A 57,671-nucleotide genomic window follows, 5' to 3' on the forward strand; every position below is an offset into this window, starting at 1 on the left:
AGAAAATTCTGAATCCGTCCCAGGCTACTACTCGGCCACGCTCGCCACCTCAATTCAAGGCCCACTCCGCGCTCGTGTCCTGCGGGACGACGTTTTGATCTACGATGGTTTTCTTTCCCCAACTGGAACCGCGAATTCATTCATCATCACCAGCGAATTCCCACGCAACCTTGAAGTGAGTTCATTTTCGCCAGCGGCCCTCGGACAACTCGCATCCCAGCGTATCCTGACTGTCTCAGCTCCGATGATGATTGGAAAGACGCTCTCAACACCTTTGATCCGAGGGGATTCCTACCTCGCAGAGCACGGACGAGCACTCGAGTTCTCCCGCAGCGATTTTCCAGACCTGCCCGCCGATTCCCAGGTGCGGCTCAGCGCAAAGAACGTTGATCAACCGGGCGTTTCGTTCCAGTTGGCCGGAACGATTCTTTCAGGGATCGAGACAAAGGTCGTTCGCTTCCAGCCGACTTCCGCACAATCGGCGACGTGGATCCCCGGAAAGTATCGCTTCGATATTCAGGTCACATTTCCAGATGGAAACTCAGCCACGTTTGAAGGACCGAACTCGTTCCTGCATGTGATCCCAGACGTCACAGAAAACGTCTAAAGAAACTAGCAATTCACTCTACTTTTTCACTTCAGGTGGCACACCGACCAGGACGTCGTCTCCCTGAATCCGGATTGGGTACGTTCCCGCACGTAGTGGCGATTTCGGACTATCGAGCCACGTCCCGTTCTTGACACAAAATCGCCAGGCATGCCACGGGCAGGTCACCGCTCCATCTTCCACCCAACCGGCGGCAAGTGATGCGCCGGCGTGAGGGCAGGCATCATCAATTGCAAAGTATTCACCATCAGTGAAAAAAATGGCGATCATCTTGCCGTTAACCGGATAGGTTCTCCCCTCACCCTCGGGAATATCCCCCAGCTTGGCGACTGCAACAAATTCCGGGAGGTCAGGAAAGAGCGTATTCAGAACAGCACCCCTCGACAAAAATCCGTGAGTTGAGAGCGTTGCCCGCTTTCACTTGAGCACGGCGAATCGCAAAGCAAAAAAGAAACAAGGTCCATTTCCGTCGTCGAAAATGGACCTCGTTTTAATGCCGACTCGAATTATGTTCCGAGAACCAGAAGAGTGAACTTCTTGGCTTTCAGGCCGTTTTCAGCCAGGACCTGACGAACCGACTTGGTGTCGTCTTTCGCGAATGCCTGCTCGGTGAGAACACCAGCAACGTCGCGGTAGAAGACGCTCATACGGCCATCAACCATTTTCTCGATGATGGCTTCTGGCTTGCCAGTCGCACGTGCTTCTTCACTGAGGCGATCACGTTCAGCTTTGACTGCCGCTGGATCGACTTCTTCAACCGTCGCGACAGTTGGCTTCAATGCAGCGATGTGCATTGCGACGTCGCGAAGAATCGCAGCGTCTTTCGGTGTGCCTTCTGCTTCGAACAACACTGCGGTCTTGCCGTCGTGGTGAACGTAAACGCCGACAGGTCCCGGTGCTTTCACAACGCGACCGATCACGATCTTCTCGCGAATCTTGTTGACGGTTGATTCGTACAGATCTTTGAGGCTGCCTTGAGCGAGCAACTCTTCGCCGTTCGCTGCACCTGGGCCGTTGATCACTTGCTGGAGCAAGGCGTTCCCGAGAACTGCAAGACTTTCGCTTCCAGCCACTGGAGCAGACTCACAGAGAACCTCAACAGCAACAGCCTGGCTGCCGTCTTCGGAGAAAGCGGTGAACACTTTTCCTTCGTTGGTGCTGTTCGCAGCGCGCTTGGCAATGACCTTGCCTACCTGCTCTTGCAGAATCTGGATCGCCCGATCTTCGTCACCGTTTGCTTCGACCAGCGCTTTTTTGCAGTCCATCATCGGCAAGTCGGTTTTTTCACGCAGTGCCTTCACGGCTGCAGCTGTCACTTCGGCCATCGCCGATTCTCCTCGTCAGATTGAATTCTTTCTTAGCAACCCGCTCGATCTTAGACCCCACGGTCTCGCAGGCAAAGAGTGAACATCTGTCCAGAAGCAGCGTTCGCCACCGCGGTTGCAATGCCTGAGGGTCTATTTTTGCGAAATCTGCTCACTAGGACAATAGTTGCGACCAGCGAGTTCGCTCTTTGGGGAAATTGAAAAAATCCCCCGGTCCCGCCGGATAAATTCCGCAGGAAGTCCCCAAGTTCTCATAAAGATCCACTCAGAATTCAGCCTGAACTTCGCATCAGCGGACCCAACTCTCGGCCAGACGCTACGGTTTATCACCACATCCGTTACCGGCGGCGACATTTAATCGGTCGGCAAATCGACACTTGGCGAAATTCTATTTCTGAATTTGACGCCGGTCCGTATTCCGGTTCTGCCCTTCTCCCGCAGCGATTTCTGTGCAGAAGAGAATGTCCGATGCGAGAGCAGGGTCCCGCATACTCAGGCAACTCCCTGCACCGTCGCAGGACCACTCCGTCAAACAACGAGGCAACGATGCCCTGCGCTTTGCTTTTGAGGAGGGGCGGTTGTTGCACCAAGTCGTCCGGGAGGAGTTGGCCTCTGCCAGCGAGGAATCACATCATCGCATCGACTTTGACCGGTTCACGTCCATGAAACATCGCTGACCGACTGGCTGCAACGCTCCCGGTGCTGTGAAAGACAAACCGAAGCCCGCAGCGGTCGCACTCAAGTTCCGTCCCGATCCGCCCCGCCTGCAACAGAATGGCATCGATCTGGCGATTTCCGCACAGACCAATGGAGAGATTAATGGCCTGCTGACACTGGGGGCAAATGAGGGGAATGCCTCTTCCCTTGTTCATGCGGTCTGAACCCGGCGAACCATCATGGCTGGTGTGAATCTTGAGATCTGTCAGCATCGTGCGTGCCCTGTCAACGGTTGAAGACGTACGTCCTCTGTTATCGAGGCAGCTATGACAACTAGGTGGCACACATAGAGAAGATTGGTCGAAGATTTTAAAAACGTCCGCAAAATCTTCGAGTCTCGGACGACGAGTGGTCGCTCGAATTGAGCACTCTCGGGATTTGGTAGAGGCAGCAATTTACAAAAAAAGACGCGAGGCAAACCGATATGCCCCGCGTCTCGTGTTCATGACAGAAATGGAAATCAGTCTTCCATGATTTCTTTTTCTTTGTCTTTGGCGAACTCGTTCACTTTGCCTTCAAACTTTTTGGTCAATTCCTGAACGTCGTTCTTTGCTGATTCGAGCTCATCTTCTGAAATCAGCTTTTCCTTTTCTGAAGTTTCAGCATGCTTATTCGCATCCCGACGAACGTTTCGAATCGAAACGCGCGCTTCCTCTGCGAACTTGCTGATACGGGTCGTCATTTCGCGACGACGCTCGGTTGAAAGCGGCGGAACATTGATACGGATCAGACGACCATCAGAGTTCGGAGCGAGTCCAGCATCGTTCGCCTGAATCGCCTTGATGATGTCATTCAAAGTCGACTGATCGAACGGACGAATTACGATCTGTTGTGGTTCTGGGCAACTTACGTTGGCCATTTGCTTGATCGGTGTCGGCGACCCGTAAAGGTTGACTCGGACAGAATCGACCAATCCTGGAGAAGCCCGCCCGGTACGGAGACCATGGAGTGCGTTGCGGAATACCTCCACAGCTTTTTCCATACGCTCTTCAGCGTCGAGCAGAATCTCATCAATTTGCATGGCCATGTTGTGCGTTCCTCAGGGCAAATCCTTGACGTGTGAAGAGGATTAACGATATCGGACTAGAAAAGATTAGTGAAGAGATTTTCGGGCCTGCGATCTCGGATTGGACATCTTTATCCGCCCTTCCCTGCAGAAACGCAACCTCTTCTGTCAAAATCGGTTAAAACGAATCCTACACCACAGAATTTACTGCGGTTTTCGTGAATCCCATTAGTTCAGATATTGAGCAGTGGTCTCGCCCGGCTGTACTTTACCGACAATGTGCGCCCGAAATCCACACTTCTCAACAATCGCCTGCACCGCTTCCACAGCGCTGGGACGCACTGCCGCGACCAGACCAATTCCCATATTGAACACGTGGTACATTTCTTCACGGTCCACTTCACCCAATTTCTGCAGCCACTGAAATAGCTGTGGCACCTGCCAAGCACTTCGATCGATCGTCGCCTGAAGTCCAGCCGGAATCACACGGCCGGTGTTCTCAGCGAGTCCTCCTCCAGTGATGTGAGCGATCCCGTTGACCAGCCCCTTCATCCCTTCGCCGCGAAGCAGTTCCTGAACCACTTCCACGTAAATCCGTGTTGGAACCAGCAACGCGTCGGCGACAGTCATCCCCAGTTCAGGCACGTCCGCATTGATATCGAGCTTGGCGTGCCCGAAGACGACTTTGCGCACCAGGCTGTAACCATTCGAATGGAGCCCCGAAGACTCGATTCCAATCAGAACGTCCCCATCCTGAATCTTCTTGCCGTCTAGAATTTCGTCCTTCTCAACGACACCGACCGAGAAACCGGCCATGTCAAAGTCACCTTCTGAATAGAGGTCCGGCATAATCGCCGTTTCACCACCGATCAGAGCGGATTTCGCCAACAGGCAGCCATCCGAAACCCCTTTTACCAATGCTGTGGTGAGGTCTGGGTTGTCTTTCCCGACGGCGACGTAGTCCAGAAAGAAGAGGGGTTCAGCCCCCAGACACAAACAATCGTTCACACACATGCCAACGAGATCGATGCCGATCGTATCGTAACGCCCCGCCATCAACGCGACTTTGATTTTCGTTCCGACACCATCAGTTCCGGAAACGAGCACGGGATCCCGGTATTTCCGGTTGTCGCCGTTCAGCTGGAACAAGCCGGCGAAGCCCCCCATCAACGGAAGTACCCGAGCAGTCTGGGTCCGCTGAATTAACGCAGGCAGCCTCCCCATTGCTTCTTCGTAGGACTCCAGGTCGACGCCCGCATCTTTGTATGAAATTGCCATAATCAACGTGGTCCTGGAAAGTTCCCGATGGGGATGACTGATCTCGGCCGCTTCCGCACCGAATGGATCAGCGATAATTATTTTGTTCTCGTCAGGCCTCAATTTCGGGCCTGATCTGACCGGAAGTTAAATTCACTTCGACTAAAGAACAACTGTATCTGGAATTGCGGCCATTGACAGGAATCCGGCCCGCCAACTTTGGGAAGTCCTGCCGTTTGGTTTACTTCGGGCAGCCAAATCCCGGAGATCATTAGATTTCGGCCGGGAATTTCGTGCATCCGCCTCTCGATCTCTTTGCCGATTTTGATGCATGATTTACGATGCCGGTCTTCTGCGGCCATTTCGTTGGTCACCCAGGCGGAACTTCGACTCCAACGTCAATTCCCGCAACCATTTCCGTAGCACTTGAGGACGCGTAGATGCAATCCAGCGGCGAAGCCCTTATTTCGACACCGGACTCTTCCAGCTCCTCACATCCGATTCTCTCCGAACATGAAATTCGGGAATGGTTTTCGAGGAATCTCCCCGTCGAAGAATTTCGAGGGAAAAAGCTGTTGCTGATTATCCCGGATGCAACCAGAACGGCCCCTCTTCCGTTGCTGTTCGACTGTATCTTCAAACAGCTACGACCAGTCGTTCAACAGCTTGACGTGATGGTGGCGTTGGGAACTCATCCCCCGATGTCAGATGCGCAGATCTGTAAATTGCTGGGAATCAATCCCGAAGAACGAGAGCGATTATTCTTTCAAACGGAACTCATCAACCATGAGTGGGATAATCCAGAGGCGCTCACCCAGATTGGAATCCTGACCGAGGATGAGACGGCGGCCATCTCCAGTGGAATGCTCTCTCAGGTGGTCCCGGTCAAGATCAACAAGCGGATTCTTGATTACGATACATTGCTCGTGCTGGGCCCTGTCTTCCCACACGAAGTGGTCGGATTTTCGGGAGGGAACAAATACTTCTTCCCCGGGATTTCTGGCCCGGAACTGCTGAACTTCTTCCATTGGCTGGGAGCACTGATCACCAATGCAGGGATCATCGGTGTGAAATCGACCCCCGTTCGAGAGATCGTGAATGCAGCGGCCAAACTGATTCCACGGGAGCGAAAAGCGATCACGTTTGTCGTGTCGCCCGATGGCACCGCGCGTTTGCACGGCATTTTCTACAACACTCCGGAGCAGGCCTGGAGCGACGCTGCCGATCTTTCCGGAAAGATTCACATCAAGCGAATGCCGAAGCCGTTTCACACCGTGCTTTCTTGCGCTCCGTTGATGTACGACGAACTTTGGGTGGCTGGCAAGTGTATGTACAAACTTGAACCAGTGGTCGCTGACGGCGGAGAGCTCATCATCTACGCACCACATATGCATGATATCTCAGTGACACATGGAGCCCTCATCAAGGAAATCGGCTACCACTGTCGCGATTACTTCGTGAAACAGTGGGATCGTTTTCGAGACTACCCCTGGGGAACTCTTGCACACTCGACCCACGTGCGCGGCGGCGGGACCTACGAAGACGGAATTGAACGTTGCCGCGTGAAAGTGACACTCGCCTCTGGAATTCCTCCAGAAGTTTGCGCACAGATCAATCTCGGTTACAGAGACCCAGCGACGATCAATGTCGAAGATTTCGCCAATCGCGAGGATGAAGGAATTCTCCTTGTTCGCAAAGCTGGCGAGCAGCTTTACCGACTCGAAGAGGCGCAGGATTGAATCGGCCTTCGGTAAAGCCAACGTTGATTCCCAATTCCTGACACACCATACGCTGTAGAGCAGGCATATCAACGCATGTTTACTTCTGTCGTTGTGGAGCAGTCTTCATGATCCGGAATGTTTTTTGAAATTCATGTAAAAACGTTTCAAATCTCGTTGCAGTTTTCAGAAAATTAGCGGGTACCATGACGGTAGAATGCCTGGTCCCAAGGTGACGTGGACCGGTCAACTTCTCTCCTGCTTCTCCCTATTCAAAATTATTTCAAGATGAGTCCCATGGCCAAACCTGCTCCAGCAAATTCTGAAGTGACAGAATCGAGCACAATCGAAGAGAGAACTCAGTCGATCGGTCGTGAACTCTGGACCGCATTGGCGCGTCGAACTCCGACGGTTTTTGAACGACGCTGGTGGCTCGACCATATTCTCGAATGGGCGATGCAGGACGAGTCGGTCAAAATCCAGATGTTTCGTTTCGTGGATGTTCTCCCGATGCTCAAATCGAGCACCTCGGTGACGCAGCATCTCCAGGAGTATTTCGAACAGGTCCGCTCCCGCCTCCCATACGCGGCGCGCGTCGGTCTGGATGTCGCTCAACCAGATTCCATTCTCGGCAAGGCACTGGCACTCAACGCCCGGACCAACGCTCGCAAAATGGCAGAGCGATTCATCGCGGGAACCAAGCCTGAAGAGGTCTTCAAGTCGGTCTCCAAGTTGCGACAGAAAGGACTGGCATTTACCCTGGACCTGCTCGGCGAAGCGGTCATCAGCAACGACGAAGCCAAGAAATATTACAACGCTTACAAGTCGCTGCTCGAAGATCTTGCTCCGCTCGTCGAAAAGTGGAACGAAGATGCAGTCTTGGACAGGGACGATACGGCGTACATTCCCCGCTGCAATCTCTCATTAAAGCTGTCGGCGCTGACCAGTCACTTCAATCCAATGGACCCCGCTGGGACATCCGAAAAGGTGAAGAAGCGATTGCGAAACCTGTTTCGCAGCGCTCAAAAGCGAGATGCGTTTATCAACATCGACATGGAGCACTACGCCTACAAAGACCTCACGTTGCAAATTTTCAAAGAGATTTGCAGTGAAGACGAATTCCGAAAGTGGCCAAACGTCGGCATTGTCATTCAGGCGTACCTGCATGATGCCGAGCAGGATTTGAAAGATCTTCGCGAATGGGCTGAGCAACGCGGTACACCCGTCTGGGTCCGTTTGGTCAAAGGAGCGTACTGGGACCACGAAACGATCACCTCGGACTATCGTGATTGGCCATGCCCCGTTTTTCGCGAAAAATGGCAGTCTGACGCCAACTTCGAAAAGATGACGGAATACCTGTTTGAGAATTACAAATGGCTCAAACCGGCGATTGCTTCACACAACTTGCGCAGCATTTCCCACGCGATTGCGACTGCAGACAAATTGCGGGTTCCGACAAGAGCGTGGGAACTCCAGATGCTGCACGGGATGGCGGAAGAGATGCAGCAACTCTTTAGCGAACGCGGGTACCGCATTCGCGTTTACACCCCATTCGGTGAGATGCTTCCGGGGATGTCTTACTTGGTCCGTCGCCTTCTTGAAAACACTTCGAACGAATCGTTCCTGCGAAGTGCCTACTCAAAGGGTGCCGACATCAACAAGCTGTTACTGAAACCTGAGCCGAAGGCTGAGGCCGTTGCAGTTTAAGCAATAAGCGAACTGTATGCTGAATGGAAAAAGAGAGGGCGTTCGATTTGTCGAACGCCCTCTCTTTTTATTTGATCACCTGTGAGCGGCAAGGCTCAATATGGCTGCACTTATTCCGCAGCGGTCTCTTCCGTTTCCTCTTCGGCTGCGAATTCCGGGGAAATCGGACGTCGCTCTGGATTCAGGTAATACGGTGGGAATGTGGAATCGATTTCGCGAAGAGCGATCACAGTTCCCCCCGGACTGCTAAGAAAAATGCGGTCAGTGCGGTCATTTGTCACACGAACAGAGAAATCTCGCAGACTCAGCGAACCAACCAGCTTTCCATTTGAACGGTCAAGAATCAGCAGATTGTTGCTGTCATCGCTGGCGTAGACGCGATTGTCAGTCGCAGCCAGAAACGTTGATGCAAGAGGATTGTTCCACTCGGTCACGCCGGTCGCGCTATTGAGTGCGGTCAGCCCTTTACGATGAGGCACGACAAAGACATTTGCACCGCTGATGATTGGGCGTTTCTGAATGGGTGCCCCCCCCGCGAACGTCCAAAGAGTTCGTCCAGATGCTTTTTCCAGACAGAGCATTCGTGCACGGGCGTCACACACCAGCATCCGATCACTAGAGAAGCCAAGCTGAGTACGGAGTGGCGTGTTCAGCTCAATCTGATAGTTCAGCTCCTTATTAGATTTCTTCAGAGAGTAAATTTCGCCACGAGCCGACGCAAAAATCACGTCATCTCGAAATGAAACTGGAGTCGAGACAATTCGCTCTGGAGCTTGAAAATTCCACAACCGTGAACGGACGGTCCATTGTGGCAGCAACCCTTGGGAATATGTCTTGCGAATTTCTTCGAGATCATAAGCAAGAATGCTTCCGTCCACCGTCCCGATAAACAGATATCTATCATCGACCTGTGGCGATGTGGAAGGATACTCTGGGCACAACATCGTCCATTCAGTTGTTCCAGTCTCTTTTTTCAGGGAAAACAGGCTGAGCCCCACTGCCACCAAGACTTCATTTTCGTTCGTGCTCACAGGGAACGACTGCTGTTCCGGCTTGCCGATAAGTTGTCCCCATTGCTTTCGGCCGAGTTCGCTATGGATGACAGTCAGCACACCAGTCGAGGACTGGACGTAAACGCATTGCTCATCGCAACTAAAGAACTCAACGCGATCTCGTGACGCATTGACGTCAGCCTGAGCCCACCAAGCCATCGTCAGGCCGTGTCGATTCAACTCGACTTCGCTCGGAAGAAACGATTTCTTCCCTTGAGCAAAGGCTGGCGACGCAAACAGGAGAATTGCGACAACGACCGGGGCGAGTCGAATTGACATCTGCATGAGTAAATCCTGGACGTGGCGTTTCACTTAGGCTGTCTGACTCCTGCCAAGTTGCATTTCTGATCAAGAAATACAACCGGAGAAGACAACAAGATTATGATTTAACTCAGCCTAAATTGACAAACAAATGAGGAGAAAATCCTCTCGGGTCTCAAGGACTAAGGCCCTATGGTCAATGGCTGACCCCGAACGGCCCCTCCCCGACTGGCGCAAACAGGCGTGAAGGGGACGCCGATGTCTCTATCTGATCGGCGATTGAGAGCCGACGCAACCATTTCAGCTGGGTTCCCTGATCAGGAGTCTGCATCTTTTTCGTAGAGCCAACCTACAAACCGAACTCACCCAGAAAATCGAAGCGAAATAATCGATGTAATCAAACCAAACCATTTAACGCGTTTACTGAACCTTCTCGCTTCGTTCAGTGAAAAGTTCGGAACCCGGACCCCTGTCACCGCCTGAATTGCCCTCAATCCAGTTGGGATTCTCAGATCGATTGTTTTCGCTCGAACGCGGACTTCCAGTGGTCTCCCCGGATGCCAGCACTTAGAATCCAGGCTGGTTCACCCGAATGAACATTGGAATCACTTTGGCGAACATCGACTAGACATGAGCAGTTAAACGTTTTTCTCGCCCTAAACGCCGCTGTTCATTGCCGCCCCCTCCTTTAATGGAGGCCCAATTCGCTAGATCTGGAGTCAAAAAGATGAAGTGTGTATTTGTTGCCGAGCCGGGACCTGCCCATACACTTCAATACGGCGACCTTCCAGATCCCGTAATCAGCGCCACTCAGGTGCTGGTGAAAGTCGGTGCCGCGTCGATTAACCCGATCGACACCTACATTCGGGCTGGGAGTATCCCGATGCCTGTAAAATTCCCCTACATTCCGGGATGCGATCTGGCGGGGACGGTAATTGAAGTCGGTTCGGACGTGACCCGATTCCGGGTCGGAGACCGTGTCTGGGGGAGCAATCAGGGACTATTCAATCGGCAAGGCACTCTCTCGGAACTAGCAGCCGTTGACGAAAGTTGGCTTTACCCAACTCCAGCGGAGATGAGTTCCGAGCAGGCAGCCGCCGGCGCACTCACTGGAATTACCGCCCACCTCGGATTGTTCCAATTCGCGCGGCTAAAACCAGAAGAACTGCTGTTCGTGAATGGCGGCACAGGTGGCGTCGGCTCGATGGTCGTCCAGTTTGCGAAAGCTGCCGGAGCCAACGTAATTGTGACAGCTGGCAGCGAAGAAAAGCGCCAGATCGCAACTTCGCTGGGGGCGGATGTCGTCCTCGACTACCGCTCAGTAGGAATTGATGAGGAGATCCGATCAGCGGCAACAGGGAACGGCGGACTCGATGTGTGGTGGGAAACCCAACGCGAGCCGAACATCACCCGTTCAATCGGACTTATGAAGAAGCGAGGCAGAATCATCGTCATGGCCGGCCGCGATGCTCAGCTCTCATTCACTCTCGGTCCATTTTACGTCAACGACCTGCAGCTACTCGGATTTGCGATGTTTAATGCCAGTCCAGACGAACAACGGGTTTGTGCCGAGGAAATGAATCGCTGGTTTACTCAAGGAAAGTGGAAACCTCAAATCGGTGCCCGTTTTCCTCTGAGCGAAGCGGCCGCTGCACATGCTCTTCAGGAAGAAAATACTCTGCTAAAGTCGGGTTCACTAACCGGAAAGATTGTCGTGATTCCTGAATGACATGGAGCCCCCTTCGCATCGGCGACTTGGGGCAAATGCGATGAGTATTCACGATTCCACTCGATTTTAGACGCTGTAAGATCGGCAATGAGTAATAATGTGCGATCTTGCCTTCCATCCCTGTCTGATTTGATTGTTTCGAAATGAACGTTCCAGAATTCGTAAGAGCCAAAGCCCAAGGGAAAAAACTTTCCGTTCTGACGGGTTACGATTACAACTGGGCTTCCATGCTCGATGAAGCCGGAATCGACGCCATCCTTGTCGGTGATTCACTGGCAATGGTTGTTCAAGGCCATAGCAGCACGTTGCCCGTCACGCTGGACCAGATGATCTACCATGGAGAAATGGTAACCCGTGGAGTGAAAAAGGCCCTTGTTATTGTCGACATGCCCTTCATGTCGTATCAGGTCAGTTCCCGTCAGGCAGTAAAGAATGCCGGTCGAATCCTCAAGGAGACCGGAGCGGGCGCCGTCAAACTCGAAGGCGGAGTCCATCAGGCCCGCACGATTGAGCGGCTCGCTGAGTGTGACCTTCCCGTGATGGCACACATCGGGATGCAACCGCAATCGGTTCGAAAACTTGGCAAGATGTCAGCTGTACAGCGAGACGGCAAAAAACTGCTTGCGGATGCCATTGCTGCTGAGAAGGCAGGAGCGTTCAGTATTGTGCTCGAACTCATCCCCACCGAGATCGCACAGGAAATCACTGCGACGCTAACGATTCCGACTATCGGCATCGGAGCCGGTCCGCACTGTGACGGCCAGGTTCTCGTGACGCCTGACATGTTTGGACTCAGTGGATTCCAGCCGAAGTTCATGAAGCTGTTCGCGGAACTGCGAAGCCAAATCATCAGCGGGACTGCGGCTTACATTCAGGAAGTTCAAGCGGGAACATTCCCCGCAGAGGAACACACCCACCACGTGAAAAAGACTCCAGAAGCCTAAGCAAGGGGATGATTCAGCGCGCAACTCGCAGCGACTCGGTTGCGAGCGACGGTACTGAAGATCACACTCCATCTGCTCTCACTCACCAAACCTCAATCAGGCAACGGAACTGATGATTCGCGTCTTTGGAATACGACATCACGGTCCCGGTTGCGCGAGAAGTTTGCTGGCTGCGTTGAATGAATGGCAGCCTGATGTCATCGCACTCGAGGCTCCGGGGGACATCGAATCCCGGTTCGAGTACGCAAGCTACGAGACGATGAAGCCCCCAGTGGCGATGCTGATTTATCCTCAGGATCAGCCGGCAGCAGCGGTGGTGTATCCACTGGCAGTTTTTTCTCCGGAATGGCAGGCATTACGCTGGGCAGCTGTTCATAAGGTCCCTGTGCGAGCGATGGACCTGCCAATGGCTTTGCGGTTCCCGCATGATCAGGAAAAACTGCGTCAGGCAATGGAATCGTCCGCAGAGGAGTCGCAATCTCGCCCATCCTGGAGAGCGGACCCGATTGCCATCCTCGCAGAAGCTGCTGGATATCAGGATCACGAACTCTGGTGGGAGGAACAAATTGAGCGTCGACAGGACGCTCACGGAGTGTTTGACGCTATTCAGGAAGCAATGACTGCAGTCCGAGACGAGTTCCCGGAATCAAGTGAAACGGACTTGCTTCGCGAAGCCTACATGCGAAAGACAATCCGTGCGACGCTGAAGGAAGGCTTTCAGAAGATTGCGGTGATCTGTGGAGCGTGGCACGGACCGTTCGTCGATGAATTGGCTGTTGCAGGGAAGCGGCCGGGATGCAAAACAACCGAAGACAATGCACGGCTCAAGGGGCAACCCAAGATCAAAACCACTGCGACTTGGATTCCCTGGACGCATTCCAGACTGGCGTATCGTAGTGGTTATGGAGCGGGCATTCATGCGCCGGGATGGTACGCACACCTCTGGGAGTCCGAAGCGGACGCCCCGACTCGATGGTTCGTGAATGCGGCACGATTACTGCGAGAGCGAGATTTGGGAGCATCGTCGGCCAGTGTCATTGAAGCTCGACGCCTGGCGGATACGCTCGCCTCACTGCGAGAACTGCGAACACCCGGTTTGAACGAGCTGAACGAGTCGATCCTCGCTGTCATGTGCCAAGGAGAGGAGACGCCCCTTCGAGCCATTCGAAATCAACTGGAACTCGGGGAAAGACTCGGTTCCGTTCCACCGGAAACACCTTCAGTGCCGCTGGAAGCGGACGTTCAGCGACTGCAGAAATCCCTGCGACTGAAAATCTCATTGACTCCAAAGTTGCTTGATCTCGACTTGCGAAATGACCACGCACGGGAGCAGAGTCGAACGTTACATCGACTCGTCATACTTGGCATTCCATGGGGGCAACTTCAGAGCTCAGGAAGTGCAACTTCCACCTTCCACGAGGTCTGGAAACTCGAATGGAAGCCAGAGTTTGCAATTTCAATCATTGAAGCGAATGTCTGGGGAAGCACTCTACTTGATGCTTCATCAGCACGCATCCTGAATCGGGCGGAAACCGCTCCCCACCTCTCCGACATCACGCAACTCTTTCATGATGCGATGCAGGCAGACCTCAACAGCGTCTTCCCGATCCTCATTGAACGAATCCAATCGGCTTCGGCGATCTCCGCTGATGTTATTCAACTGATGGATGCACTCGGTCCGCTGGCGAGTGTGATTCGATATGGCGATGTCCGAGGGACTGACACGACCCAATTGAAGCCGATCGTCTCCGGAATGTTCGCTCGAGTTTGCGTTGGCCTGTTCACAGCCTGTACTGGCGTGAATGATGAACTGGCGACGACCTTAGTTCAGTCGATGTCGAAGACTCAAGACGCGTTGGATCTGCTGCAGCAAGCCGAGTTGCAGGATGAATGGAATCTCCGGATTCAACGACTTGCGTTCGAGGATTTCCATGGGCTTCTGTCGGGCTCGGCGACTCGCAACTTGCTCGAAAGACAACTCTTGGATGCGGCCGGCCTTGAGACACTCACCCGAAAAGCGCTGGGTCCTGCTCAGGAGATCGCCTATTGTGCACACTGGATTTCAGGGCTATTCGGTGGGAGCAGTATGCTGCTGATCCATCAGGATTCGGTTTGGCAGGTTCTGGACTTCTGGCTCCTCCATCTGGAAGAAAGCCTCTTTCTCGAAATGCTTCCGGTGCTGCGTCGTTCTTTTGCGAAATTCAGCGTTGCGGAACGGAGAGTGATGGCTGCGAAGCTGAAATCAATGCATCGCCATTCTGATTCCGCGGACAGGAACGTCCCGCGTCAGGGGACTCCACTACATTACGAACGTGCCGCCAAAGTTCTCCCCATCCTTGCGAAGATACTCGGAGGCCAGCATGCCGCAGAGTGAAGAACAGGAACGACAACGCCGATGGCAACTCGTGCTTGGTGAACAGGAGTCGACTCCAAAATCGCAGCAGGACGGGAGCGAAGGTTTTGACTGTCCCTTGACCGGCGATGACGCGGAAATGGATCGGGTCCTCAGAGCCCTTTACGACTCCGATCGGAAAGGCGGATTGGGGAGTTCTTCTCCTCGCGTGAATCACTGGCTTGGGGACATCCGCAGGTTTTTCCCGAAATCCGCTGTTCAGCTCATGCAGAAGGACGCTCTGGAACGATTGAAGCTCCATGAGATGCTACTGCAACCGGAGACGCTCGAGCGGATCGAACCGAATGTTGAACTTGTGGCGACCCTGTTGTCGCTGAAGCAGGTGATTCCGGAGAAGACACGCGAAACGGCACGAACGGTTGTTCGCAAAGTGGTGCAGGAGGTGGAAAAACGCCTACGAAACTCTCTGATCTCTGCGGTAAGAGGAGCACTGAATCGAGCGACAAAAACGTCCCGCCCTCGTCCGCAGGAGATCGATTGGCATCGGACAATTCGTAAAAATCTGAAAACGTATCTTCCGGATCATCGAACAATCATTCCGGAACGGTTGGTCGGCCACGGTCGCAAACAGTCCAGCATGCGGGACGTCATTCTCTGCGTCGATCAGAGCGGTTCGATGGCGACCTCTGTGGTCTATTCGGGAATTCTCGGTGCGACGCTCGCTTCATTGCGTTCGATTCGAACAAGCATGGTTGTGTTCGACACGGAAGTGGTCGATTTGAGTGAACACTTGCAGGATCCCGTTGACCTGCTGTTTGCCGCACAACTTGGCGGAGGGACCGATATTCATCGTGCCGTCGGGTACTGCGAGCAGCTGATTACTCGCCCGACGCAAACGACTTTTATCCTCATCACCGACTTTTATGAAGGGGGCGATCCACACGGACTCGTCCGTCGGATCGCTCAACTCATCGCGAGTGGAGTGAACGTGATCTCGCTTTTGGCTCTCAATGATGAAGGAACTCCTTCCTACAATCATGAGTTGGTCACGGCAATCGCGTCGCTGGGTACTCCTTCGTTCGCATGCACTCCAGATCTCTTTCCAGAACTTCTGGCCGCTGCACTCCGCCGGCAGAACCTGACTCAGTGGGCATCCATGAACGAAGTGATTCTCCATGGAATCCAGACCTAATCCGTAGCGGAATCAAACCTTCAAAAAGACTCGCTGTCGGTACAGCCAGTAACAGATCAGCCAGATGACGATCACAGCGCTCGTGGAATTGATCACAGGCTCAAACGCGGTGACAAGGGTACTCCCCATTTCGCCAGCAAGCATGTCGCGATTTGGAAAGAACTTAAACAGCTCGCCGATTTTCCCGAGCGTCCCTTCGATGATCCAGCCAAAGTGCCGCTTCACATTTTCAGCGAACCAGCCAGTCAGCAATTCGCCAAAGAAATAGACGAGAAGCGAATTCGAGCCGATGACGACCAACGGGAACGCCAATTTCTGAAGCGGGAGAAGGTCGAATAATGTGTAAAAAATTGCGAGCATTGCGACGACGTAGCCTCCGCTGAACAGCACCCATCCCGGGGTCCAGATCCTTTTCACGACAGGGCAACAGGTCGCTCCTGCGATCACCCCGAGTGTGAGCAGTGCGATCGCCAATCCGATCAGACTCAGCAGCTTTCGACTTGGAGCGATTCGACTTTGGAGAATCTGTCCGCAAAATAATCCGAGCAACATCGTGGCGATGCTCGGAATAAAGTTGAGTGTCTGATATCCGCCACCATTGAAAGTGAATGGGCCCGCCTCTTCCGATCTCGGGAAGAGATTGAGAAACCAGACGTCAAACTGGCTGAACGCATTCCCGTTTTTTGACCATTGCGCAAATGGTGCCGCGAAGACTTCGCCCCGCTCCACACTCGCGTTCACCTCTGCCGGGTTGTAGTTCGCCGGCGGAGGAACGAAGTGCATCAGAGCCCATGTCCCGACGAGGACGAAGGCGAATGCCGTCAGTGGAATCCAGAGTTTCCTCCCCGCACACAGATAGACGAAGAAGTAACCCAGTCCAATCTGAGCCAGTACATTCGGGAAGATCCAGTTCGTTGCAGGTGACCACAACGAGTACAGAAAGACCCCCATGAGGATGAGGACGATGGAGCGTACTAATGCGTGAAGTCCCCGACGAAACGGAGATTCTCCCTGTGTATTTCGACGCTGCAGGGAATACGGGACAGCGACTCCCACCATGAACATGAACGATGGTTGAATCAGGTCCCAGAATGAGACGCCCCAATGCCACCACGGACTTCCAATTGCAGCATCATGTGTCCCCGGAACAAAGCTGGACACCCAGGGAGGATGCTCGAAGTGAAATGCGAACCACTGGAACGCGGGGCGATTGACGAGATCCCAGACGGGGCTCTCTTCGGGAGCATTTGCTAATGATGCGATTCCGAATCCGTGAGCAGCGAGCATCAACATGATGAACCCACGAAACGCATCCAACGAAACTAGTCTCGCGGGCGCACTCATTCCAGAAGAGGTCGATTCCACGCTTCGCTTTTGCGGAGTCGATTTGTCAGCACTTGAATACGGAGCGGCAAAAGAAGTGTTCGGAGCAGTTTCCGATTCCAATGGCACCCCAGCTAAGCGCTTCTTGCGAGAACTCATGAAACTCCCCTGTCACATCTACGTGGAGGCAATTCAGCCGATCAGTTGCAAATTGAGTGTCAGCGAAAATCGTGTTCGGGAAAAGAGCAGCTTGCTCGAGAGATGCCAAGTGGGTCGCTCCGATTCTGGAGTTTCCTGCATAAACACCGATAACTGCAGCAAAACTGTCAATCAATGAGAACATCACTCAAGGAGACGCGGAGCAATCCTAGCTGATTCGAAACCACTTCCCATGAAAACGAAGTGACTCAAAACAACGACCGTCTGAACCCACTATTACAGATGAGTTTCAGACGGTCTCGGTGTTTTTAGAAGTTCGGAGGATGCTTGGAAAGTTACATCCCTTTCGTCATTCCGCAACTTCTGGCGTCCTGTTCGCTGCAGGAAGACTTCGCGAACAGTTGATTGAATTTCCTCTTCAGTCGGAAGCTTTGATAGACGATGTTATCCCGGAGAAAACTCTTGCCAACTGCCCATGGTTTCCACCCCCGACCACGCAGTTCCGCATTCGCCTGATACAACGCCCTACGTCGATCAAGGTCCGGCGTACGAAACGTGATGCTGAAAGAAATCGAGACCGATTCACCGTTCTTCACCCAGTGTGGGAAAGTGACCGGGAAGTGCAGCCCTTGCCCCGGCTGGAGATCATAAGTCCAGCCAGCGTCGACATGTTCTTTGCGAAGCTTCAGATTTCGCCCGCGATCCGAATAGAAGTTCTCGAGCGTTTCCTGAGTCACAATCTCTGAATTGTGCCCATCGAGCATCCGGACCTCTTTATTGCCTCGAATCTGCAAGAGAAAATTGTGTTCGGGATCGACATGGAATGGGGTCACCGATCCGGGCGAGCTCACAAACAGGAACGCCTGTGGCTGCGTCATCCCCGGTGCGATGGGCTCTGAGTAGGGACGAATGACCTGAAGGCACTCTTCGAGAAGCTCGCGATACGCAGGATCCTTCTCGACATATTTCAGCACCAGCCACGATTTGCACTCTTCAATCCGGCGAATCGTCTCTTCTGGAGAGAGCCCGTTTCGTGGTGTCAGCCCCTCTTCGACACTGATGGGGATATTGCCCGCGTTGTACTCAATGCATGATTCCGGAAGTCGTTGCGACAACTCCAGAATGCGTTCCATGGTGAACAGCGGATGGTCGCAAAGTCGATGCTTCACGAGGAACGGACGCTTCGTGAAACAATTCTCAAACTCGTGAGGATTTACTTCCAGAAGTGGCCCGCCGACGGTGGAGTTGCTATTGCTGACCACGGGTTGACTCACCGGCACAGTATTAATCGTCATAATCTCAGCCCAGGATCCCAGTTTCAGGATGGATTTTCTGTTGTTTTCGGAGCGGACTTAGAGGCGGATCTTCCGAGAAGACGCTTACGGACGCGGTTCAACGCCCGGAGGCATGGAAGTGCTCCAAGTACGATTTCCCCCGCGATTTTTCCGGTGGACAAGGTCAGGCTCTGAATGACGCGGCGTTCCGACCAAAGGCGATCAATCATTTGATGCCCCGGTGCGGCACAGGAGTCGCTCCACTCGATCGATGGATCCGCTGCAAGCTCACGCAAACTTTCGAATTCCAGTTGCACGCCTGGCGACGCGTTTCGATAAGTCTCATCGAAGGCAATTTTGAAGGCGAACGCGACTTTCCCAGCGATCAGGATGCACTTCAGCGCGATCGGCTCACCGTTCAGGAAAAGGCCTTCCAGGCGAACTTTTCCTACCGGAAATCCTTGTGCAACGAATTCTCTGAAGAATTTGGTCTCTGCTTCGTTTTGCTGAATTGCTGTGCCGGCTCTTGCTTTCCAGCCTTGAGCTTCAAGTTGCAGGAACCAGTCAGTCCAGCAATCCAGGGCACGTAAATCAGTCAGTTGTCGATACTCGACATCACCGAGCGTTTCGAGTTTCCGACGCTTGCGGCGATACTCACGAAGGTGATGGCCGCCTAAGGTCTTTTTGAAATACTCTTCAGTGTCTCCAGAACAGGTGATTCTGGCGCGAAGATATTGGTCCGAAACATAGGTCGTCGTGAGATTTTCGCGGAGAACCTCGATGAGCGAGTAGTGGAACTGCCCTTCTCCGCTCACCAGATGCCATTCCAGACAGGATGCCGGCGTTTCTTTCTGCTGGAGGAAACTCATCACGACTCGAAGGGTTTCAGTTGGCGATTCCTGATGAATCAGTGGGCTTGCCAAGAAACAGAACGCATTTTTCCACAGCGAGAGCTGGGAGATCCCCATCGGCCCCCGGGATTTATGAAATGGGAAGAAGCCACAGAGTGCTGGATTGCCGGGACGACGTTTGTCATCCCTGAAAACCAGTACGAAATACCAATCGTTCCCTTGTCCTAGTGTTTTGATTGCAGGAAGAAGGAACCAGGGCTCGTAAAACGGGTTCGCGTCGATCGAATGTTCTGCAAGTTGCATCCATTCCGAAAGATGCGACTCAAGACGTGACGCATCCGTGAGCACGACGATTTCGTATTTCTGACCATTCTGACCGAAGAATTCAGCGGCACCCCCATCATTTGAGGAGTGTTGACCGCTCGCGGTAAGTAATGGCGATTCGACAGCTGGCATCTCTTGGCATTCCAGAGAAAAAATTACGATTCCTTTAACTCACGGTACGCCAACAACAGAACGCGCGCACAGGGAATTGAGTGGAATTGCCGCGAGAGTAGGTGCGAAATATCCCCATCCAGAGCAATTGCTACAACCAGTCTTTTACGCAAATTCCGCTCATGTAAGCGAAATGTTCGGGTCGATACATCCGATACCACGCTCTCGTCATCACTCAGGGGGAATCTTGTGATGCGCCAACAGTCTGAAACATTTCACGCACGTTCTATGAAAATTGCATTGGCAGTCGGCTGCGCCACTGGCATTCAATTTTCTGGTTGCGTGAACAACGCCGATCGGTCGGACACCGCTTCCGCCTCGGAAGTCGCGGCCGAACAGGCGAGCGAACAACTCTCGCACACTGTCTCGCTGCAGCTTCCATCTGACACCGCTTCGCAGCGACCAATGGGTTCGCTCGAAGAAGTTGTTTTTGCAGAATCAGAATTCGACGACGATGATGTTGGGATCATTCTGACCGCGGGTGAAGCGGCCGCGAAGTCGAAATCCTCCTTTTGGAATCTCTTCGGGAAGAAAACACCGAAGTCAGAAATCAACGACCCTTTTGCTGAGCTTTCTAATGAAAACTCAGACGTTGCCAAAAAGGGACGGGCTGCCCAGCTGGGATTTAACGACTTCGAAAAGGCAGCAACGCCAACTCAAAAGCCGGAATGGGTCGCGCAGCAAGAACCGGCGCCAGTCCAACATTCTCGCGATGAGGAGTTCAATCCTGATCGATGGTTTGAGAAAGAGGCAAAACGAACTGAGAATCAGACTGCTGTTGCAGAAGTGAAGCAACCAGTGCCCGAATCTGAGATCGTGTTCAAGGAAAGTGCGCAGACTCAGCAGGGAGTCTGGACTGAAGTTCCAGGCGAACGTGCGACTCAGCAGGTCAAAGCAGAATCTGTTGCTCCGAAGGTCGATACGACTCCGAAATGGGCTGAAGAGGACACCACGTCGTCGCGCAGATTAAAGTCTTCTCAGGTAAATCCCTCTACCGCTGCATTGATCGCAGCGAAAGAGAGTGCAATTGCAGAGAAGGCCGGCACTTCGGCTCCACCGACCACCGCACGACCTGATGACCTGATCATTCATCGTCAGCAGAAGCTGAAGGTTCAGGCCTTGATGTCTGAAGCACAAACGAGCAAGCTGCGTGGTGAACTCCATGCGGCATACCGAAGTGCATTGCTGGCCGATAAGGTCTCCCAGCAATATCAGTTGAAGTACAACGCCGACGAAGTTGTTCCAGCTGAGTTTGCCGAGGAAATTGCTGCGAAGCTCTACCCCCAGGCAGACGTTCCCGCTCAAGCCCAGGCCAAGTCTAACGAAATGCACCTGAAGGGCTTGCCAGCGACTCATCTGACTCCCGCGTTTTCAACCGAGAAACCCATAGAGTCTCATGAGCAGATCGCGGTTGATAATACTGTGTTCCCTGAAATTCCGTCTGCGACCTGGAAGGCCCTCCCAGTTGAACCATCGGGCAAAACCGAAGGTGCGTTGGCTCGGAATGAGCGGATGAGCAATTCTCATTCGGCATCCCAACAAAACGACCTCTGGTCTGCAGAACGGCTTCCTGAGATTCGTCCAACTCCGTCACCCCGTGCGAGAGCACAACCTTTGGTTCAACCTTCCGGGGTGAAAGAGGAATCCGAAACACAGCAGAAGTCGCCTCAGCAGACCGTTTCCGTTGGGTCGAGCGCTCCGATGTCTGACAGCGTCGTGATCCAGACGACTCCAGCTTCTGAATTGAACGTCCGAAATCAGCCGACAACGGTGTCATCCAAGCTGGATGAGCGAGTTCAATTTGCGATTGGGCACACTGTAACCGAAGAGACGTCTCAACCAGTTCTGGTCAGTCTTCCCGATGCCGAAAAGGATGAGATGGCGTTCCTGGGACTGCCTGCACCTGAGATGGAGAGAAGCGAGTTCCCAGCATTGGCTGAAATTCCATCTAGTAAATCGCGTCCAGCATTGATGGCGCCACCAGTGCCTGAAGACCACCAATCACTAACCACCAGCAGTGCTCAGCAAGCTCCGATTACCTGGAACGATCTGGTCACCAAACCGAATCAAACAGAGACCGCAAACCTTGATCAGGACTTCTTCTGGCGTCTGACATGGGTGATGCTGGGACTGCTCGGTGCCGCGGTCGCCACCGTGATTGGCCTGAAAGTCTCTCGTAAAAAGCAGGAACTCGAGCAAGCCAATGTTGGCCCGGTTATGATGACTGCCCCTGAGAGACCGGTCGCTGAAAACATGGACTCCTCCAGTGAGCCACAGGCCAGCTCGGACGAGCTAGAAATTCAGCCATTGCGGTTTAAACGAGCAGCATAGGTCCGGATGTAACGCCTGTAACGCGTTAAAATGAAGCAATTCTGCCCACTCAACCACTTACCTGCAGCACGGCTGAAAGTGTGAACTAACGTTGGAAACAGGAGTTGACCCGTTTCTAATATACCGAGGGTTCCAATGGCAGATCCATGGAGTCGTCCGACAACCAATGATTTACGCATCGTCTTGGATAGGATTGGAAAATCCGAGATCAATCACAACCGGAGCGCTGAACGGCTGGAGTTAACTGTTCCAGCTGAGATCGTGACGAGTCGGGGAAACACGATTTCTGCGGTGACCAGAGAAATCAGTCGATTCGGGATCGGCCTTCTGCACAAGGGCTATATCACTCCGGAAGAAGTAATCGTTCGGATGGCGAGTGACACGCGGGACTTCGAATATCAGGTACGAATCGAGTGGTGCACGCCGTGCGACAACGGCATGTTCATCAGTGGTGGTCGCTTTACCACCCAGAAATCATCTTCGATCTAATTCGGCGTCAATTCTCATTACTCGATGCCACTACAGATCGCATTGCGGAGACCTCCGTGCAGCGATCTGTTTCTTTTGGCCCCAACAGCGAATGGAAGTCGCATCGACTTGAGACTTGCCCAGCCCAATAGCTCATTGCTAAACGCCGCTGGAAATACGTCGTCAATTGCCTTCAAAAACCAACTACGCAATGATAGTCAGAGTGTGCGGAATTGAGAGAAGGTATTCCTGCGGCAACTCCATTCCCTGGATTCACCCCGATGAGATTCAGAACCCGTCAGACTCGACTTGCTTGACTGACTGCTGATTGATCACTGGAACAGAGATTCTCCAAAATAAATTGGACTGCAATATCATGAGGAGCCAGGGCGAGTACCGCTGGGGTGGGAGTACAACCACAGGGAATTTTCGCGCAAACAACGAGGACAAGTTCTACATCGATCCAGACGGTCGCTTCTTTCTTGTCGCAGACGGGATGGGGGGGCAAAGTGCCGGCGAGCGTGCCAGCGAACTTGCCATCGATCTCGTAGCTGCCCGATTAAAGTCCCTTCCCAGCTCCCCTCAAGCGAGTGCTGCCTCAATCATTTTCGCGATTGATCAGGCTGTCGCTCATGCCAATTCCGAGATCATGGTTCTTGGAGAGATCGAACCTAGCTGTAAGAACATGGGAACGACGATTGCGTTCCTCGTGAATGTGAATTCCAAATTCTACATCGGAGGAGTGGGCGACAGTCGTGTCTATCACCTGAGGAATGGAGAGCTGAAACAGCTGACTGAAGACCATTCGCTGACTCAGGCACTTCTCAAAGCGAAAACCATCACCGAGGAAGAAGCCAAAACTCATCGATACAAAAACGTATTGTATCGATATCTCGGAACGAGGGATGGTGGCAGCGGCACACATCCGTTCGTCGTCTCACCGGAACCGGGCGATCGCTTCATGCTCTGCTCAGATGGGATTACAGACGGAACGATCAATTCGCAAATCCAAGTGATTTTAGAACAAGAACAAGATCCCGCCACGGCAGCGCGTAAACTGATCGCCGCTGCAGAGGCAGGTGGATCCAAAGACAACATCACGTGTGTGTGCTTGTATGTTGACTGAAGACCAACAGATCATCCTCGGTTCGCGGTCTCCACGTCGAATTGAACTGCTCTCGTATCTCATTCCTCCAAAGCAGATTCAGGTGGTCGTTCCTGAAGATGAGCGTGAAGCGGGGTTCGAGGGACTCACGTCACTCAACGAGATTCTTCTCCGTTTGCAGCAGATCGCTCGAACAAAGAATGACGCTGTGGCAACACAGCTTTCTCTGCAAGCTCTGCCGCTCATTCTGACTGCGGACACGACGGTGATCGTCCCTTTGGATTCAGGTCGTTTCACTGTCGTGGGGAAACCTGATGGCGCGAATTGGAAAGAGGTCGCTGCGGGATGGTTTCGAGACTACTACAGCGATCGTTCACATTTCGTGGCGACCGGAGTCTGTCTTCGTTGTCGCAATGGGGAGATCCTACAAACGCAGGTCTGCACGAAAGTCTCTTTTCTCCCCGTAACCAATGCTCAGATCGATTGGTACCTGAAAACTGAAGAACCGCTGGGGAAGGCGGGCGGGTACGGCATTCAAGGCGCGGCCGGGATCTTCGTCAAAGCGATCGAGGGGAGCCTGAGTAATGTCATCGGCCTTCCCCTCGCTGAGACAAAACTCTTACTCGATCAAGCCGAGCTCGAATGAAATCGCGAGGTTCCGGCAATTGCCCAGTTGCTTGCTGAAGCAGCAAGAGCGGAATTCTGGGCAATTTAGCAAAACGTCTCCTCAGAAATTCCTCTTTCCACAGTGCCTAGAAAGAGGTATCTATTCGCCCCCACATCGCCTCAGACTGACAACTCAAAACCTCTTGCCAGAGACTTTGAGACGGTGGATCACGTCTATCAAATTCATTGGTTCCGTCGGCAGAAGACTTTTCGTCGACGGAGCGTCACGGTTCAAGGAGTTTCCCATTTCCGAAGTCCGCATCAATTCGATGCTGGCACCGGTTGTCCCGCAAGGACAGCTTGAGACAGCTTCATTGCGTCTGCGAAGCGGATGGAAACTCTGGTGGGAACAGCCATTCCTGTTAAAACTGGTTGATCTGGGGCTCATTTCGATTCTGATTCTGGCCCCATTTTTAATGGGTGGCCGACAGGCAATGGGGCAACTTGTCCTTTGCTTCACTTCCGCACTCACAGCGATCCTCTGGTCGCTCCATCAAGCTCATCGAGGTGATGGACGTTGGCGGTTCACTGGAATCGAACCGATCATGTTGCTTGGACTGGGATTGATTGCACTTCAGTGCTGCCAACTTTCCCCCAGTTTCATCCACGCTATCTCTCCGGAAAGTCAAAATCTGCTTCCGGCCTGGAATGAAACACACCTGCTGCTGCAGAGCGAGTGGAAATTAATCAGCTTTACACCATCCGATACGTGGAGCAATCTGGTTGTCATCGTTGCCTGCATTCTGTTCTTCTTCGTGCTCTCACAAAGATTGCAGACGGTTGAAAGTTTGAATTGGTATCTGATGATTCTCGCCATTGGTGCGTCATTGATGGCACTGTTTGGTTTGGCCCAGTTCCTCTTTGGAAACGGTAAATTCTTCTGGGTTTACGAGCATCCGATGACTGATACGAGTGCATCTGCCAAAGGCGCATTCACCAACGCGAACCACTTTGCCAACTATCTGGCGATTGCGGTTCCCGCTCAGATCTATTTCATTCTGCTTCAGCTTCACAGTTCGAATCATGTCGTCTCGAATTCCTCGGGCAACAGATTTCTTAACCGTATCCGAAATCTGGATATTAAGTTAATTGCGCTTTCCTCGCTCTTCGGAGTGACTTTGATCGCAATCCTTTGCTCAGGTTCAAAACCTGGAATGTTCGCTGCGTTTATCGCGGTCGTGGTGATGCTTGCGATTAGCTGGCAGACCTCCCTAGTGAATGGTCGAGCGGTACTGATTGGTGGAGTTCTGGCAATCCTCTGGATGCTGACAATTCCCTGGCTGTCGACCAATGAGAATACCTTTTCACAGACACGCCTATCACAAAACTCCTCTGTGCACGCCATTGGGCGACAACAAATCTGGGACGCCAACATTCAGGGAATTCGCCACTTCCCGCTGGCAGGAACCGGTTTGGGAAGTCACCACGAAGTCTATTGGCTGTGGTTTCAAGCTCCTCTGGAAGGGGTCGAATACAGCCACGCCGAGAACGGTTATCTGCAAATCGCCATGGAGACCGGGCTGACGGGGTTAGGACTCGTCATTCTGTTATGGCTCACATCAATTCTCTGGTGCGCACAGGGACTGTGGAACGCGAGTACGTTTCGAACCAAAGGAATTATCGCGACGGCAGCGACAGGACTTTTCCTCAGCCTGATTCAATCAATCACTGACTTCGTCTGGTACGTTCCGGCGTATATCAACGTTGTCTTGCTCTACGCAGTCTGTGCCTGGCGAATGAGTTTGATGCGATTTTTTGAGACGACCATTCAGTCGATCAAAGTCCGCAATCAAAATCGCACGCTTTCTCGTATGACATGGATTTGTGCCATTCCACTGATCGCTTTGACCGGCGGATGGATGGTGCGAGAAAAGTTGCCGGAAGTCGCTGCTGAGCGCATCTGGGATGAGTACTTGCATATCACACTCAATCATCCGGGTGAGGTCGCACAAGCTCCACTCACGTTAGCCCCTGTGGAACAACAAAAGCAGCGAATTGAACTCGCAATCGCAGCCGCTGAAGCCAATCCTCATTCACAGAAATTACAACTACACGCGGGTCTGGCGTGTCTGAATCAATTCGCAATTAATCAGCAACGGCAGCAACGACACATGCCGCTCTCGCAAATTCGCGATGCTGCCCGCTCATTGTTCACGTCACCAGACGAAATGGATCAGTGGTTAAATCGCCCTGGTGTGCTCGGCGAAGAGCGTCGATTGCTGGAAGAAGCGATCAAGCACTTCCGGGCATCATTGGCAGCATGCCCATTACAGCCACGTCCTTATCTGGAACTGGCAGAACTTGTCTGGCTCGAAGGGGCCCGGCCACAAGCGGAACTGGACCTCGTCAAACAATCGGTCATTGCGCGTCCGAGAGACGCGCGGGCACATTTTGCCCTCGGACGTATTCTTTGGCTGAACGGTGAACACAACGAGGCAGCGGAGCACTGGCAATATGCATTCCGGCAGGATATTGGCTACCGTGGGCATTTGATTCACTCAATGGCAGCGTACGTTCCCGCCCGTTTCTTCCTGGATTACTTTGATCCAGACCATGAAACACTGAAGCAAATGAAATCTGCTTACGAGAACTCAGAAGATCATTCTGGATATCAACTCGTGCTGGAAACACTCGGAAAATCATCGATTCAGCGCGCGGGCTCTCTGTCCGGGGAAGCTGCGGAATCGGAATGGTTACTCGCACATGAATGCTTCGCCAGTTTGAAAGACAACAAAAACGCCTATCGCTGCGGTCAGGAAGCGGTTCGGATGCGTCCGCAATCGCCCCACGCCCGTCAGACTTTTGGCGTCTGGCTCTATAAGAACGGGTACTATCCCGACTCGATCGAGCATCTCTCGTGGTGCGAGAAACGACGTCCCAACGAGAAGTGGATCAGTTCGATGGTTCGCGAGGCACAGCAAAAATCTCAGTCCAACCCTGAAGTGCAGATTGCCGTCGAACCCCCAGAAACGCTCATTCGCTGAGCTGTGGTCAATCAACTGCGTTCAGGCGGAGAAGACTTCGAAAAGAAACTTATCGATGGCGTACGTCGCGTTCTTCAGGTTCTGATCGTGATCGCGAACCGCTCCTCGCTTCACGTTGTAGCCGTGATCCCCTTCCGGGACCCAGTGAATCTGCACATTCGGAGAGAGCACGTATTCCTGCACCTCTTCGCGGTCACCAAATTGATCGATCTCCCCTTGCACGATTAGCGTCGGCGTCGTGATTGTGTCGAGAGGCTCAATCCGGTGCTGATCCGGCCGTCCGCTGGCGTGAAACGGAAATCCAAGGCAAAGTACCCCAGCGACACCGATTTCGTCAGCGACCATTGATGCGATGCGGCCGCCGAGTGCTTTTCCACCGATCACAAGTCGATCGTGAGAAAGTCCTTCGACGACACTCTTCCAAGTCGCCTTCAGAACGTCCTCTTTATCTGTTGGACGCTTTCGACCTTCTGTGGAGCGCGCCACCATAAACGGGAAGTCAAATCGAACAACTCGATGCCCCTTCGCTGCCAGATTTTCTGCGAAGTACGTCAGGAAGGTGGAATCCGAGCTTTCACCCGCTCCATGCGTGAGCACGACGCAGGTTTTCGCTCTCTTCGGACCATCAAATTTGAGATTGTGCGGAGGCATGCGAGAGTTTTAGCAAAGAACAGATTCCGCCCACAAGCAGATGGAACATCGCAAATGAAATCGTAAACGCCGCCGCATTACAAAAAGCACTTATTGAACGCACGGCTCAAATGCGACGTGAGCACCGGTTTCAAATCGCCAAAACTTTATGCGTCCCCATTTCGGCCACGACTCTCCGGAAAATTCAGAACCACCAGGCAACAACTCCGGTTGATATGATGACACTCAGTCAACCGAAATCAGCCATGCTGAATCATCCAGGCTGCGATCACCATGAGGCCGACTCCGCAGACCCTTAATGCAGAAATTGGATGGAGGGGCAGACCGAGGATCCCAAAGTGATCCATCATCACCCCCATGAGAAGCTGGCCGACAATCACCGCGTTCAACACATTGGCAGCTCCCATGCGAGGAACAGCCTGCAGAACGAGAGTGACGAAAACTGCTCCGATCAATCCACCCGTCAGAAATATCAGCGGGACTCGTCCCTCAGTGGCGAGTTTAGGGAAACCGCGAGACTGAATTCCCACCGCGAGCACCAGAGCGATCGTTCCCATGATAAACGAGACTAAGGCAGCGAGGAGCGGATTCTTTAATGCAGTCCCGAGTCGTCCGTTGATGACTGCCTGAATAGGGAGCAGCGAACCCGCGAGAATGATGAAAATCCAATTTGCCATATCGATGATCCAAGCCCGGATGACGGTCGCCTCTCGTTCATCCGATCGCGAGAGTCAGCCGAAGTCCACCGTTTTTATCGCATGGAGAATCGAATTTCGAGATGAGACTTCCAAAACTGGAATTTCATCAAACGGCTGTCTCTGCGCGTTACCGCTGCGGTGAACTGAATGCCGACGTCATGGGAAGTCGACAGACGGAAGCACGTAGCGACTGAAAGTCGGGAGTCTGATAACCTGCTTCCGCCTGATGCACAAGCTGGGCCATCTCCCAAGCAGTTACATAATGATAACGAAACTGCGGATTGACTGTTGCATAGTCGCGGAGTTCCTGATGAAACCGCTGCATCGGTTCACCCAGCATGGTGTCGATGTTTTCATTCTTGCAGCCATGGGTATGCAGTTTGACAAAGCGCCACTCCGGACGCCCTGCGACGTGGACACCGGCGTTCATCCAGAGATTCATTCGTCTCATCGAACCGGGGCGTCCTCCGTGAAGATCTCCATTCTCAATCCGAGGGATCACCCCGAAACGACGATTGCTCCAGTCTGGGAGGAGAGGCCCCTGAATCATCAACAGCTGATCAGCCGGAGCCTGTAAACCGACTTTCGCCCGGACTCCCCAATCATGCGATTTTCGTTTCCCGGGGAAATCCTGAGCGTAGTAGATCGAATTGATCGTGCTCGTCTGAGTCTTGCTTGGTGCGGACGGAAGCGTGAAATCCGCGTAGCACCCCGTCTGCATCAACACCGTTAATTCCGCATCAACGCCGCACAGTTTTCCATCGGGACGGGAATTACACAATGCCCAGTTCCCGTGAATGAAACCGTAAACAATCTCGCCTGTCCGCGGATCCTGTCGCAGCAAACCATGTCGGTGGTACAAGGTCTCTCGGAACTTCTCCAACTTCTCACGGAGCGTCTCTGCAGTATCGTCGTGATGATGCAGATGGACATCGACATCGCCGAACCCATCATCGATCAGCGGTCGAAGCAGATCCATGTATTCGGGACGGTATTCGTCTTCCGGAAAGAAAAACGTATGCTGCGGCGGTCGTCCGCTTGAATCTTCGAATCGTTCAAACGCACGTGGATACTCCTCCCGCCATCGATTCACACGTTCGATCGCGAGAGTATCTGAGGCCCCGTAACAACGAGGTTCCCAGTGATCGCAGATCGCGATGAAGACATCGATCGGATCCTCATGGTTCCACTTCGGACGAGGCTCTGACGGAAAAGCGTAGCTTCCTGCCCAGTACTGCATGTTGCGGGCACGCATACAGAGATAGATGCCGACGACTGCAACGGTGACAATCACACTCATCACTGCCACGGAAGCGATCAAGTAATCCAGGTAGACTACCATTCGGGATTGGACCTTTCCGAATGATCACCGTTCGATGGAGAGCACAAACTGCGTTCAATATCGTTTGAATCGGGGACAAGTTCATTCATTAACGATGCCAGTTGCCCCGCTAGATGTTTTCGCTCGAAGTGCTGAATCGGCCAGATCGCATCATTGTCATGGAATCCGCATCGATTCCGTTCCATCGCCAGCGACAATTTCAACGCAATTCCATCGACGTCGGAAGGGGTGCACAGCATGGCACCCGGTAAGTCTTGAACGATATCCCAGACATCCCCTTTCGGTGCCACAACGAACATCGGGCGTTTGGCTGCCATATATTCGAATGTCTTGGCATTAATGATCCGCTGGGTTTTGGGAAGATCGCTGTTGATCATCAGCAGGGCCTGAGCCGTCTGCATCAGGCTGATGGCCTGCGGATGCGAGATAAACGGTAAGCGTGTCACTTTGATTGGCGTGTCGTTCAGCTGATCGAGAATTGCTTCCTGATCCGGCATCCTTCGTCCTGCCAGCAGAAATTCCATTTCTTCAGCGAGATGGGGATTTTCGATTGAGAGCTTGCGAAGTGCATCAACGACTGGCTGCACAGAATTCAGATTCCACAGTGTGCCGATGAACGCCAATCGAAACGGGCGAACGATGGGCGCAAGCTTCGCAACGGACTCAGCATCTCCTTTCCCGGAATAGTCATCGGGATCGAAACCATTATAGATACAGGCAGCATTGTCGGTTCCACCGACGGAGAGACTGAAGTTCAGAATGGCAGCAGCACTTGATGGAGTGGTCGCGAGGACGAGTTTCGCATGCTTCAGCGCAAAACGTTGCTGACGATTCTGAATCCAGTTCGCCAGTCTTCCCTGCCCTTTGTTCTCCCAGTACTCATTGCTGATATCCCACTCGTCCCGGTAATCGAGAATCAACGGGATTCCGGTTTTCTTGCTCAAGGTCGCGCCGAGCACGAGCGAAGAAAATGGAGGTCCAGTCGCCACGATCACGTCATGCGGAACTTCTTTCAGAAGTTTGAGTCCAGCTTTGAGAGCTTGCGGGCGCCAAAGTATCTGAGGATCCGGTTGTAACGCAGTATTCGCGACTCTTCGAATGCAGGATTTCGCAGCCCGCACGAGAGTGTTCGATTTGCCGGTTGATGAACCGCCGCCAGAAACGGAATTCTTCACTGAGTAATCGGGTTCGAACGTTTTGGCCCGTCGAATGATTGTGCCATCGGGGATGTCGTTGAGGAGGCTATCGTCCTTGAGTGGCACAGATGGATTCGAAACAGTCAGAACTGACGATGCCCAATCCCATGCGGGAAGAAACTTCACGAACTTCGTCACACGATGCACCCCGACCCCACCTGTCGGTGGAAACAGGTACGAAACAAAAAGGACGCGTTTCAGACGATTCGAAGTCATGGTTTCAGCGAGGATCTGGTCGAGACGACGTTAGGAATATCGATTGAGCTCAGCGCCCCAACGGGCCGTCGCGGAGCGACCAGAGATCGTCCCTGATCAATTCGGGATTCGATCAGATGCTCGAACAACTGCACCGTTTCGTTTGCACAATGGCTCCATATCCTTGGAACATAGCTCGCTGCTGCTTCCTTCGCTTCAATATTCAGGAGTGATTCGACAGCATCTGCGAAAGCGAGCGAATCTCTTGGAGGAACCAGCATTGAGTAATCCGGGCGAGCAATTTCGCGTATACTCCCGACATCTGTCGAAACAAACGGAGTTCCGCAAGCCAGCGACTCCCTCAAGACATTCGGTAATCCTTCCGAATCACTCGACAGTACGCTGAGATCGGCTGCTCGATACCAATCAGGGATGACATCCTGCTTCAGTGCTCCATGAAAACGAACAGCGTCGGTCAGGCCCAGTTTCTGTACCTGCGTTTCCAGTTCACTTCTCAGCGGACCATCTCCGAGCAGGTGCAACTGAAATCGGATTCCACGATCGCGGAGATGGGCGCCCGCCTCTAGCAACGTGGGGACTGATTTCACAGGTGCAAGCCGCCCCACCCAGACGAGATGTGCTGTCCCATCGTCTGCAAGTCGCAGTCGCTTCCTGGAATCTTCACGAGAGACGCTGGTGTTGAAGTAACGAGGATCAATTCCCTGATAAATCGTGTGAACGCGAGTCTCGTCAATCCCCAGTTCCCGACACGCTGATCGTAGCCCCTCGCTCACAGAAATCACTGCATCCGAATTCGCCAGAACTTCCCGAACTCGGTCTCCGCGACGAGGTGTTTTTGGGAGTATCAGAACGTCAGTTCCGCCTACGATAACCGCGGAGGGAACCCCCGCGAGTACTCCTGCGCGGTAACCGACTGCTCCATCTGGATGAGCCCAATAGCTCAGAATGGCGTCTGGCCGAAACGTTCTCACAGCGCGTTCGAGGGTGCGTCGTACAGACCACCACATTTGTTCGCCGTAGTAATGCTGCAAAGTTCCGGGCGTGTACCAGTAGGTTGGATACTCCACACTGATGCCAGCCTGCTGAACTTCCAGCGTCGGGGCAAATTTCCTCTTTCTCAACCCACGATATGCTTCAGAGAAGACCCGGGGAGAAATGACTCGAACCTGGTGCTTCCTCTGCAACGCAAGCGACAGCGCGGTATTGTATGTCCCTCTCGTCGGAGCGGAGGAATCAGAGAATGTCGTGCTGAAGAACAGGATCCGCATATCGCGTCGCCAAGGGTTTAATGTCGAGATGTTGGAGGCTGGCTCAATTGTCTTCGCCGGTGCAGGACGATCTCCTGGCGCGATCATGTTCGCACCTGCGCGCGACATCCCAATCAATTCTTACGTCAAAAAATGATCTATTGCTGATCAATTGCCTGTTGAAGCCCTGCTTCCGTGGAAATATTTGGCATCCAGTTCAGATAAGTTTTGGCCTTTTCGTTGGAATAACGAAGTGGTTTCCAGATTGCCTCACTTTTGTGCCACGAAAGTACTGCGGGGAGTTGACCTTCCGACCATTTTGAATAGGCAGCGTAAATTGACGCCAACGGAGTGATCGCCCTCCGAGGAATCCAAAAGGAACGCACATGCTTCCCGTTTTTTCGGAGCAATCGGAGAATCCGCTTTCCAGTGGGGAGATCATCATCAACGACATTGAATACTTCACCCTCAATTCCGGGAGTCAGCCCGGCTTCCATGATGGCTGAAGCACAATTTTCGACATGGGTATACGGGAGAAGTTGTCCCCCTCCCATCCGAATGAAGAACGGTCCCAGAGACAATCCAACCCGGCTGGTCAGAAGTGAACGCCCCGGGCCGTAGATCACCCCCGGCCGGACGACCACGAGTGGGAGTCCTCGCTTCTCCCGAATCTGCCAGGCAATTTGCTCCTGACGAACCTTACTGAACGAATAAGCGTCGCGTTCTTCAGGACTCGGATCGACTGGGGTCGACTCGTCCAGTGTCTGCCAGCGTTTCACTGTTGCGGTTCCGTAGACCCCCATTGAGCTGACAAGCACGAATCGCCCGACCTGCGCATCCGCCGCTGCCTCCATCAGTCCACGCGTGGGAATCACCGTGTTGAGAAACATCGTTGAGCAACTGCCGTTGAGCGCTGCTGCGAGATGGTAAACCACATCGACATTCTCTAACGCAGGTTCAATTGAACTGCGATTTTCGAGGTCTCCGGTCACAAAGCGAATTCGCTCCAACTGGGACTGAGTCAATCCGGAAGTCACGGCGCTCAGGTCGCTGGACTCACGCACGAGACAACGGACATTGACATCCCGATCAACAAGTAACTTGATCAACCGCCGGCCGAGGAACCCTGTCCCGCCGGTCACCAATGCAGTTACGGACATGCGTGTGCCTTTGATTCTTCGACAGGTGACTGGGGAGCTGAAACTTCCGCTGAGGAATGACCGTTCTCAGATGAATGATTCCTGGACAGATCAAAAATCCTGTCCATCATCAAGGTCACTCGTTCGACTTCGTGTGGACTGATCGGGGCCGGAGTTCCATTCAGAATCGAAGCGTAAAACGCTTCGAAGAGATTCTTCATCCCCGCAAAATAGTGGATCTCGGACTTCGCAAAATTCCAGAAGTTACGTGTGAGATTCCAGCAGCTATTCCGAAACTGCTGAATCGGTGCTTCGAGTTTGGCGAACGCACCGGGGAGTTTCATCAGTCGGTTCAGCTGTAACGTCTGAGCATCGAAATCAATCTGAATCGTTCCTTTTTTACCGTAAATTCGCGTGATGCGTTGGGGCGGCAAAAAGGTTGAAAATGTCAAACTGCCACTTTGCTTGTTCCCCTGAAAAGAGACACTCAATTCTGTCGGGAAATCGTATTCGGGCCGGGTCCACGCTCCACCAAGAATCGCTGGCTGATCGTCCTCCATCAAATCCAGAATCCGGTAAAGCGGGTGAGAAATCGTATTTTGAAACAAGCCGCCCGGGAGCTTTCGCACCCAGTGATTCGGACTGGCTGCCACGAGTGAACCAAACTTCCCATCGATCGGGTAACCGAGAATCGACTCAATGTGGGCAACGTCGCCGATGACTCCCTTTTGAATCCACTCCCGGCACTTCAGCCATGCTGGATCGAACAATTGATCATGACCAACGCAAACAGACTTCCCACATCTCTCGGCAGTTGCCAGCACATCCCGGGCATCAGGAGTGTCGAGCGTGAATGGTTTTTCAACATAAATATGGCACCCTGCTTCCAACAACTGTTTCGAAAGCCGGGCGTGCGTGTGTGCGGGAGTGGTAATGTGTACCACGTCAGGATGAACCTGCTCCAGCATCTGTTCGATATTGATGAATGTTTGAGGAACCTGAAACCTTGCTGCTGCTTGATAGGCGAGGTCTTCGTGCATATCACAGACAGCGACGATTTCCGCGTTCTTGACGCGTCGTAACTGCGACAGATGCGCATCGGCGATCTGCCCGCATCCCAGCAGCGCAACGCGTACTTTTCGTTTTTGTGTCTTCATCTATCCTGTCCTCAGCTGCGAACCAATCAACTCGTGCTTTAAGCCAATCTGTTGACTCACTTGCGAGTTCATTTCGCAGCCAAACACTCTGAGTACAATGCTTCGTAGTTGCGAATCATGGTGCGGATATTGAAATTCTCGGCCACTCGAACACGAGCCGCATCTGCCATAGCCGGCCAGAGTGGTTGCTCATCCAACATCTCAATCATCGCATTCGCCAGTTGATCGGGATTCTGCGAGTCGACCAGTTTTCCTGTGACACCCGGGACAACGATCTCCGGATTCCCACCGACACGGGTTGTGACAATCGGCAGTCCGACCGCCATCGCTTCCAAAAGTGTCAGGGAAATTCCTTCAGTCTTGGATGAAGACACATAGAACCCGGCAGTTCTCAGAAGATCTGGAATGTCTTTGCGTTCTCCAAGAAACTCGACGCTGTTTTCAATGTGAAGCTCGCGAGCGAGAGCTTCAAGCAGGTCCCTCTCCGCACCATTTCCTACGAGTTTCAAGCGGAAATCGGGATACGCTTCGAGAACCTTTGGGATTGCACGAAACAGCGTGGAATAGTCTTTCTCTGGTGATAAGCGGGCGACGGAAATCGCAGTGTGGTTCAGTTGGGGCCCAGTGAACCGGAATCGCTCCAGATCAATCCCGTTCCAGACACACTGAATCCGCTTTCGATTCGCTGGATCTTGTGACTGACACAATCGTGTTGCGTCATCAGACACACCTACGATGCGCGATGAAAGCAGATTCGCGATTCGAAATTGCCAAAGGGACTTCCAGCCTGGGCCGCAACCGCGCCCATGCTGCGTATTGATCACAGTTCGGACACCGGCCAGGCGGGCTGCCAATGCCCCATAGAAATGGGGATAGGTATTGTGCGTATGCAGGACCTGAATTCCGCTCGTCTGAAAATATTTCTTCAGTTCTTTGATCGCCGCTGTTTTACTGACGTGCGGAAGTCCAATGGTGTGCACATCGTGCCCGGCGGCTTTCAGATCGTCGGCAGGTGGTCCCAACTCCGCCAGCGAAACAAAATGGAGTTCATACTGCGATGAATCATGGAACTTAGCAAAATCAACCAGCAATCGCTCCAGACCACCAGTCTTCAATGTCATGCTGAGATGACAGACCTTGATCCTTTGACGAACCCCGGAAAGGGTAGCGTTCATTCCACTCTCGGACTGGACTGACTGAGCAGTATTCAATGTTGTTGCAACCATTTATTTATCCTGCTCCGCGGCTTCACTTGCCGATCCATTCGAGACTTGATTCTGGCCAGATTTGAACCGTGACTTCAGACTTTTCAGCAATTCAATGAATTGCATCTTGAGTGATTTGCGAGTTACCTTCAGCCAGCACAGCTGATTGACATCTGTGGAAAGATTGTCTTTGTGCCGTTTGTCACCGACGAGAAAATCGTAGGCGTCGAAACCTCTCTTGAGCGCTTCGTTCATGCAAAGATAGTGCGAAATCAACCCGGGGCTGGGCTTTACTTCGAAGTCAGCGAACCCAGAGAGATAATCCAGCAGGCGGTTCTCATCGACCAAAAGCAACAGGCATCCCACGGTTTCTGATTCGTGTTTCACACGGAAAAGTACAGCTTTCCCTTCCAGAAACAGCTTCATCGCGGAACTCGTCTGAAACTGTTTGAATCGTTCGTTAGCAAACGCCCCCGGTTGCCCGACAGCTTGCCACCGAGCCTGATGCAGCGCCATCAACTCATTCAGAATATCGAACGCTTGATCTGGTTCGGCAGCCCACTCGCAGTCTAACTGACCATACTGCTTGATCCGCCGTCGTAAATTTGATCGTGTACTCTTGCCAAGGCGATCGATAACAGCCTGATTCGCGAGCCGAGCGGCATGCAAATCGAAGTATTTGCTATCACGGAATCGGATCTCTGAATGCGGAAACTGATGTTGCCAAGTGCTGAGGTCGCGTTCTGAAAATCCATCAATGCGAATCTGATCCCAAAGCGATTCCTTCTGCAGCGACTCCGCGATGGCTTGGATGAATTGATCACGAATCTCCTCGCGAGCGAGGATCGCATTGTACTCGACGCAGACACTTCCAATCTGCGGCTCACCCGCTGTCCCGATGTGGCGGGTCCTGACTCCAAACGGCCCCTCCTTCTGATCAGTTCCCTGAGTAATCAGACAGATTCCACAGACTTCCGAATCCGCTTCAGCAACGAGGAAATAGTAGGGAACGAGATCCCCATAACATTCAATCCACGTTTCAACCCACGGAGCACTGCAAGAAACCCTGTTGTTCAGCAACAACCGATCGAGTTGCCTCCAGTCTGTCAGTGCGGAATGCACACTGGCGGACGACAATTTCTTGATGGAAATTGCGTTCGATTTCTGGAGAACCTGAGTCTTCAACTGGATAGTCATAATGCCCGAAACGTCAGAGAAAACGACATGATCTACTGGTAAAATCAGACAGCCACTTTTGCCGTGGAGGAGGTCGAAGGGACCCTCTCCGAGGACCTCTTTTCCAACTTGAGGATTAATCCACGAACCCCAAACAAGACTCCGCCTCCGCCAAGAGTGACGCAAAGCAGAGGGATCCAACCGCTGCGGCCAACATGTGGGCTCACGAACTCACAGAAGGTAATGAGTGCCACATGCGCCGGGATGGCTGGTGCAACGACGACATGCCACAAAGAACGTTTTGATACATGAAGCTCACGAATGGCATAGGGCAACAGAACGAACAGTTCCACAAGAATCAAAGGAATCAACGTTCCCCAGGCCACTCCAACAATTCCAAACTGGTAAATCAGCATGAGTGACAACACCAGATTCAGACACGCTTCCAACAAATCGATGAACGCCTGTTTTCGAACCTGACCAATTCCCAATAGAGCTTTTCGAGCCACCATCATCGGCAAAGAAACCAATTGTGAAGCGACCAGCAGAATCAAAACGGTGCTACTCTGGTCGTAAACTTTACCGATCCAGGTTTGGATGAGCAGTTCGCTGAAATAGATCGAACCGATAAGAAATCCTCCCGACAACATCCATGCGAGTCCCATCCCTTTGGCGACGAGTTGTCCAAGGTGGTTGTGTTGCTGACGAGCGTGAAGTTCTCCTGCTTTCGGAAGAACGGCTTCCGCGATCTGTGTAATCGGCACCTGAATCATCTGTGCGATTCGAAGACCGATCTGATACGGCACGACAGCTAACGGACCGAGAATCAGACCGATGATCACCGTATCTGTGAAGTAAATCAGGTACTCAGCAAACAGCGCAACCGCATTGAATGCACTGAAGCCGAAACACTCTTTCATCACATCGCGACGGGTGTTCCACGGACCGACACTTAACGTGGGAACTTGACGATAGGCAAAGTATGCACTGAGCCCATGTTCAATGATCGTGACGAACAGGAAGATCAACGACAACGTGATTAAGCCATAATGCTGATGGAGACAAAGCCATGTCACCGCAAGCCGTACCAGCCCTAATGTCACTTCGATTCCGCGTTTGATATCCAAACGTTGCGTTCCAACCAGAACGCCTCCATAGACACTCGCGACCATTCCTAGCCCGATCGTGCATCCCACAATCAGGATCGAAATTCGAATTTCCCAGAGAGGAAGTTCTCCCCAGTTTTGCAACGACGGAGTCCACCACGCACAGACTGCTGTGAACAGAAAAACAAGGCTTGCCGTTCCAACGTAAATCGTCTGGATTGTGCTGACAACAATATTCAGTTTTTTCCAGTCTTCCCGCGCATAGAGATCGGCGACATATCGACAGATCGTGGCTCCAAAACCGGAGTAGATCATTGTCGAATACCCGGCGATGGCATTAATAAATACCCAGGCTCCGTATTGCGCCTCTCCCACGGTGCCGAGAATATACGGCATCATGAAAAAGCCGATGAGCATCGTCAGGAGATGTGCTCCCCAACCGGCGATGATATTTTTCCGAACGCTCATCGGTTCACTCCGCCCGCAGCAGCGCGGCCGAGAAGTTCATTCTTCGTCGGTCCACTCTGACGTTTCAAATCGAGAAGCTTGATCGGAACGAATGTGGCCAGATAAAACGCAAAGTCCCGCGGAGAAAATCGATAACTCAGCAACTCGCGAAACGTCGTCCGTGCAGCGGGCAGATCCCGCATCCAGAACAACGCTTTGGAATACTCCTCGAGAATGGAAATTCGCTTCTCCTGAATCTGCTTTGGGTCGAAGCCACTCGATTTCGAAAGCAATTCCAGATTCAACAGTTCCCCGCGAATCACTCGCTGAATCTGGCCGGAAAGATTCCCCTCTGCTGGCGTGTACCGAGTCAGTTCCTCACGCACCGTGACAATCTTTTGACCTGTGCGCGCAATCCTTAGCCACAGGTGATAATCTTCTGCCCCAATCAATTTGCGATCTTCGTGAAAGCCTCCAACTGCATCGAAGACAGACTTCCTGACCAGAACTGTTGAAGTCCCGATGTAGTTGTGTTTCCAGAGTTCATCAAAATCGAGATCTTTTGAATTCTTGCCCCCGTCCCCAACGGTGTGGGTATGAATCAGTCCGACTTCGTCAGCCACGGACCGAAGTTGTCGCTCGATCTTTTCTGGCAACCAGGAGTCGTCAGCGTCCAAGAAAGCAATCCAGTCTCCGGAAGCCAATCGAACTCCGTGATTGCGGGCGGCAGCGGGCCCCGCGTTCACTTGCTGCACACACCGAACCGAGGGAATGGAATTCCGAATGACAGCCAGTGTCTGATCTTTCGAACCATCGTCCACGACGATGATCTCGTGCACTGGCACGGTCTGTGCCAGAACGCTTTCGATTGTGGTCAGTATCGTCTTCTCTGCATTGTAAGCAGGAATGACGACACTCACGCGTTGTTGACTGGACATGATGCTGACTTTCCGTATGAATCGCTGCCCCACTCAGGCTGAGACATACTTCACTGACTGATAAATTGATTCGATCCGTGTGCTCAAATTGTTTCCGGCATTGCGCGAACGCAGTCGGACGACTCCCCGCTCACCCCCACCGTGCAAACATCCGAACGAATAAAAACGCTGCCATCACTGCACACGCGCTGCACGCGATCCAAGGTTTGATCGTACGCGGCGTCAGTCGCAAAAGTGGCCGTGGGTTACTTCGATAAAAACCGACCAAATTGATAAATGCAGCTGCAATTCCGCAGATCATGTACGTCGATGGAACGTAACACCTCGACAGTGAACACATTCCCATACACCACTCTGCAAGGATCGCTGCGATATACGGAAACATCCGTCTGAGTTCCGGATCTTCAATCTGAAAATTTGTTTTTTTCATCAGGAAGAAAGTGAAGGCTGGCAGGAAGAAGCATCCAAAGAACAGCGTTCCACCAAAAAATCCGAGTTCGACATAGGCGTGGACAAACGAATTATGGGCCGCGTGACCTGCAACTTCGTGATAGGTCCCTTCTCCAATGCCAAACAGAAAACGCGAATTTTTAATGGAGGCAAGACCGTCAGCCCAAAGTTGCACACGCTGCTGCCCGGTTCCTTCTGAGATGTCGATTTTTCCCATACGCCCCATCATCACCGGAAGCGTCATCGCGCAGAGGACTCCAATCGAGATAGCCACCTTGGAACCGTACTTGCAGCACAGCCAAGCCATCCCCCCAAGTCCAAAGGCCAGAATTCCTCCGCGCGAGTAAGTGTAGACCATCGCGATCGCCATGATCACCAGCGGGATAACCCACAGAACCCGGATCCCCGAGATCGATTTGTCCGTAAGGAAATAGAACGAGATAAAGCAGGTCGCAACAATCAACAACGAGATGTCATTGGGATCTCGAAAGACACCAAGACCGCACAGCCTGAAGAACCAAATTTCTTCCCCATATATGTCCACGCCGTTGCGGTCTGGAATATGACGGAACAGGCGTTCTTCTTTCTGTAGAGTTCGTTCCTTCGCCAAAAGCTCGTAAAACTCTGGGGTTCCCAGCCATTCATCACGATAGCTGCGGTAGTCAACAACGCTGTAAGCGGTCATCAACGTGGCGCAAATCGCTGACGTCATCAGGAACGTGCGAAGTCGCTGTGGCGTCGTAATCACCGACACCAAAACGAGATAGTACAAAACAACCTTTAGCATCCCTGTGATACTGAGATCAACGCCGGTGAGATTCCCGGAGAAGAGGCGGCTGGTAAAAATCGCAACAACGATCCCGAGGACGCACAAATTCACTGGCTGCTGCGTCAGCGTTTTCCACCGCACCTGGTTGTGAAGATCGGAGAACGAGAAAACCAACGCTCCCACAATACATGGAAGATAAAGCTGTAAGTCGCCTAACGCTGGGAAGATTTCCTGCGGACGGACGAACAGCAAGGCGTTCGCGAGCAGAAAAAGGACGTAACCCACCACGTTGGCCACTTCGAATTGAAGGTAGACGGAACAGAATCCCAACGGAGACCGGCAAATCCTGCACAGTCCACCGCAATACTGGAACTATGTGACGTGAGTGGTTTGAGAGGCTGGAGATCGGATCGAGGTTGAAGAATTACACCACGCAAAAATGCAACACGCCGGAACAATTGATACATTCCAAGCGACCGATTCTGCTGAATTCGCCGTGAGTATCGGCAGATGCGATATTCTCAGGTTGCCCGATTCCCTAAGGTATCGGTAAATTATTTTGACAGGATCTTGAAACTCCACAGGTCGAGTTTCAGGTTCGAGTCCCAATTACGTCGTTTTTCGTCGTTCACCGACACCGTGGTTCCCCATTCCGACCGCGACAATCCACTTTAATTCAATAGAATCTCCCAGAAATCAGCTTTACTGATTCTTGTGTTCTTTGCCGTCCACAGAGTCTTCAACCGTGCTGAACTGTGAAAATAAGTGAGCGAGATGACAGGTTCTGAAAAGAAGCCCAAACGTACATCACAAGGCGCACTGATCCTTTACCACGGAATGAAACTTTCCACGATGGTAAAGCTCTTTCAGCTGAAACCCTCGCTGAGATGGTCAAGGTGGCGTCAGATTGGATTGATGATTCCCTTCGGGATCTACAATTCCATCATGGCCCTGGTCGAATTGCTCCTCTTTCGCAACAAGATCAACAAAACGGAAATCGATCCGAACCCGATCTTCGTTCTTGGTTACTGGCGATCAGGGACAACAATGTTGCACAACCTGATGGCGCTCGACCCACGGTACGCCTTCCCAAATCTCTACGAGACGATTTTCCCTTGGCATTTCCTGAGCTCGGAGACAATTAATTCCGGCCTGACCGGATGGATGGTTCCGAAATCTCGGCCCATGGATAACATGGAAGCGCACTGGAAAGTGCCCCAGGAAGACGAGTTTGCCATTTGTACGATGTGTCTGGTCTCTCCATACACTCTGCCGCTACGTCCGTTCGATCTAGAGGAGTGGACACGATCGTTCCGAATTGAAGAACTCCCCGAACAAGACCGTAAGCTCTGGTTCGACACAGTCAAACTTTTCATGAAGAAGCTGACAGTTCGATACAAGAAGCCGTTGGTGATGAAGTCACCAACGCATACTTACCGGATCAAAGCGATTCTCGAAATGTTCCCGAACGCCAAGTTCGTGTACATCCACCGGAATCCGTTCGATGTCTTCAACTCCACACTGCACCTGCGAAACACCTTGATCGGCGAAAACACGCTCGGCAGCGCGTATCACCCCAATGCCGAAGAAAATGTTATCGACACATTTCTGGAAGCCTACACGCGTTACGAACGAGATCGGCACTTGATTCCAGAGGGAAATCTCGTTGAAGTCAAATACGAAGAACTTTCTTCAGACCCGCTGACACACCTGGAAAAGATCTATAACGGACTGAACCTCGGCGGGTTCGACGAAGTTCGACGCCGCCTGGAACCGCAGCTCGCCGACCATCAGAAATATCAGAAAAATCACTTTCAGCCTGACCGACACTGGCAGCTGGAAGTTTACCGCAGATGTAAAGAAGTTTATGATCGATTTGGTTACCCAGCTCCACCAAGTTCCGATTCGGACACAGCAGCTGCATAACTGATCTTTCCGATTGCACTATCGACGAGATGGTTTAGGAAGGTCGAACCCCATCTCTGTCGCAATTTGAAACTGGGCCGCGATTCCTTTCTTTTTACATCTCATTCGCGTCAACAAGGCGTCCAATGGCTCAGTGTCTGGTAACTGGCGGTGCGGGATTTATTGGAAGTCATCTCACAGAGAGACTGCTGGAGAACGGACATCAGGTTCGGGTCGTCGATGATTTTTCCACTGGCCGGCCAATCAACCTCCAACGGGTTGAACACCATCCGAACCTGACGTTGATCAGGGGCTCGATCACTGACCACCGACTGCTCACCGACGCAGTCAAGGGTGTCGAGTTCGTCTATCACCTTGCAGCCGCAGTCGGGGTGAAGCTGGTCGCTGAAGATCCTGTTCGGACGATCGAAACAAATATCTACCCGACCGAGACTCTCCTCAGGCAAGCTTCAATCAGCGGGTGCCGCTTTTTCCTGGCCTCTACGAGTGAGGTTTATGGAAAGAATTCCAAGGAACGCTGGTCAGAAGAAGATGACCTGCACTTCGGGCCGACGTCGCGACCTCGCTGGGCCTACGGCTGCTCTAAAGCCATCGATGAGTTCTTGTCACTCGCCTATCACGGGAAATTCAACCTGCCCGTTGTCATCGGACGATTTTTCAACGTCGTTGGCCCGCGACAGGTCGGCAATTACGGGATGGTAATCCCGCGATTCGTTGAACAAGCGCTTAATGGCGGACCAGTCGTCGTGTACGACGACGGAAAGCAGGTCCGCTGTTTTGCACACGTGAAAGAAGTTGTCGAGTGCATCATTCGGCTGACAGAGTCTGACGCTGCTGTCGGAAAAATCTTCAACATCGGAAGCGACGAAGATGTCTCCGTCCTGCAACTCGCTCAGGAGATCATCAAGCGAGTGGATCCGAACGTTCCGATTCAATTCCTCGACTACCAGCGAGCTTACGGGAACGATTTCGAAGACGTGCGCCGCCGCGTTCCAGATGTTCGCCGCCTCGAATCCACAATTGGCATAAAGCCGACGCTCCCATTAGGCTCAATTCTGGATGACGTGATCGAGTGGAAGCGTTCTCAGACTAAGTAACCTCCACGACGCCCACACAGCTTGAGTTTGATAACACCAGCGTGCAGCGTCATCGGTTCTGCTCCGTTATCTCGCAAGTTCGGTGTCTCCACGTGCTGCCGCTAGTCATTAGACCGGTCGTACCTAAGCTCTGAAGCCGCTCCCTGATCGTCACCCTTCATGCTTTCGCGACAGCAGCCGAGGCCAATGACTTGCTGCCATTCAGCGACAGGCCGGGGGGTAGTCGCTGAGTTAATTCGCTTAACAACGCAGTCGGCCCATTTAGACGCGACTGCACAGGACGAAATCCTACCGAGGGCCACTTCTGTTTGAGAATTCAATTCATTGTGGTTGAACTTCCATCGCTCCTCTCGAAGCGGATGAAATTTAACCGAACCCCGCTCTGATGCGATCGGTACTACCTTGAACGACTTCGGCAGATTTCGCCGAGCCCAGAGAACGAGTAGTAATTGACGAAACTGCCTGACCGGGGAAACACTTAGGACATTGCCGCAATCTGAATCAGAGCCAGTTTCATCACTGCTTAACAATGCACCGACGTCACATAGAAAGCCATCTTGACCAAAATCCATCGGTGTCGTAACTTCCCCCGCATCGGAGGCAAGGTGAGCAGCCTTCGACACCAAATGAGCTCATCGCCCCCGGAAATAGCTCGAAGTCCTCCGCCCCCCTAGGACTCGCTGTTTCCGGGTTTTTTTATTTCTACAGCCGTTTTTTGCGGTGAAACTGGTTAACTGCACATCCTGCGCAACGCCGGCGCAACATTGAATTAAAAAATTGCCCCCCAACAGTTTCCCACCAGGGGGCGAATGTCGATTCAGATTCTTCTCTGTCGGCGAATTGTTGTCATGACTCCCTTAGGAATATTCTTGCGGACGAACTCAGTAAAACGATTACGAGCTTTGCTCATAGACAAACTCTCCATTTTTGACTCTGGCAATGTTGCGAGGTGGAGATAAAAGCTCTCCCCTCAGAATTCGAAAAGGCTTTGGAACCTCAACATCAATTCCAAGGCCTTACTCACATCTCCCTAGCAGGGGGACGTGAGTGATGACGATGTCGTCGCTGCTCAAAGTTCGTTCACCGGGATTGCGGTTCAGGATTCCCAAGAATTACCTGCTTCCCGCTGAATGCTTCGACGAAGGCCAGCAGATTGGCTATGACCTTTTCCTGACTTTCGGAAGGCGGCAGGCTTTTTGCCGGTTCGCTTAAGCACTGCTCTTTCGAACTCTTGCGAGGGCATTAGGCCATTCGCTTTACACGGTCCCCAGTATTTTAGGACGCGTCTAGAGCCTGTTATGAACTCTGGACGACGATCGGCGTGTATTTGAGCAGCAGTGCGACCATGGCCACCCAGTGCCATCCGGCCAAGACTTCTGCCAGTCGTTCGTAGTCACGTGCCAGCCTCCGTGATCGTCCTAGCCAGGCAAAGGTCCGCTCCACGACCCACCGACGTGGCAATAATACGAATCCTTTCTTGGCATAAGGGAGTTTCACGACGCGCAGTTCCACTCCCTGCTCAGCGGCAGCCTCTTCCGCGTTCTCGCCAGTATAACCTTGGTCCACATAGGCGACTTCAATGGCCTGATCAGTCGCCTCCTGCACAGCGACACATAAGTCGGAAACCTGGGCTCGCTCCTGTTCATTGGCTGGGGTCACTTTCAAGGCGAGAAGGTGCCCGAGCGTGTCAATGGCCACGTGAACCTTCGAGCCCTTCCGCCGTTTGCCGCCATCGTAACCGGCTCTGGCACCACTCTCGGGAGTGGATTGGATGACTCGCGCATCTAAGATCGTTGCTGAGGGGGGCTCATCGCGTCCCTGAGCCACGCGAGCCACTTCCCGCAGGTCATGAGCGATGTGCTCAAACACGCCAGCCTCCAGCCAACGGCGAGCCTGCTGATAGACCACGGGCCAAGGCGGGAACTCATGGGGCATGAACCGCCACTGCGCCCCGGTGCGTACCAGCCACCGCATGGCATTGAACACGGCTCGAAGGGAGTGAACCCGCTGCGGCGAGTCCTCTTTCACCAGCGCCAAATAGGGGGCTAAAAAGGCCCATTCGTCGTCCGTGACGTCACTGGGGTAAGGCATCCGGGGCTTGCTCATCCACGGAAACTACTTCAAAACCAACACTTAAGTCCATAACAGACTCTAGATCGAGTCATACGGCACCTCCCTTCCCGGTCAGTCGATCCGCTTCATGGGTGATCTTCCCAGTCACCAGAAGTTCAAGAAGATGCTTGCGGGGAATGCCGATTTGGATATCCCAGCGAGGATCATTCGGGGAAATGAGCTGTGGAGTTCGTTTTCGTGTTGACGATGACGTTCTGTTCATCCAGAATTCCTTCGTGGTCAGGCTTGCCGAAGCCGTGAGAAAGTTACGGCAAGCGTGATGGATGTTTGAGCCGGTTGCACCATGCGACCGGCTTTCTTCATTCACTCTCTTGGGAGTGAATCACTGAGCAGACGCTGTAGCGGACTCTCTGGAATGCATCGAGCCCATCAGCCGCATCACTTCGCCTTGCTGAACCATCAGGTGTTGGCACCATTCATTCAGCGTCTTGTCCCGCTTAGAGTCGACACAGTTCCGGCAGGCCAGGACGACATTGAATTCCGTTGTCGCTCCTCCCCTGCTGGGAGCCTGAAGGTGACTGAGCATCGTGGCTGCATTGTTCAACTCCCGGCCACAATAGCTGCAGGGAACTTTGCCCTCGTGCGACTCTTTGGCTTTCTGCCGGAGCCGCGTCCGGAGAGTGCTCCTCATCCTCTGCAACTCGACTTCATGCGGAGTGAGTTCATCAATTCGAATCATGCAAGATCCTTTCAAAAGAAAAACGCCCGCTTCCGACCGGGACGAGCGGCTAGAAACAGGCGTAAATGTCCGAGCGATGCCCGGTGGAGTTGATTTTAATTCACTATCGGTTCTCATCCAACCGCCAGCTAATCAATTTCTATTTGATTTCTTTTTGCTTGTCAATTGAAATCGTTTCGACATATGCAAACGTGGGTCTTTTGCACTTAAAGCCCTCTATCTGTAAAAGAGGATCATGGCCAAAAAGAAATCATCAACGCCTCTCCCAGAAAAAGCTGGCATCACCTTAAAGATGTCGAGCGACGAGAGGGAATACCTGAAAAAGGCCGCAAAGGCGTCTGGATTCACTACAACAGCTTCGTGGATCATGGTGACGCTAAGAAATCAGGCAAAGGACATTCTCGGAACTCCTTCTCCTGCATTGAGCGAGTCTCAAGACGGCGATTGAGGGAAATTGAATCCGGCCCATAGACGAGACGCCCACCTACAGAGTCCGATCCTACGAGTGACGAACTAACTGTGTGGGACTCCACCCCGATTGAACACCGCAACATCGGTCGCCATCGATTGGTTGCGGAGATTGAAAGCATCAATCACGATCTGTTGAAATCAGCAATGTTCTGAAATCTTGTGGCGGAGAGTCAAAAGCGGGGGACAGTTGGAATGAATGGCGACAATTCTGACCAAGACCAACACCGTTTCAGCGTTAAATTTCGGTGTCAATGCAACGCTTTACTTCAGTCGCCAATCAGAATGATCGGCAATCGAGCTCGCTGCCCAAACTGCTCTGTTGAAACTGAAGTTCCGAAACCTTCGATTAAAGTGGTGCGTGCGTTTGTCGAGCAACTCCCCAACCCGATTCCAAACGCAAAACAGTTCGAATACCAAGAGATGGTCCTGCGAGTTGCCAAACTAACGGACCACAACGTGCAACTACTGGACGCCATCGGCTTCCCCGAACTCGTCCCCCCGTGCATTCGCAACGCGAAGCGAACTCTACGAAAGATTGCAGACCTCGGAGAACTTGCCGAACCAGCTTTAGATGAACAATATCTTCCCGAACTTATTTCCCGAGCTGCCGGTCATGACTTTGGAGGAGCAGGAGGCAGTGGACAAAGGCAAACGCGGTTTTGGAGGTGGGTCGATTCGCAGGAGGAGGATTCCACTTCCTACTCGGCCGGCTCCATTAGAAAACTGGCTCTCAATGCAATCCAAGCGATAGAAGATTTGCGAAAATAAGCTGCCATCGCTCACATGAAATCGAAAAACAACCTCAACCTCAATTACGTTAATTAACTTCTTTCGTATCATTTCTGCCAATTCTATCGCAGAGCATCGCACACCTTCCATTGCGAAAGTTACGAGACAACCTGAAACGAAGAGCTTTGCCCCTAGAGTCTGTTATGGACTTAAGTGTTGGTTTTGAAGTAGTTTCCGTGGATGAGCAAGCCCCGGATGCCTTACCCCAGTGACGTCACGGACGACGAATGGGCCTTTTTAGCCCCCTATTTGGCGCTGGTGAAAGAGGACTCGCCGCAGCGGGTTCACTCCCTTCGAGCCGTGTTCAATGCCATGCGGTGGCTGGTACGCACCGGGGCGCAGTGGCGGTTCATGCCCCATGAGTTCCCGCCTTGGCCCGTGGTCTATCAGCAGGCTCGCCGTTGGCTGGAGGCTGGCGTGTTTGAGCACATCGCTCATGACCTGCGGGAAGTGGCTCGCGTGGCTCAGGGACGCGATGAGCCCCCCTCAGCAACGATCTTAGATGCGCGAGTCATCCAATCCACTCCCGAGAGTGGTGCCAGAGCCGGTTACGATGGCGGCAAACGGCGGAAGGGCTCGAAGGTTCACGTGGCCATTGACACGCTCGGGCACCTTCTCGCCTTGAAAGTGACCCCAGCCAATGAACAGGAGCGAGCCCAGGTTTCCGACTTATGTGTCGCTGTGCAGGAGGCGACTGATCAGGCCATTGAAGTCGCCTATGTGGACCAAGGTTATACTGGCGAGAACGCGGAAGAGGCTGCCGCTGAGCAGGGAGTGGAACTGCGCGTCGTGAAACTCCCTTATGCCAAGAAAGGATTCGTATTATTGCCACGTCGGTGGGTCGTGGAGCGGACCTTTGCCTGGCTAGGACGATCACGGAGGCTGGCACGTGACTACGAACGACTGGCAGAAGTCTTGGCCGGATGGCACTGGGTGGCCATGGTCGCACTGCTGCTCAAATACACGCCGATCGTCGTCCAGAGTTCATAACAGGCTCTAGTGGATGGTATCACCTAATTGTACTGAACCCTCATCCAGCTGAAGGGAAGCCTTCCGTGACGATTAAGCCGTACTCGATGAGCGACGTAGAAATCGCCAATCGCGAGTACATGATTTTGGAGAAAGAAATTAAAGAAGACAGAAATGACCCACGGCAAGCTGTCTTGGTATCCGCTGGGTCGATTAAAGACTTAAAAAAGGCGTATCCAAACTTCTTTCTTGATGTGGACAGTTTTCTCGACAGGGTGAAGAAAATAATCAATGAGTAACTTCTCCACTCACCCTGAGTTGTTCAACGAACCGAAAATGTCCTGTATTCCTTAAATTGAATTCATGTGAGGGCGTGGATCGTCTCCCGGTACAAAGATGTAGACGTCTTCGCTTTTGTGGCCTTGGAAGCACCTGTCTGCATTGAGGCGACATCGAAACGGCAGTTGTTGTGTAACATTCGTGAAAATAACCCGATTGTTTACCTGGACCTGGTCGCCTCTGCTGACATGCCTTGATCGTTCAACGAACCAGCTGAATTCGTAAATCGCCCCGCTGGTGTCAGTGGCTAGGAACTTACCCGAAGAAGTTACTTCATTCATGCTTTGGCCCGCATTTCGTTTGGTTAGAGTTTCGACTACTTCTCGTTCGGAATCACCACAATTTCAGTGAGTGTAACGGAGTCAACTTTCTCAGCAGCTTGGAGGATAGCACGTGATCTTTTTCGCCCAATCGCGATCAGCCACTGCTGGACTGTCGAGAAGCCTTCCAGATAAGCAGCACGCTCGAACGCGGCTGAATCTTCCTCAGGGCAGCGTACGCCGTAGAGGACTCCTGGTTGCTGGTATTCAGTTGATTTTGCTTTCTTTGCCATAGTTCAAATTATGGTCGACGAAAGGCAACTCCGGCAATCGACAGTCTTCGGCAATTTCTTGAAGATAATTTTAGATAACTGCAGTTGACTTTCGTTTCGTGCTCAACGTCTGGCGGGATGTGAGCCGATAAAACAGAACTCTCCGGGATCACCCGGTTTCAAAGCCTGCAACGGACTCCGCCAAGTCTGTTGCAGGCTTTCTCTTTTGAAAGGATGCAGGCTCATGGAAACGGAAGAGACAGAACTCAGCCCCGAAGACTTGGCAGCCAAGCAACAGGCGGCAGAGACTCGCGACGCTGTCATCTCTAAAAACCGCTGGGACTACAACGGCGAATCCTGTTGTGAATTCTGCGGGCTGGTGATGCCACAAAACGAAGTGACCTTGTGTCGTCGTCTGCCCCGGTCGAGGGGAGGAGCCTACACAGAGGAGAATCTGATCGTCTGCTGTAACCGGTGCAGCACACAGCGACGAAATTACGTTCCACACGAATGGATCTTGGATGTTGAAGCAATGCAGGCGGAATGGTCCTGGGAACTCGCCAAGAAGAAACGCAACATCATTCGGCTACGGCAGGAAATTCAACTCCTGGAGGAGAAGCTCCCGAGGCTGGCCAACATCATCAAGAACATCCGGCACAACCCCGCATTGCAGTTAGAAGCACCAAAAGAAAAAACCGCAGCTTGAAGGCTACGGTTTCGAACTCTCACCAGCTTTGCCGCAAGTTTTCGACAACATCGGCAAAGCCAGCTTGAAAGAAGAATACCATGTTGCAGTCAGTTGAACAGCCCACAGTTCCTGAAAATTTAAACACTCCTCTGACGATCGACCAGATGCAGACCGTGCTGGACGATTACACGAACGGATGGTTGAAGCTCGCCAAGAGGCCTCAGGATGAAGACTTGGAACTTCAAGTAGCCCTTGCGTGGAAGCTTTCGCCAGACAGTAGAATAGAACAAGGCTATCAGCTGTCCGATAAGCTTCACCATATCGGGGCGATGATTACAGCGGCAGCCAAAAAGATTGATGAACTCAATGGTTTCTCTGGTGAGAATGATTTGTGCATCATCCGGCCCGCAGGCTATAGCGTCAGTGTCAACGACAATGATTTCGTGGAACTGGTGGTGATGAACGCCAACGACGAAGAGGACGCATTGAGGCAGGCTGAAATCGCTCTGTTGGACTTTGCTGGAGGGGAGCGAATGCGAAGAGCAATTCCAGCAGTTCCCGAAACTCCAGTGACGTTGCAGGCCATCGAAAAGGCCGAACACAGGTTCAGGCTGGCTGGCGATGAGTTCAGTAACATCGACATCTGCATCTGGAATCACGCCTCAGAGGCTTCAGCATTGTCAGAGGCCCAAGCCTTCATTGAGTGGGTGCAGGCTGCAGGGGCGGCCCATCAGCATGCTGAACCTGAACGAAAGATTGCATAGGTGGTCTCGTTTCCTGCAATCTCTGGCTGAATTGCGGGCTTTCACTGGGGCTGGACTGGTCGCAGTCGGTTCGGCCCCATCTCTCTCTCTCTCGAAAAGGTTTTAGAGGTTCAATAGATGGCATCGCTGACAAAGCATCATGGTGGTTGGCTGATTCAATACACCAGCAATCGAAAACGGATATCGTTTTACCCCGGAAAAATGCCCAAACGTGACGCTCAGAACTTTGTTCGACACCTAGAGAATTTACTGTCGTCAAAGCGGCAGCGTACCGGAGTCGCCGAAGAAACAGCGGCATGGGTGAACGCTCAAGATTCATCAACCAGAGAGAAGCTATTCCATCACGGCTTGATTGAACAACCAGTGGAAATGGACGCTGGCACAAAGCTGGGCGAATTCATTGAGAGATTCATCAACACCCGGTCAGACATCAAGGAATCGACCAGAACAGTCTGGAAACGCTGCCATAAGCATCTTGTGAGATTCTTTGGGGCTGATCGGCTCATTGCGACGATTGACACAGGCGAGGCCAAAGATTTCCGCCAGCACCTGTTAAGCCGGGACATGGTAGAGAATACGGTCCGAAAGATGTGTAGCGTAGCGTCACAGTTTTTCAGCGACGCTGCTGATCGTGGCATAGTCGTCACCAACCCTTTTCACAACAAAGCGATTCCAAGAACAACCCGAGAGAATCGCAGCCGAGATTTTTTCATCACGCGGGAAATGGCCTACAGGGTTCTAGAGGCGTGCCCCAATGCAGAATGGAGGCTACTCTTTGCATTAAGCCGATTCGGTGGCCTCCGGTGTCCATCAGAGCACCTTGCCATGAAATGGGCTGACGTCAGATGGGATCAGGAACGAATCATCGTCAGTTCTCCCAAGACAGAGCACCACGAAGGAAAATCCCAGCGAGTAATTCCACTGTTTCCCGAATTGCGGCCCTACCTGCTCGCCGCGTGGGAGGAAGCTGGCGAAAAGTCTGAGTTTGTGATCAGCCGCTACCGATCAGCAGAATCAAACCTGCGAACACAGTTGATTCGGATCATCAATTCTGCAGGCCTGGCATCGTGGCCCAAAACGTTCCACAACCTGCGGGCAAGCCGGGAAACTGAACTGGCAGAGTCGTTTCCAATGCACGTAGTTTGTGCCTGGATCGGAAACAATCCTGTCATCGCCTCCAAGCACTATTTGCAGGTGACGGATGACCACTTCAGCAGGGCTGTGGATGCAATGCAGATTGGTGCAGAAACGGATGAAACAAAAGAGAAACGGAACCAAGAGGGATTGCAGGAAACCAGTGATTTTCCTGCCTATTCCTCTCAGTTCCGTTTCAAGCCCCGTCCGGGGATGGTCACGACAGGACTCGAACCTGCGACATTCTGTGTGTAAGACAGATGCTCTAACCAACTGAGCTACGCGACCGTCGACAAATCTAGCGGGTTTCGTAGCTGGTCGCAAGTTAGAAGCCCATTCCGCTTTCGATCTGAACGAGGGGGGAGCAGTTTTTACTTTCAGTCTGGTTATTACGTTGGAAGTTGCGGCAAAACTGCGATCGGAAGTCATCCCAAAATAGGGAGATTCTGTCTTTCAAACACTCGTAAATCCGTTGAAAACGCTTTCATCAGGCGAACGTGGACCAGATAAAACCAATTTTATACGAATATGGCATTCGACAATCACTGACCTCATTCACCTCGGACTTTCGCCTGCCATTTTTCATCAAAGAAATCGGCGTCCACAACTTTGCCGGGGGACGCTGGAGAGGGAGGGACACTCAAATCGATCACAGCCCAGTCCGGGAGTTTCGGAGTTTGCATCGAGTTACTCAGGTAGTCAGCTTCTCGGAATGTCACGCCGCTATTCAAGACCAGATAGCGGTTCGGGTTGTGTGGATTTGGGTAGATACAGATCAATGCATGATTCACCCCAGGGAACTTCAAATGATCCCCGACTGCGATTTGATCGGCTCCCCATGCAATTGGAAGCATTGAACTGACTCTGGCCAGATACTGATTACTTTGCGGGCACCCCCAGAGGATGAGATGCGAGTTCTCGATATCTTCTGCGGTCACCTCAATATCTTTCTTGAAGCGAACTCGCCCACGGAATTGTCGCCCCCACTCCCGCGCCGCGCGCTCCTGCTCGCTGGTTACCCAGTCTTTAACTGCAGCATCCTGAAACTCACCGCTTGGAAGAACAAACAAAAACGAGTCCATGAAGGCGTCGTCGATCGGGCCTTGCAAGTCGTGCTTCTTCTCCAGTACCGGAGTGGATTTTGTCTCCGGTGAGTGAGGGCTCCACGTCCCGCTTTTCAGTTGGAACGATGCTCGTAAGTTGCCAAATTCATCTGCCTTGATCGCAATGAGGTTCTGCCCATCGATCGCGACATTCACCAGTTCTCCCGCTTTGAAGAAGGAATGATCACCTACGAAGTCGAGGCTGAATCGAGTCACATTCTCAGATTTAATTTCAATCGATTGAGGATGTCCTGTATCGCCGACAACGTTTCCTTCGACGGATGCAAACTTCCAATGTTCACCAAGGCGATCAACTGTCAGCCAGGCACAGTGGTTGTACTTCAGAGTATAAGTGCTGAATCGAACTGTTCGCCGTTTCTTGGGGCGCCCCTCAACAGCCCATGCATCCAACTGGCTGGCGATTTCCACCTTGGAATCGGGATGCAATTTGTGTGCGGTCTCCGGCCCGATGAGATACGGAAAAGTCACTCCAAATTTCTCGGCCGCAGCGACCATGACGTCCGCAGCTTGCTTTTGCTTGTCTAACTCGCCGCTGTAGGCGATGACTGGAACATTTGAGAGATTCATCGCCAAGACGTCTGCGTCATAAAGCGTCCAGAGTTTTCGCTGGTATTCGGGAATCGCGAGATCTGGCTGCTTGTCGAGCCCACGGTAATAGTAGGTTTCGGAAAACCCTGCCCCCGGATTCGACGCGAACCACTTGCCGGGATAATGAACAGTAAATCCCCAGCAAGCCGCTCCGCCCATCGAGAAGCCGCGAACCGAAATGCGATCGGAATCGATGTTGTAATCCTGTTGCAGATGCTCCAACGCTTCAAAAACGTCAACCTCTCCAGCAAACCGATTCGCGTTGCAATACCGCCCGAAAGGGTGCAGAACGAGCCCGTTTTTCAGCTGATACTCACCAGCATTGCGTGTTCGATCCGCAAGAAATTGAAGTTCGAGCCCCTTCTCACTTCGACCGCGAAACCAGATATCACAACGCTTGCGTGTCGCTGGGTCGTCGAAAAAACTCTCCCCGATGACCAATCCATAGGGCTGAATCGAGCCATCGATTCGTGACCGATACCCTCGGACAATTAAACCCGGGGTTTCCGTCCATGAGTGAGTCCCTTTTAACAGTTCATCGGCTCGCTGAATCCCCATTTGCAGGAGCTCAATCCCATTCAGCGCATCCTTTTCGTCGTAGAAAGAGTCGCCCCAAAGTGCCATCGTCACCGCTTCTGAAAATATCAGAACATCTGGTAAATAACGCTGAGACTCTGGCATTGACTGCAGGCGTTCAATTCGGGATCGAAGGAGATCAAGCTGCTCCCGCAGTTCTTCTTCGACCTCTTTTGAAACCTCAATTCCAAGCGGTGGAATCGGGCGAACCGCAGGAGATTCCGGAGCGACTTGTGCGAACACGACACCTTGCATCAAGAGCAAGGCTACGATTCCCCAGCTGTGTCCTTTGGCTCTCATACTCGAATCACGTCCTCTCCGAATCGAACTTCGCTAGCGGCTCCATGCATGTCAGTGAATCATGAACGTTCCCCCTTGGTTGTGGCAACACACATTTCCAGAAAGCATGAGCGACATCATAAAAATACGGAAAGCCTTCTGTTTCATGATTCAGGAGGGCTATGGTTGTTGAGATGGACGTTGGAAAATATGCTGGTCGCTGAGCATACTACCGATTTCGATTATTTCGCTCACTGCCGAACAAACTCACTGAGTGAGGAAACAGAATGCCAGAGTCATCATCCCCACAGGACAAACCACAAATCGAATTGTCTTCCGATGAGGACTGGAAGAACCGCGTCAAAGCAGAAGATGAAAAGCAGGATCGTCAGTTTCAGGAATCGGTCGAGAATGATGACAAGCCGATCGATCCCAGCATGCTGCCTGATGCTTCGATGTTGACGCTGTTGCAGATGCTCTCCTCTCAAGCAATTGTGGCCTTGGGACTTCTTCCATCTTCGAATGGGAAAACGACCATTCAACTCCCGGTTGCGAAACATTTCATCGATCTTCTCACGGTTCTTGAGAAGAAGACGAAGGGAAACCTTGTTGGAGACGAGTCGAAGTTTCTCGACGGTACGCTGCACGAACTGCGAATGGCATACGTCGCAGTTTCCAAGAGTCAGCCCTCAACGTAGCTCTGTTGCGATGCGACAGGATCCAAACGCTGCGTCGATGGGCAATGAACATCGACGCAGTTTTTTGAAGGAGCAATGAAGTTGGCAGAAATCGCTCCTGATCACTGGAAACACTACACAAGCCAAACCAACTGGTTTCGGCTGCGATTTCCTCCACAGTGGATCCAGGAAGAACACTTCGGCGCTTTTGCTCTCAGACCTCCAGGATCGGATGCGATCATTGCGATCAATACGATCTGGGTCGATGCAGAAAATCGGGGACCAGTTCCGTCACTGCTCAACATTGCTAACCAGTTTCCTCAGACAAGAAACATCAAAAGTCTGGCCGCTGATCCACTCATCGACCACTCGATTGGAGTCATGCAAGGCGAAGCAGTGCTGACCCCTCCTCTCGGCTGGTGGGGAAAGCTCTGGAAAAAGGATGAATGGCGCACCTGGAAGATGTGGGGACTTCAACGTTCTCAGCTAATCGTTGTTGTGACGCTACTTCACCCCAAGGAAAGAGACCCCGAACTCGAAGCGATCACTCACGTCATGTTGCGTTGCCTCGAACTCCCCGAGCATCCAGCGGATCCTCCCGAAGTCTTCGCAACTAAAGCAGCCGATTTCACCCGGCGCAAATTCCCCTTGATCAAAGTGGAATTGCATCCAGACTTTAAATTGCTGATCGACACTTCCATTCTGAGTCTCACGAATTTCTACCGGGCTTATGTGCGTGAACCGGCGAAATTCGAACAAATTCTGCTTCCGGCGATTTCAACCGCCGTTCAAGTTCGTGATTGGGGAGAAACAGAACTCTCTCCACCGCTCGAACTTGTCAGGGATCGACTCATGCCGATGCTGTATCCCGAAGAGGCATGGAAGGGTTCTCACCACGCGATTGCAGGAGAGACATGGGTTGCCGGCTTAGTCGTACTTTATGTGGTCGATGAGGCGAATTCCTACTGGTTTGTTCGCAGGGATCTCATGGAGAAATGGGGGCTGTCTCAGGACGAAATCCATGAAATCGCTCTCGACAATCTCATGAGTTACTTCGAACGCGAGCCTGTCGATCTGGTGGTGAATCCCTCTCCCTCAGACGTACCCGCGATCCTGATTCCCAGCAAAGCAGACTCCTACAACGCAGCTAGGCTACTCTGCCACTCCTATCTCTCTCAGCTACGAATGGTTGCCGAAGGAGACCTGGCCGTTGGCATTCCCGGGAGAGATTTTTTCATGGCAGTATCTGCCAAATCTCCATCGATGATCGAGAGAATTCGTAGCCGCGTAAAAGATGATTTCAGACAGACAGATCACCCGCTGACGAATCGCATCCTCTTGGTGACGGCAGACGGAGTTTCGGAATTGGTTCAAGACGATGCCTACTGATGATTTTGCAGGAATACGCAGCAGTCTCACCTTAATGGGAACAGGCACCAGCATGGGAGTCCCCATGATTGCGTGCGATTGCCCGGTCTGTAATTCGCCAGACCCACGCGATCAGAGATTACGCACAGGCGTTTCAATCCGAAATGGCGATGAGGGGTTCCTCATCGACACCGGCCCCGAACTACGCCAGCAACTTGTCAGGGCAAGAATCAAAACATTGTCTGGAGTGCTATACACTCACGCACACGCCGACCAC

At 52.4% G+C, this 57,671-nt stretch carries 51 protein-coding genes and 1 tRNA gene (2 of these 52 running past the window's edge); 25 read left to right on the plus strand and 27 right to left on the minus strand.

What is annotated here, in order from left to right:
• Nucleotides 1–607 carry the 3' portion of a hypothetical protein gene (locus tag SH668x_RS14610; protein ID WP_437185804.1) on the plus strand. The gene continues 113 nt to the left of window position 1, outside the view, so only the last 607 of its 720 coding nucleotides appear in the window; its start codon lies beyond the left edge, outside the window; it ends in the stop codon at nucleotides 605–607.
• Between the two features lie 18 nt (nucleotides 608–625).
• On the opposite strand, the gene SH668x_RS14615 is transcribed toward SH668x_RS14610, so the two are convergent.
• The 5 genes from SH668x_RS14615 to purM form a co-directional block, all read right to left on the minus strand.
• Nucleotides 626–994, minus strand: coding sequence for a Rieske (2Fe-2S) protein (locus SH668x_RS14615; RefSeq protein ID WP_437185805.1), 369 nt, complete (start codon nucleotides 992–994; stop codon nucleotides 626–628).
• 119 nt (nucleotides 995–1,113) lie between these two features.
• On the minus strand, nucleotides 1,114–1,932 hold the full coding sequence (tsf, locus tag SH668x_RS14620; protein ID WP_437185806.1) for a translation elongation factor Ts: 819 nt from the start codon (nucleotides 1,930–1,932) through the stop codon (nucleotides 1,114–1,116).
• A 626-nt stretch (nucleotides 1,933–2,558) separates the two neighbouring features.
• On the minus strand, nucleotides 2,559–2,861 hold the full coding sequence (locus SH668x_RS14625; protein ID WP_437185807.1) for a hypothetical protein: 303 nt from the start codon (nucleotides 2,859–2,861) through the stop codon (nucleotides 2,559–2,561).
• Nucleotides 2,862–3,109: 248 nt separating this feature from the next.
• Nucleotides 3,110–3,670 carry a ribosome recycling factor gene (gene frr, locus SH668x_RS14630; protein ID WP_437188563.1) on the minus strand — a complete coding sequence of 187 codons (561 nt, stop codon included), beginning with the start codon at nucleotides 3,668–3,670 and terminating at the stop codon, nucleotides 3,110–3,112.
• A 213-nt stretch (nucleotides 3,671–3,883) separates the two neighbouring features.
• Complete coding sequence (purM, locus tag SH668x_RS14635; protein WP_437185808.1) at nucleotides 3,884–4,933, minus strand: phosphoribosylformylglycinamidine cyclo-ligase; 1,050 nt, start codon at nucleotides 4,931–4,933, stop codon at nucleotides 3,884–3,886.
• Nucleotides 4,934–5,352: 419 nt separating this feature from the next.
• Between purM and SH668x_RS14640 the strand changes: the two genes are divergently transcribed.
• Nucleotides 5,353–6,651, plus strand: a complete 1,299-nt coding sequence (locus tag SH668x_RS14640) for a lactate racemase domain-containing protein (protein WP_437185809.1) — start codon at nucleotides 5,353–5,355, stop codon at nucleotides 6,649–6,651.
• Between the two features lie 276 nt (nucleotides 6,652–6,927).
• Nucleotides 6,928–8,337 (plus strand): proline dehydrogenase family protein, encoded by a 1,410-nt coding sequence (locus SH668x_RS14645; protein WP_437185810.1) that lies wholly within the window; start codon nucleotides 6,928–6,930, stop codon nucleotides 8,335–8,337.
• Between the two features lie 110 nt (nucleotides 8,338–8,447).
• Here the strand turns inward: SH668x_RS14645 and SH668x_RS14650 are convergent, their stop codons facing one another.
• Nucleotides 8,448–9,674 carry an outer membrane protein assembly factor BamB family protein gene (locus tag SH668x_RS14650; protein ID WP_437185811.1) on the minus strand — a complete coding sequence of 409 codons (1,227 nt, stop codon included), beginning with the start codon at nucleotides 9,672–9,674 and terminating at the stop codon, nucleotides 8,448–8,450.
• A gap of 703 nt (nucleotides 9,675–10,377) precedes the next feature.
• On the opposite strand from SH668x_RS14650, the gene SH668x_RS14655 reads away from it, so the two are divergent.
• From SH668x_RS14655 to SH668x_RS14670, 4 genes are all read left to right on the plus strand, one after another.
• Nucleotides 10,378–11,379, plus strand: a complete 1,002-nt coding sequence (locus SH668x_RS14655) for an NADPH:quinone reductase (RefSeq protein WP_437185812.1) — start codon at nucleotides 10,378–10,380, stop codon at nucleotides 11,377–11,379.
• 143 nt (nucleotides 11,380–11,522) lie between these two features.
• On the plus strand, nucleotides 11,523–12,323 hold the full coding sequence (gene panB / locus SH668x_RS14660) for a 3-methyl-2-oxobutanoate hydroxymethyltransferase (protein ID WP_437185813.1): 801 nt from the start codon (nucleotides 11,523–11,525) through the stop codon (nucleotides 12,321–12,323).
• A gap of 112 nt (nucleotides 12,324–12,435) precedes the next feature.
• On the plus strand, nucleotides 12,436–14,697 hold the full coding sequence (locus SH668x_RS14665) for a DUF5682 family protein (RefSeq protein ID WP_437185814.1): 2,262 nt from the start codon (nucleotides 12,436–12,438) through the stop codon (nucleotides 14,695–14,697).
• Nucleotides 14,684–15,868, plus strand: coding sequence for a VWA domain-containing protein (locus SH668x_RS14670; protein ID WP_437185815.1), 1,185 nt, complete (start codon nucleotides 14,684–14,686; stop codon nucleotides 15,866–15,868). The genes SH668x_RS14665 and SH668x_RS14670 overlap by 14 nt, the downstream gene beginning before the upstream one ends.
• Before the next feature lie 12 nt (nucleotides 15,869–15,880).
• On the opposite strand, the gene SH668x_RS14675 is transcribed toward SH668x_RS14670, so the two are convergent.
• The 3 genes from SH668x_RS14675 to SH668x_RS14685 all read right to left on the minus strand — a co-directional run bounded on the left by SH668x_RS14675 (nucleotide 15,881) and on the right by SH668x_RS14685 (nucleotide 19,931).
• Entirely contained in the window at nucleotides 15,881–17,350 is a 1,470-nt protein-coding gene (locus SH668x_RS14675; RefSeq protein WP_437185816.1) for an acyltransferase family protein, read from the minus strand.
• Nucleotides 17,351–17,685: 335 nt separating this feature from the next.
• Nucleotides 17,686–18,645 (minus strand): JmjC domain-containing protein, encoded by a 960-nt coding sequence (locus SH668x_RS14680; protein WP_437185817.1) that lies wholly within the window; start codon nucleotides 18,643–18,645, stop codon nucleotides 17,686–17,688.
• Between the two features lie 23 nt (nucleotides 18,646–18,668).
• Nucleotides 18,669–19,931 (minus strand): GNAT family N-acetyltransferase, encoded by a 1,263-nt coding sequence (locus SH668x_RS14685; protein ID WP_437185818.1) that lies wholly within the window; start codon nucleotides 19,929–19,931, stop codon nucleotides 18,669–18,671.
• A 267-nt stretch (nucleotides 19,932–20,198) separates the two neighbouring features.
• Between SH668x_RS14685 and SH668x_RS14690 the strand changes: the two genes are divergently transcribed.
• The 5 genes from SH668x_RS14690 (at nucleotide 20,199) to SH668x_RS14710 (ending at nucleotide 27,524) form a co-directional block, all read left to right on the plus strand.
• A complete protein-coding gene (locus SH668x_RS14690) occupies nucleotides 20,199–22,301 on the plus strand; it encodes a hypothetical protein (RefSeq protein ID WP_437185819.1) in 2,103 nt (700 codons plus the stop codon).
• Nucleotides 22,302–22,436: 135 nt separating this feature from the next.
• Nucleotides 22,437–22,790, plus strand: coding sequence for a PilZ domain-containing protein (locus tag SH668x_RS14695; protein WP_437185820.1), 354 nt, complete (start codon nucleotides 22,437–22,439; stop codon nucleotides 22,788–22,790).
• Nucleotides 22,791–23,145: 355 nt separating this feature from the next.
• Entirely contained in the window at nucleotides 23,146–23,895 is a 750-nt protein-coding gene (locus SH668x_RS14700) for a PP2C family protein-serine/threonine phosphatase (protein ID WP_437185821.1), read from the plus strand.
• Nucleotides 23,885–24,520: a Maf family protein gene (locus tag SH668x_RS14705; RefSeq protein WP_437185822.1), complete on the plus strand. Its 636-nt coding sequence runs from the start codon at nucleotides 23,885–23,887 to the stop codon at nucleotides 24,518–24,520. The genes SH668x_RS14700 and SH668x_RS14705 overlap by 11 nt, the downstream gene beginning before the upstream one ends.
• Before the next feature lie 289 nt (nucleotides 24,521–24,809).
• Nucleotides 24,810–27,524, plus strand: coding sequence for an O-antigen ligase family protein (locus SH668x_RS14710; protein ID WP_437185823.1), 2,715 nt, complete (start codon nucleotides 24,810–24,812; stop codon nucleotides 27,522–27,524).
• Between the two features lie 21 nt (nucleotides 27,525–27,545).
• Here SH668x_RS14710 and SH668x_RS14715 read toward each other — a convergent pair whose 3' ends face one another.
• From SH668x_RS14715 to SH668x_RS14770, 12 genes are all read right to left on the minus strand, one after another.
• Nucleotides 27,546–28,175, minus strand: a complete 630-nt coding sequence (locus SH668x_RS14715; RefSeq protein ID WP_437185824.1) for an alpha/beta family hydrolase — start codon at nucleotides 28,173–28,175, stop codon at nucleotides 27,546–27,548.
• A 239-nt stretch (nucleotides 28,176–28,414) separates the two neighbouring features.
• Entirely contained in the window at nucleotides 28,415–28,852 is a 438-nt protein-coding gene (locus SH668x_RS14720; protein WP_437185825.1) for a DMT family transporter, read from the minus strand.
• Nucleotides 28,853–29,000: 148 nt separating this feature from the next.
• Nucleotides 29,001–30,215 (minus strand): hypothetical protein, encoded by a 1,215-nt coding sequence (locus SH668x_RS14725; RefSeq protein ID WP_437185826.1) that lies wholly within the window; start codon nucleotides 30,213–30,215, stop codon nucleotides 29,001–29,003.
• Nucleotides 30,209–31,627 carry a glycosyltransferase gene (locus SH668x_RS14730; protein WP_437185827.1) on the minus strand — a complete coding sequence of 473 codons (1,419 nt, stop codon included), beginning with the start codon at nucleotides 31,625–31,627 and terminating at the stop codon, nucleotides 30,209–30,211. Before SH668x_RS14730 ends, SH668x_RS14725 begins: the two co-directional genes overlap by 7 nt.
• Nucleotides 31,624–33,003, minus strand: coding sequence for a glycosyltransferase (locus SH668x_RS14735; protein ID WP_437185828.1), 1,380 nt, complete (start codon nucleotides 33,001–33,003; stop codon nucleotides 31,624–31,626). The genes SH668x_RS14730 and SH668x_RS14735 overlap by 4 nt, the downstream gene beginning before the upstream one ends.
• 29 nt (nucleotides 33,004–33,032) lie before the next feature.
• On the minus strand, nucleotides 33,033–34,034 hold the full coding sequence (locus tag SH668x_RS14740; RefSeq protein ID WP_437185829.1) for an NAD-dependent epimerase/dehydratase family protein: 1,002 nt from the start codon (nucleotides 34,032–34,034) through the stop codon (nucleotides 33,033–33,035).
• A complete protein-coding gene (locus SH668x_RS14745; RefSeq protein ID WP_437185830.1) occupies nucleotides 34,025–35,170 on the minus strand; it encodes a Gfo/Idh/MocA family protein in 1,146 nt (381 codons plus the stop codon). Before SH668x_RS14745 ends, SH668x_RS14740 begins: the two co-directional genes overlap by 10 nt.
• A 68-nt stretch (nucleotides 35,171–35,238) precedes the next feature.
• Nucleotides 35,239–36,396, minus strand: a complete 1,158-nt coding sequence (locus tag SH668x_RS14750) for a glycosyltransferase (RefSeq protein WP_437185831.1) — start codon at nucleotides 36,394–36,396, stop codon at nucleotides 35,239–35,241.
• Nucleotides 36,397–37,572 carry a GNAT family N-acetyltransferase gene (locus SH668x_RS14755; RefSeq protein ID WP_437185832.1) on the minus strand — a complete coding sequence of 392 codons (1,176 nt, stop codon included), beginning with the start codon at nucleotides 37,570–37,572 and terminating at the stop codon, nucleotides 36,397–36,399.
• 44 nt (nucleotides 37,573–37,616) lie between these two features.
• Nucleotides 37,617–39,125, minus strand: a complete 1,509-nt coding sequence (locus SH668x_RS14760; protein WP_437185833.1) for an oligosaccharide flippase family protein — start codon at nucleotides 39,123–39,125, stop codon at nucleotides 37,617–37,619.
• Complete coding sequence (locus SH668x_RS14765) at nucleotides 39,122–40,042, minus strand: glycosyltransferase family 2 protein (RefSeq protein WP_437185834.1); 921 nt, start codon at nucleotides 40,040–40,042, stop codon at nucleotides 39,122–39,124. The genes SH668x_RS14760 and SH668x_RS14765 overlap by 4 nt, the downstream gene beginning before the upstream one ends.
• 130 nt (nucleotides 40,043–40,172) lie before the next feature.
• Complete coding sequence (locus SH668x_RS14770; RefSeq protein WP_437185835.1) at nucleotides 40,173–41,558, minus strand: O-antigen ligase family protein; 1,386 nt, start codon at nucleotides 41,556–41,558, stop codon at nucleotides 40,173–40,175.
• A 477-nt stretch (nucleotides 41,559–42,035) separates the two neighbouring features.
• On the opposite strand from SH668x_RS14770, the gene SH668x_RS14775 reads away from it, so the two are divergent.
• The 3 genes from SH668x_RS14775 (at nucleotide 42,036) to SH668x_RS14785 (ending at nucleotide 45,496) form a co-directional block, all read left to right on the plus strand.
• Nucleotides 42,036–43,187, plus strand: a complete 1,152-nt coding sequence (locus SH668x_RS14775) for a sulfotransferase family protein (RefSeq protein WP_437185836.1) — start codon at nucleotides 42,036–42,038, stop codon at nucleotides 43,185–43,187.
• Between the two features lie 125 nt (nucleotides 43,188–43,312).
• Entirely contained in the window at nucleotides 43,313–44,284 is a 972-nt protein-coding gene (locus SH668x_RS14780; protein WP_437185837.1) for an NAD-dependent epimerase/dehydratase family protein, read from the plus strand.
• A gap of 1,056 nt (nucleotides 44,285–45,340) precedes the next feature.
• Entirely contained in the window at nucleotides 45,341–45,496 is a 156-nt protein-coding gene (locus SH668x_RS14785) for a hypothetical protein (RefSeq protein ID WP_437185838.1), read from the plus strand.
• Between the two features lie 84 nt (nucleotides 45,497–45,580).
• Here the strand turns inward: SH668x_RS14785 and SH668x_RS14790 are convergent, their stop codons facing one another.
• From SH668x_RS14790 to SH668x_RS14800, 3 genes are all read right to left on the minus strand, one after another.
• The gene (locus tag SH668x_RS14790; protein WP_437185075.1) at nucleotides 45,581–46,390 is read right to left on the minus strand and encodes an IS5 family transposase; all 810 of its coding nucleotides are present in this window, start codon (nucleotides 46,388–46,390) and stop codon (nucleotides 45,581–45,583) included.
• Between the two features lie 55 nt (nucleotides 46,391–46,445).
• Nucleotides 46,446–46,619 carry a hypothetical protein gene (locus SH668x_RS14795; protein ID WP_437185839.1) on the minus strand — a complete coding sequence of 58 codons (174 nt, stop codon included), beginning with the start codon at nucleotides 46,617–46,619 and terminating at the stop codon, nucleotides 46,446–46,448.
• Between the two features lie 120 nt (nucleotides 46,620–46,739).
• Nucleotides 46,740–47,096: an HNH endonuclease gene (locus SH668x_RS14800; RefSeq protein ID WP_437185840.1), complete on the minus strand. Its 357-nt coding sequence runs from the start codon at nucleotides 47,094–47,096 to the stop codon at nucleotides 46,740–46,742.
• 235 nt (nucleotides 47,097–47,331) lie between these two features.
• On the opposite strand from SH668x_RS14800, the gene SH668x_RS14805 reads away from it, so the two are divergent.
• The 4 genes from SH668x_RS14805 (at nucleotide 47,332) to SH668x_RS14820 (ending at nucleotide 49,624) form a co-directional block, all read left to right on the plus strand.
• Complete coding sequence (locus SH668x_RS14805) at nucleotides 47,332–47,544, plus strand: type II toxin -antitoxin system TacA 1-like antitoxin (RefSeq protein WP_437185841.1); 213 nt, start codon at nucleotides 47,332–47,334, stop codon at nucleotides 47,542–47,544.
• A 305-nt stretch (nucleotides 47,545–47,849) separates the two neighbouring features.
• Nucleotides 47,850–48,335, plus strand: coding sequence for a hypothetical protein (locus tag SH668x_RS14810; RefSeq protein WP_437185842.1), 486 nt, complete (start codon nucleotides 47,850–47,852; stop codon nucleotides 48,333–48,335).
• Between the two features lie 201 nt (nucleotides 48,336–48,536).
• A complete protein-coding gene (locus SH668x_RS14815; protein ID WP_437185075.1) occupies nucleotides 48,537–49,346 on the plus strand; it encodes an IS5 family transposase in 810 nt (269 codons plus the stop codon).
• 86 nt (nucleotides 49,347–49,432) lie between these two features.
• Entirely contained in the window at nucleotides 49,433–49,624 is a 192-nt protein-coding gene (locus SH668x_RS14820) for a hypothetical protein (protein ID WP_437185843.1), read from the plus strand.
• Between the two features lie 356 nt (nucleotides 49,625–49,980).
• Here SH668x_RS14820 and SH668x_RS14825 read toward each other — a convergent pair whose 3' ends face one another.
• A complete protein-coding gene (locus SH668x_RS14825; protein ID WP_437185844.1) occupies nucleotides 49,981–50,217 on the minus strand; it encodes a hypothetical protein in 237 nt (78 codons plus the stop codon).
• 223 nt (nucleotides 50,218–50,440) lie between these two features.
• Between SH668x_RS14825 and SH668x_RS14830 the strand changes: the two genes are divergently transcribed.
• The 3 genes from SH668x_RS14830 (at nucleotide 50,441) to SH668x_RS14840 (ending at nucleotide 53,037) form a co-directional block, all read left to right on the plus strand.
• A complete protein-coding gene (locus SH668x_RS14830; protein ID WP_437185845.1) occupies nucleotides 50,441–50,902 on the plus strand; it encodes an HNH endonuclease in 462 nt (153 codons plus the stop codon).
• Nucleotides 50,903–50,982: 80 nt separating this feature from the next.
• Nucleotides 50,983–51,648 carry a hypothetical protein gene (locus SH668x_RS14835; protein WP_437185846.1) on the plus strand — a complete coding sequence of 222 codons (666 nt, stop codon included), beginning with the start codon at nucleotides 50,983–50,985 and terminating at the stop codon, nucleotides 51,646–51,648.
• 369 nt (nucleotides 51,649–52,017) lie between these two features.
• Nucleotides 52,018–53,037, plus strand: coding sequence for a tyrosine-type recombinase/integrase (locus SH668x_RS14840; protein WP_437188565.1), 1,020 nt, complete (start codon nucleotides 52,018–52,020; stop codon nucleotides 53,035–53,037).
• Here SH668x_RS14840 and SH668x_RS14845 read toward each other — a convergent pair.
• Together SH668x_RS14845 and SH668x_RS14850 are read right to left on the minus strand one after the other, a co-directional pair.
• Nucleotides 52,997–53,070, minus strand: a tRNA-Val gene (locus tag SH668x_RS14845). The genes SH668x_RS14840 and SH668x_RS14845 overlap by 41 nt on opposite strands.
• 263 nt (nucleotides 53,071–53,333) lie before the next feature.
• Nucleotides 53,334–55,370, minus strand: a complete 2,037-nt coding sequence (locus tag SH668x_RS14850; RefSeq protein WP_437185847.1) for a prolyl oligopeptidase family serine peptidase — start codon at nucleotides 55,368–55,370, stop codon at nucleotides 53,334–53,336.
• A gap of 266 nt (nucleotides 55,371–55,636) precedes the next feature.
• Here SH668x_RS14850 and SH668x_RS14855 point away from each other — a divergent pair, with 266 nt between their 5' ends.
• From SH668x_RS14855 to SH668x_RS14865, 3 genes are all read left to right on the plus strand, one after another.
• The gene (locus SH668x_RS14855; RefSeq protein ID WP_437185848.1) at nucleotides 55,637–56,047 is read left to right on the plus strand and encodes a DUF1844 domain-containing protein; all 411 of its coding nucleotides are present in this window, start codon (nucleotides 55,637–55,639) and stop codon (nucleotides 56,045–56,047) included.
• Nucleotides 56,048–56,122: 75 nt separating this feature from the next.
• Nucleotides 56,123–57,415: a DUF1444 family protein gene (locus SH668x_RS14860; protein WP_437185849.1), complete on the plus strand. Its 1,293-nt coding sequence runs from the start codon at nucleotides 56,123–56,125 to the stop codon at nucleotides 57,413–57,415.
• A protein-coding gene (locus SH668x_RS14865; protein ID WP_437185850.1) for an MBL fold metallo-hydrolase crosses the window boundary here: on the plus strand, nucleotides 57,405–57,671 show its 5' end (the start). The gene runs 534 nt beyond the window's last position; the window shows 267 of its 801 coding nt (coding positions 1–267); its start codon is at nucleotides 57,405–57,407; its stop codon lies beyond the right edge, outside the window. Before SH668x_RS14860 ends, SH668x_RS14865 begins: the two co-directional genes overlap by 11 nt.

The sequence above is a fragment of the Planctomicrobium mucosum genome (assembly GCF_051466335.1).
Taxonomy (GTDB): Bacteria; Planctomycetota; Planctomycetia; order Planctomycetales; family Planctomycetaceae; genus Planctomicrobium.

Bases quoted from the DNA above. Each gene is read 5' to 3' on its own strand.
- SH668x_RS14765 (WP_437185834.1), bottom strand. From the start codon at position 40,042: ATGTCCAGTCAACAACGCGTGAGTGTCGTCATTCCTGCTTACAATGCA.
- SH668x_RS14785 (WP_437185838.1), top strand. From the start codon at position 45,341: ATGTCGTCGCTGCTCAAAGTTCGTTCACCGGGATTGCGGTTCAGGATT.
- SH668x_RS14735 (WP_437185828.1), bottom strand. From the start codon at position 33,003: ATGTCGCGCGCAGGTGCGAACATGATCGCGCCAGGAGATCGTCCTGCA.
- SH668x_RS14810 (WP_437185842.1), top strand. From the start codon at position 47,850: ATGATCGGCAATCGAGCTCGCTGCCCAAACTGCTCTGTTGAAACTGAA.
- SH668x_RS14740 (WP_437185829.1), bottom strand. From the start codon at position 34,034: ATGTCCGTAACTGCATTGGTGACCGGCGGGACAGGGTTCCTCGGCCGG.
- SH668x_RS14730 (WP_437185827.1), bottom strand. From the start codon at position 31,627: ATGACTTCGAATCGTCTGAAACGCGTCCTTTTTGTTTCGTACCTGTTT.
- SH668x_RS14650 (WP_437185811.1), bottom strand. From the start codon at position 9,674: ATGCAGATGTCAATTCGACTCGCCCCGGTCGTTGTCGCAATTCTCCTG.
- SH668x_RS14840 (WP_437188565.1), top strand. From the start codon at position 52,018: ATGGACGCTGGCACAAAGCTGGGCGAATTCATTGAGAGATTCATCAAC.
- SH668x_RS14790 (WP_437185075.1), bottom strand. From the start codon at position 46,390: ATGAGCAAGCCCCGGATGCCTTACCCCAGTGACGTCACGGACGACGAA.
- SH668x_RS14640 (WP_437185809.1), top strand. From the start codon at position 5,353: ATGCAATCCAGCGGCGAAGCCCTTATTTCGACACCGGACTCTTCCAGC.
- SH668x_RS14795 (WP_437185839.1), bottom strand. From the start codon at position 46,619: ATGAACAGAACGTCATCGTCAACACGAAAACGAACTCCACAGCTCATT.
- SH668x_RS14750 (WP_437185831.1), bottom strand. From the start codon at position 36,396: ATGGTTGCAACAACATTGAATACTGCTCAGTCAGTCCAGTCCGAGAGT.
- tsf (WP_437185806.1), bottom strand. From the start codon at position 1,932: ATGGCCGAAGTGACAGCTGCAGCCGTGAAGGCACTGCGTGAAAAAACC.
- SH668x_RS14800 (WP_437185840.1), bottom strand. From the start codon at position 47,096: ATGATTCGAATTGATGAACTCACTCCGCATGAAGTCGAGTTGCAGAGG.
- SH668x_RS14645 (WP_437185810.1), top strand. From the start codon at position 6,928: ATGGCCAAACCTGCTCCAGCAAATTCTGAAGTGACAGAATCGAGCACA.
- SH668x_RS14725 (WP_437185826.1), bottom strand. From the start codon at position 30,215: ATGGTAGTCTACCTGGATTACTTGATCGCTTCCGTGGCAGTGATGAGT.
- SH668x_RS14680 (WP_437185817.1), bottom strand. From the start codon at position 18,645: ATGACGATTAATACTGTGCCGGTGAGTCAACCCGTGGTCAGCAATAGC.
- SH668x_RS14715 (WP_437185824.1), bottom strand. From the start codon at position 28,175: ATGCCTCCGCACAATCTCAAATTTGATGGTCCGAAGAGAGCGAAAACC.
- SH668x_RS14855 (WP_437185848.1), top strand. From the start codon at position 55,637: ATGCCAGAGTCATCATCCCCACAGGACAAACCACAAATCGAATTGTCT.
- SH668x_RS14700 (WP_437185821.1), top strand. From the start codon at position 23,146: ATGAGGAGCCAGGGCGAGTACCGCTGGGGTGGGAGTACAACCACAGGG.
- SH668x_RS14675 (WP_437185816.1), bottom strand. From the start codon at position 17,350: ATGAGTTCTCGCAAGAAGCGCTTAGCTGGGGTGCCATTGGAATCGGAA.
- SH668x_RS14805 (WP_437185841.1), top strand. From the start codon at position 47,332: ATGGCCAAAAAGAAATCATCAACGCCTCTCCCAGAAAAAGCTGGCATC.
- SH668x_RS14710 (WP_437185823.1), top strand. From the start codon at position 24,810: ATGCTGGCACCGGTTGTCCCGCAAGGACAGCTTGAGACAGCTTCATTG.
- SH668x_RS14705 (WP_437185822.1), top strand. From the start codon at position 23,885: ATGTTGACTGAAGACCAACAGATCATCCTCGGTTCGCGGTCTCCACGT.
- SH668x_RS14850 (WP_437185847.1), bottom strand. From the start codon at position 55,370: ATGAGAGCCAAAGGACACAGCTGGGGAATCGTAGCCTTGCTCTTGATG.
- SH668x_RS14775 (WP_437185836.1), top strand. From the start codon at position 42,036: ATGACAGGTTCTGAAAAGAAGCCCAAACGTACATCACAAGGCGCACTG.
- SH668x_RS14830 (WP_437185845.1), top strand. From the start codon at position 50,441: ATGGAAACGGAAGAGACAGAACTCAGCCCCGAAGACTTGGCAGCCAAG.
- SH668x_RS14695 (WP_437185820.1), top strand. From the start codon at position 22,437: ATGGCAGATCCATGGAGTCGTCCGACAACCAATGATTTACGCATCGTC.
- SH668x_RS14720 (WP_437185825.1), bottom strand. From the start codon at position 28,852: ATGGCAAATTGGATTTTCATCATTCTCGCGGGTTCGCTGCTCCCTATT.
- SH668x_RS14665 (WP_437185814.1), top strand. From the start codon at position 12,436: ATGATTCGCGTCTTTGGAATACGACATCACGGTCCCGGTTGCGCGAGA.
- SH668x_RS14780 (WP_437185837.1), top strand. From the start codon at position 43,313: ATGGCTCAGTGTCTGGTAACTGGCGGTGCGGGATTTATTGGAAGTCAT.
- panB (WP_437185813.1), top strand. From the start codon at position 11,523: ATGAACGTTCCAGAATTCGTAAGAGCCAAAGCCCAAGGGAAAAAACTT.
- SH668x_RS14670 (WP_437185815.1), top strand. From the start codon at position 14,684: ATGCCGCAGAGTGAAGAACAGGAACGACAACGCCGATGGCAACTCGTG.
- purM (WP_437185808.1), bottom strand. From the start codon at position 4,933: ATGGCAATTTCATACAAAGATGCGGGCGTCGACCTGGAGTCCTACGAA.
- SH668x_RS14685 (WP_437185818.1), bottom strand. From the start codon at position 19,931: ATGCCAGCTGTCGAATCGCCATTACTTACCGCGAGCGGTCAACACTCC.
- frr (WP_437188563.1), bottom strand. From the start codon at position 3,670: ATGCAAATTGATGAGATTCTGCTCGACGCTGAAGAGCGTATGGAAAAA.
- SH668x_RS14690 (WP_437185819.1), top strand. From the start codon at position 20,199: ATGAAAATTGCATTGGCAGTCGGCTGCGCCACTGGCATTCAATTTTCT.
- SH668x_RS14745 (WP_437185830.1), bottom strand. From the start codon at position 35,170: ATGAAGACACAAAAACGAAAAGTACGCGTTGCGCTGCTGGGATGCGGG.
- SH668x_RS14835 (WP_437185846.1), top strand. From the start codon at position 50,983: ATGTTGCAGTCAGTTGAACAGCCCACAGTTCCTGAAAATTTAAACACT.
- SH668x_RS14815 (WP_437185075.1), top strand. From the start codon at position 48,537: ATGAGCAAGCCCCGGATGCCTTACCCCAGTGACGTCACGGACGACGAA.
- SH668x_RS14820 (WP_437185843.1), top strand. From the start codon at position 49,433: ATGAGCGACGTAGAAATCGCCAATCGCGAGTACATGATTTTGGAGAAA.
- SH668x_RS14825 (WP_437185844.1), bottom strand. From the start codon at position 50,217: ATGGCAAAGAAAGCAAAATCAACTGAATACCAGCAACCAGGAGTCCTC.
- SH668x_RS14760 (WP_437185833.1), bottom strand. From the start codon at position 39,125: ATGAGCGTTCGGAAAAATATCATCGCCGGTTGGGGAGCACATCTCCTG.
- SH668x_RS14655 (WP_437185812.1), top strand. From the start codon at position 10,378: ATGAAGTGTGTATTTGTTGCCGAGCCGGGACCTGCCCATACACTTCAA.
- SH668x_RS14860 (WP_437185849.1), top strand. From the start codon at position 56,123: ATGAAGTTGGCAGAAATCGCTCCTGATCACTGGAAACACTACACAAGC.
- SH668x_RS14625 (WP_437185807.1), bottom strand. From the start codon at position 2,861: ATGCTGACAGATCTCAAGATTCACACCAGCCATGATGGTTCGCCGGGT.
- SH668x_RS14755 (WP_437185832.1), bottom strand. From the start codon at position 37,572: ATGACTATCCAGTTGAAGACTCAGGTTCTCCAGAAATCGAACGCAATT.